The organism is Bifidobacterium xylocopae, from assembly GCF_003315615.1.
GTDB classification, from domain to species: Bacteria; Actinomycetota; Actinomycetes; order Actinomycetales; family Bifidobacteriaceae; genus Bombiscardovia; species Bombiscardovia xylocopae.
Genome location: NZ_PDCH01000011.1, coordinates 1 through 57671 on the forward strand (window position 1 = coordinate 1; position 57671 = coordinate 57671).

Annotated in this window: 37 protein-coding genes, 2 tRNA genes and 2 pseudogenes (1 of these 41 running past the window's edge); 25 read left to right on the forward strand and 16 right to left on the reverse strand. The window is 64.2% G+C overall.

The window, feature by feature from the left end; all coding sequences use genetic code 11:
* Positions 1 to 474 (forward strand): annotated as a pseudogene (locus tag CRD59_RS05680) (RCC1 domain-containing protein); the annotation flags it as partial.
* Between the two features lie 113 nt (positions 475 to 587).
* Here CRD59_RS05680 and CRD59_RS05685 read toward each other — a convergent pair.
* Positions 588 to 663 (reverse strand) — tRNA-Arg (locus CRD59_RS05685).
* A 211-nt stretch (positions 664 to 874) separates the two neighbouring features.
* On the opposite strand from CRD59_RS05685, the gene CRD59_RS05690 reads away from it, so the two are divergent.
* Positions 875 to 2455 (forward strand): MucBP domain-containing protein, encoded by a 1581-nt coding sequence (locus CRD59_RS05690; RefSeq protein ID WP_127920947.1) that lies wholly within the window; start codon positions 875 to 877, stop codon positions 2453 to 2455.
* Between the two features lie 96 nt (positions 2456 to 2551).
* Entirely contained in the window at positions 2552 to 3577 is a 1026-nt protein-coding gene (locus CRD59_RS05695) for an endonuclease/exonuclease/phosphatase family protein (protein ID WP_236632759.1), read from the forward strand.
* A gap of 144 nt (positions 3578 to 3721) precedes the next feature.
* On the opposite strand, the gene CRD59_RS05700 is transcribed toward CRD59_RS05695, so the two are convergent.
* On the reverse strand, positions 3722 to 4030 hold the full coding sequence (locus CRD59_RS05700; RefSeq protein WP_113853725.1) for an exodeoxyribonuclease VII small subunit: 309 nt from the start codon (positions 4028 to 4030) through the stop codon (positions 3722 to 3724).
* An 84-nt stretch (positions 4031 to 4114) separates the two neighbouring features.
* The gene (gene xseA, locus CRD59_RS05705) at positions 4115 to 5437 is read right to left on the reverse strand and encodes an exodeoxyribonuclease VII large subunit (RefSeq protein ID WP_113853757.1); all 1323 of its coding nucleotides are present in this window, start codon (positions 5435 to 5437) and stop codon (positions 4115 to 4117) included.
* 281 nt (positions 5438 to 5718) lie between these two features.
* On the opposite strand from xseA, the gene CRD59_RS05710 reads away from it, so the two are divergent.
* Positions 5719 to 11037: an acyl-CoA dehydratase activase-related protein gene (locus CRD59_RS05710; RefSeq protein ID WP_113853726.1), complete on the forward strand. Its 5319-nt coding sequence runs from the start codon at positions 5719 to 5721 to the stop codon at positions 11035 to 11037.
* A 43-nt stretch (positions 11038 to 11080) separates the two neighbouring features.
* Here CRD59_RS05710 and CRD59_RS05715 read toward each other — a convergent pair whose 3' ends face one another.
* A complete protein-coding gene (locus CRD59_RS05715; RefSeq protein ID WP_113853727.1) occupies positions 11081 to 11698 on the reverse strand; it encodes a TetR/AcrR family transcriptional regulator in 618 nt (205 codons plus the stop codon).
* A gap of 305 nt (positions 11699 to 12003) precedes the next feature.
* Between CRD59_RS05715 and CRD59_RS05720 the strand changes: the two are divergent.
* From CRD59_RS05720 to CRD59_RS05735, 4 genes and pseudogenes are all read left to right on the forward strand, one after another.
* Positions 12004 to 13337 (forward strand): annotated as a pseudogene (locus tag CRD59_RS05720) (MFS transporter).
* Between the two features lie 106 nt (positions 13338 to 13443).
* Positions 13444 to 14799 carry a glycoside hydrolase family 30 protein gene (locus CRD59_RS05725; protein WP_113853728.1) on the forward strand — a complete coding sequence of 452 codons (1356 nt, stop codon included), beginning with the start codon at positions 13444 to 13446 and terminating at the stop codon, positions 14797 to 14799.
* 95 nt (positions 14800 to 14894) lie between these two features.
* Positions 14895 to 17030: a beta-galactosidase gene (locus CRD59_RS05730; RefSeq protein WP_113853729.1), complete on the forward strand. Its 2136-nt coding sequence runs from the start codon at positions 14895 to 14897 to the stop codon at positions 17028 to 17030.
* A gap of 26 nt (positions 17031 to 17056) precedes the next feature.
* Positions 17057 to 19387, forward strand: coding sequence for a glycoside hydrolase family 3 N-terminal domain-containing protein (locus CRD59_RS05735; protein ID WP_113853730.1), 2331 nt, complete (start codon positions 17057 to 17059; stop codon positions 19385 to 19387).
* A gap of 31 nt (positions 19388 to 19418) precedes the next feature.
* On the opposite strand, the gene CRD59_RS05740 is transcribed toward CRD59_RS05735, so the two are convergent.
* Positions 19419 to 20048 carry a TetR/AcrR family transcriptional regulator gene (locus CRD59_RS05740; RefSeq protein WP_113853731.1) on the reverse strand — a complete coding sequence of 210 codons (630 nt, stop codon included), beginning with the start codon at positions 20046 to 20048 and terminating at the stop codon, positions 19419 to 19421.
* A gap of 168 nt (positions 20049 to 20216) precedes the next feature.
* Between CRD59_RS05740 and CRD59_RS05745 the strand changes: the two genes are divergently transcribed.
* The 4 genes from CRD59_RS05745 (at position 20217) to ileS (ending at position 28561) form a co-directional block, all read left to right on the forward strand.
* Complete coding sequence (locus CRD59_RS05745) at positions 20217 to 22496, forward strand: exo-alpha-(1->6)-L-arabinopyranosidase (protein ID WP_113853732.1); 2280 nt, start codon at positions 20217 to 20219, stop codon at positions 22494 to 22496.
* A 123-nt stretch (positions 22497 to 22619) separates the two neighbouring features.
* Complete coding sequence (locus CRD59_RS05750) at positions 22620 to 23627, forward strand: LacI family DNA-binding transcriptional regulator (RefSeq protein WP_113853758.1); 1008 nt, start codon at positions 22620 to 22622, stop codon at positions 23625 to 23627.
* Positions 23628 to 23893: 266 nt separating this feature from the next.
* Positions 23894 to 24886, forward strand: coding sequence for a ribokinase (locus tag CRD59_RS05755; RefSeq protein WP_113853733.1), 993 nt, complete (start codon positions 23894 to 23896; stop codon positions 24884 to 24886).
* Positions 24887 to 25207: 321 nt separating this feature from the next.
* Positions 25208 to 28561 (forward strand): isoleucine--tRNA ligase, encoded by a 3354-nt coding sequence (gene ileS / locus CRD59_RS05760; protein WP_236632760.1) that lies wholly within the window; start codon positions 25208 to 25210, stop codon positions 28559 to 28561.
* A gap of 129 nt (positions 28562 to 28690) precedes the next feature.
* Here the strand turns inward: ileS and CRD59_RS05765 are convergent, their stop codons facing one another.
* Both CRD59_RS05765 and CRD59_RS05770 read right to left on the reverse strand, forming a co-directional pair.
* Positions 28691 to 29896, reverse strand: a complete 1206-nt coding sequence (locus tag CRD59_RS05765) for a MalY/PatB family protein (RefSeq protein WP_113853734.1) — start codon at positions 29894 to 29896, stop codon at positions 28691 to 28693.
* A gap of 66 nt (positions 29897 to 29962) precedes the next feature.
* Positions 29963 to 30904 (reverse strand): aldo/keto reductase, encoded by a 942-nt coding sequence (locus tag CRD59_RS05770; protein WP_113853735.1) that lies wholly within the window; start codon positions 30902 to 30904, stop codon positions 29963 to 29965.
* A 193-nt stretch (positions 30905 to 31097) separates the two neighbouring features.
* Here CRD59_RS05770 and CRD59_RS05775 point away from each other — a divergent pair, with 193 nt between their 5' ends.
* Positions 31098 to 32048, forward strand: coding sequence for an SPFH domain-containing protein (locus tag CRD59_RS05775; protein ID WP_113853736.1), 951 nt, complete (start codon positions 31098 to 31100; stop codon positions 32046 to 32048).
* A gap of 141 nt (positions 32049 to 32189) precedes the next feature.
* Entirely contained in the window at positions 32190 to 35057 is a 2868-nt protein-coding gene (locus CRD59_RS05780) for an ABC transporter ATP-binding protein/permease (RefSeq protein WP_113853737.1), read from the forward strand.
* A 114-nt stretch (positions 35058 to 35171) separates the two neighbouring features.
* On the opposite strand, the gene CRD59_RS05785 is transcribed toward CRD59_RS05780, so the two are convergent.
* The 3 genes from CRD59_RS05785 to CRD59_RS05795 all read right to left on the reverse strand — a co-directional run bounded on the left by CRD59_RS05785 (position 35172) and on the right by CRD59_RS05795 (position 37625).
* A complete protein-coding gene (locus CRD59_RS05785; protein ID WP_201736564.1) occupies positions 35172 to 36023 on the reverse strand; it encodes a patatin-like phospholipase family protein in 852 nt (283 codons plus the stop codon).
* A gap of 77 nt (positions 36024 to 36100) precedes the next feature.
* On the reverse strand, positions 36101 to 36880 hold the full coding sequence (gene murI, locus CRD59_RS05790) for a glutamate racemase (RefSeq protein WP_113853760.1): 780 nt from the start codon (positions 36878 to 36880) through the stop codon (positions 36101 to 36103).
* Between the two features lie 88 nt (positions 36881 to 36968).
* On the reverse strand, positions 36969 to 37625 hold the full coding sequence (locus CRD59_RS05795; RefSeq protein ID WP_113853739.1) for a vitamin K epoxide reductase family protein: 657 nt from the start codon (positions 37623 to 37625) through the stop codon (positions 36969 to 36971).
* Positions 37626 to 37722: 97 nt separating this feature from the next.
* On the opposite strand from CRD59_RS05795, the gene CRD59_RS05800 reads away from it, so the two are divergent.
* Positions 37723 to 38640, forward strand: a complete 918-nt coding sequence (locus CRD59_RS05800) for a PHP domain-containing protein (RefSeq protein WP_113853740.1) — start codon at positions 37723 to 37725, stop codon at positions 38638 to 38640.
* A gap of 111 nt (positions 38641 to 38751) precedes the next feature.
* Here CRD59_RS05800 and CRD59_RS05805 read toward each other — a convergent pair whose 3' ends face one another.
* Both CRD59_RS05805 and CRD59_RS05810 read right to left on the reverse strand, forming a co-directional pair.
* Entirely contained in the window at positions 38752 to 38976 is a 225-nt protein-coding gene (locus CRD59_RS05805; protein WP_113853741.1) for a DUF3107 domain-containing protein, read from the reverse strand.
* Positions 38977 to 39035: 59 nt separating this feature from the next.
* Positions 39036 to 40805 (reverse strand): phosphotransferase, encoded by a 1770-nt coding sequence (locus CRD59_RS05810; protein WP_236632761.1) that lies wholly within the window; start codon positions 40803 to 40805, stop codon positions 39036 to 39038.
* Between the two features lie 136 nt (positions 40806 to 40941).
* Here CRD59_RS05810 and CRD59_RS05815 point away from each other — a divergent pair, with 136 nt between their 5' ends.
* Positions 40942 to 42471 carry an ATP-dependent helicase gene (locus tag CRD59_RS05815; protein ID WP_113853742.1) on the forward strand — a complete coding sequence of 510 codons (1530 nt, stop codon included), beginning with the start codon at positions 40942 to 40944 and terminating at the stop codon, positions 42469 to 42471.
* 24 nt (positions 42472 to 42495) lie between these two features.
* Here CRD59_RS05815 and CRD59_RS05820 read toward each other — a convergent pair whose 3' ends face one another.
* Entirely contained in the window at positions 42496 to 44103 is a 1608-nt protein-coding gene (locus CRD59_RS05820) for a zinc-dependent metalloprotease (RefSeq protein WP_113853743.1), read from the reverse strand.
* Between the two features lie 112 nt (positions 44104 to 44215).
* Between CRD59_RS05820 and CRD59_RS05825 the strand changes: the two genes are divergently transcribed.
* Positions 44216 to 45148 (forward strand): S16 family serine protease, encoded by a 933-nt coding sequence (locus CRD59_RS05825; protein WP_407923122.1) that lies wholly within the window; start codon positions 44216 to 44218, stop codon positions 45146 to 45148.
* Between the two features lie 224 nt (positions 45149 to 45372).
* Here CRD59_RS05825 and CRD59_RS05830 read toward each other — a convergent pair whose 3' ends face one another.
* Together CRD59_RS05830 and CRD59_RS05835 are read right to left on the reverse strand one after the other, a co-directional pair.
* The gene (locus tag CRD59_RS05830; RefSeq protein WP_113853744.1) at positions 45373 to 46503 is read right to left on the reverse strand and encodes a glycerate kinase; all 1131 of its coding nucleotides are present in this window, start codon (positions 46501 to 46503) and stop codon (positions 45373 to 45375) included.
* A gap of 37 nt (positions 46504 to 46540) precedes the next feature.
* Positions 46541 to 47839, reverse strand: coding sequence for a GntP family permease (locus CRD59_RS05835; protein ID WP_113853745.1), 1299 nt, complete (start codon positions 47837 to 47839; stop codon positions 46541 to 46543).
* Between the two features lie 269 nt (positions 47840 to 48108).
* Here CRD59_RS05835 and CRD59_RS05840 point away from each other — a divergent pair, with 269 nt between their 5' ends.
* Both CRD59_RS05840 and CRD59_RS05845 read left to right on the forward strand, forming a co-directional pair.
* Positions 48109 to 49260 carry a CdaR family transcriptional regulator gene (locus CRD59_RS05840; protein ID WP_113853746.1) on the forward strand — a complete coding sequence of 384 codons (1152 nt, stop codon included), beginning with the start codon at positions 48109 to 48111 and terminating at the stop codon, positions 49258 to 49260.
* A 72-nt stretch (positions 49261 to 49332) separates the two neighbouring features.
* Positions 49333 to 49749, forward strand: coding sequence for a DUF3052 domain-containing protein (locus tag CRD59_RS05845; protein WP_113853747.1), 417 nt, complete (start codon positions 49333 to 49335; stop codon positions 49747 to 49749).
* Positions 49750 to 49873: 124 nt separating this feature from the next.
* On the opposite strand, the gene CRD59_RS05850 is transcribed toward CRD59_RS05845, so the two are convergent.
* A tRNA-Val gene (locus CRD59_RS05850) sits at positions 49874 to 49947 on the reverse strand.
* A gap of 153 nt (positions 49948 to 50100) precedes the next feature.
* Between CRD59_RS05850 and CRD59_RS05855 the strand changes: the two genes are divergently transcribed.
* The 6 genes from CRD59_RS05855 to CRD59_RS05880 all read left to right on the forward strand — a co-directional run.
* On the forward strand, positions 50101 to 51822 hold the full coding sequence (locus CRD59_RS05855) for a hypothetical protein (RefSeq protein WP_161522287.1): 1722 nt from the start codon (positions 50101 to 50103) through the stop codon (positions 51820 to 51822).
* Positions 51823 to 51992: 170 nt separating this feature from the next.
* Positions 51993 to 53645, forward strand: a complete 1653-nt coding sequence (locus CRD59_RS05860) for an alpha/beta hydrolase family protein (RefSeq protein WP_113853749.1) — start codon at positions 51993 to 51995, stop codon at positions 53643 to 53645.
* Between the two features lie 137 nt (positions 53646 to 53782).
* Positions 53783 to 54520: a DNA repair protein RecO gene (gene recO, locus CRD59_RS05865; protein ID WP_113853763.1), complete on the forward strand. Its 738-nt coding sequence runs from the start codon at positions 53783 to 53785 to the stop codon at positions 54518 to 54520.
* Positions 54517 to 55311 carry an isoprenyl transferase gene (locus CRD59_RS05870; protein ID WP_113853750.1) on the forward strand — a complete coding sequence of 265 codons (795 nt, stop codon included), beginning with the start codon at positions 54517 to 54519 and terminating at the stop codon, positions 55309 to 55311. The genes recO and CRD59_RS05870 overlap by 4 nt, the downstream gene beginning before the upstream one ends.
* A 250-nt stretch (positions 55312 to 55561) precedes the next feature.
* Positions 55562 to 56992: an amidohydrolase gene (locus tag CRD59_RS05875; RefSeq protein ID WP_113853751.1), complete on the forward strand. Its 1431-nt coding sequence runs from the start codon at positions 55562 to 55564 to the stop codon at positions 56990 to 56992.
* A gap of 224 nt (positions 56993 to 57216) precedes the next feature.
* Positions 57217 to 57671, forward strand: partial view of an MFS transporter gene (locus CRD59_RS05880; protein WP_236632763.1) — the 5' end (the start) only. The gene runs 718 nt beyond the window's last position; only the first 455 of its 1173 coding nucleotides appear in the window; it begins with the start codon at positions 57217 to 57219; its stop codon lies beyond the right edge, outside the window.

Sequence of the window (57671 nt, forward strand, 5' to 3'; positions counted from 1 at the left end):
GGGGTGGGTGCCGGCAGGGCGCAGAGTTTTGCGGTGGGTGCCACGGGTGAGGTGTATGCCTGGGGCGCGAACAACGCCGGCCAGTTGGGTGACGGCGGCACCACCAACCGCACCACACCCACCAAAGGTGTGGAACCGGCCATAGAGGTGACCGGCGTCAAGTTCGACGGTCTCAATGGCGCTGGGGTCAGTCGCAGCAGTGGCGGTCAATGGTCGGTCAGAACGCCGGCGCACGCCCAAGGCGATGTCGATGTCACCGTCGACTGGACCTTAGGCCGCCACAGCCAGGAGAGGTATACGATCGGCAACGGGTACAGATACGTCTGGGCCTTCAACCTGCCCAAGGCCGGCAGTACCGCCTTCTACCAACTCATCGGTCTCCTGCTCTGTCTGGCCAGTGTGCTGGGGGCACTTTCCTACGCGGTACGTGAACTCACTCGCCGTTCGCAAGGCAGGCACATGCTGACGGAGTGAGATCGTCGGTGGTTTGACCGACAGGAACGGCATGCGGCCCCGCCCCTATATGACAGGGGGTGGGGCCGCATGCCGCTATTGGCTAAGCCCTGATTGGCTATGGCGTATGACGATGGTGCCCCGGATGCGATTCGAACGCACGACACCTTCTTTAGGAGAGAAGTGCTCTATCCCCTGAGCTACCGGGGCAACGCTATAACACTGTAGCATGCGCCCGCGAAGGCACATCGCCTTGGCTGGGCTATGAGGAACCCTTCGACCGCCTAAATAAAGGATAAAGTCCAACAAAAAATATCGTGTAAACCCAGTAATAGCAATGTTTTCACATGCTCTACAGAGGGTATACACTTGACATATACCTGCAAGACGCTCGGGGGAGCCGGGCAGGAGAGGATTGCACTTGCGCTGGATTATGCCCAGAATCACCAGGGCCATCATTGCCATGTTCATACTGATTTCGGTGTGCCTGGCGGGAACGGTCATCACGTCTCCGGCCAGGGCGGCCGAGACCGGAGAAAACGGGTCTTCCGCGCAGCCGCCCACCAAGGATGGTTCCGACCCTGTCGGCAAGGATGGGCCCGCCTCCGCCACCACGGATGGTTCCGACCCCGCCAGCAAGGCAACGCAGCAACCGAAGCTTGCGCCAAGGGGCGCGGGGATCGATTCATGGATGCCCAACAAGACCCTGCAAGCGGTCATCCTGGCGGACATGCAGAGCGAGGGCATCCTGGGCCTTTCGGCCACGGTCGATGACATCACCAGAACCGATATGGCCCGGCTCACCACCATCTCCAACCATCCCAGCGTCCCCCAGCCCGACGGCAGCAAGAAGACCGAGTACTGGGAGCTGCGATCCGGGCGCCCGGGCACTGACCCCTTCTCCCTGGAGGGTTTGCAGTACGCATCGAACGCCGTCAATGTCCTCTTGGAGGTTCCCCCAGCCTACGCGGACAGCTCCAACTGCATGAACCAGTGCCAGGACAGGACCTACGGCGACATCACCGATCTGACCCCGCTCAAGGACCTGAGCAAGCTGCGCACCTTCCACTTCTTCGGCAACAGGATCAGTGACATCAGCCCCTTGCTTCCAGCCATCAACGACCCAGGTACCAGCTACGTCGATTTCCAGTACAACCAGATCGCGGACTTCTCCGGTATCCGCAACAGCAACCTGTCCGAGGACCGCAACAACCTGCACTACTTCTACAACTGGCCGGTGACCAGGACCGTCTACGTCCGTCCGTCGAATCCGACCGTCACCGTGGATTACGCGGACCTGATCAAAGCGCCGAATGGCAAAACGTTCGAGCAGGCCTTCGTCAAGCCTTTCGACAGCGCGCCTGGTAAGGCCGTGGCGAGAATCATGTCCCGCAGCAACGGACTCATCAATGTGTTCTACAACGGCGCCTTGGATGGGTCGAGGCCGAATGTGGTGGACGGCAGCAAGATCACGTTCTCGGTGAGTGGCATCCCGCAGGAACCCGCCCCTACGCAGAGTCCTTTCGGCGGATATACGGTCGAACCCGCGGCCGGCATGGACAACAAGTTCTACCTGATCAGCTTCGTCAATCCAGGCGGTGTGAACAGCACGAACCATTGGTTCACCGTGCTGACCCCATATGTCACCTCGCCACCCACTTCCGCGCCAGTGACCGTCCATTACAAGGACGCCGAAACCGGGGTTGCCATCGCCCCAGACGAGCAGGTGAGCGCCAAAGTGGACGACGACATCAAGGTCGATCGCAAGATCATCGACGGCTATACCTACAAGGAGACCAGGCTGCCTGGCAATGGCAAGTTCACCGAAGACGCCCAGGAAGCGACGGTCTACTATACGAGGAACTTCCCCCTGCCCCGGTCAGGGGCGTTGCCAGTTGCGCGGCTGACAGGCGTGGCCCTGATCGCCTTGAGCGTCGCGGCCGGCGGCACCGTCCTGCTGCGGTCCTGCCGGCATCGTTGCGGAAGGCATGACCGCCGCTAGAACCGCCGTACGCCGACCGAGATGGTCCGGTCCTGGCCTGGCTGCACAATCGTTCAACACGGTTGATGAGCATAAGCGGTGCGGAGAGGCGGGGGCATGACGGTGAATGGACGGGTGCCATGGGTTCGGTTCATAGGCACGGTCCTTGCCCGCTTGCTGACAGCGATCGCCTTGGTGGGCACCGGGGCCAGGCTGCTGCCCGGGCGGTTCGCCGATTGGCCCTTCCTTCCAGAAACCGTCTCGCTCACCCCCTGGTTCGCCCTCGCGGCCGCGTTCGCCCTGGTGCTGGGGCTGGCCTCCCGGCGTTGGTTGAGCGCCCTGCTGGCACTGGCCTGCCTGTGCGCGGGCGTCGCCTGGCAGTACCCCTTCTTCGCGGCCGACCATGACCTTCCCAAGGAGGCTTTGGCCGCAGGCAGCGCTGAGCTGCCTGTGACCGATGACGACGCCGCGCGGGTCATGACTGCCAACGTCTACAAGGGGCGGGCCGATCCCCAGGCCATCGTGCAGGCGGTACGGGAGAACCGGGTGGAGGTGCTGGCCCTGCAGGAAACCACCGAGGGGTTCGTCGCCGGATTGGAGCGGGCGGGTATCGGGAAGCTGCTGCCCTACGCCAAGGTCGCTTCGGCGGACGGAGAGTATGGCAACGGTCTGTGGTCGGCCACCCCTATGGGCTCTCCGGCCCGGGATGATGTGGATTCCGCCGCCTCTCAGATGCCGGCCGGCACCGTGGACTTCGGGAGCGGTCGCCGGGTGCGGTTTGTCTCCGTACACACCACTTCGCCGGGAGTCGGCAAATGGGACCGGTGGAAGCGCAGCCTGGAGGATGTGGGTGCCATGAAGGGTCATGTACACACCAGCTACGTGTTTCTGGGTGATTTCAATGCTTCGTATGACCACGCCCCCTTCCGTGATCTACTGGGTTCACGCTTCCGGGACGCCGCGCGCTACTCGGGGCACGGTTTCACGATGAGCTGGCCGAACGACCGCCCGGGCGTGCCTCCGTTCGCGGCGATCGACCATATCGTGTTCGACAGGGGCATACAGGCCGGCCAGCTCAGGACCATATCCATTCCCGGGTCCGACCACCGCGCTTTGGTTGGTACCATCTGGGTCGGTGTGTAATCGCCAGCTGGATTCAGCAGGGGGCAAGCCTTGCGTGTCCATCAGTGGCGGACGTCAGGTAGACCTAGGGGCTTGCGTCGGAAGTGATCGCAAGCCCCTAGACCGGTAGCCGGAATCAATCGGGATTCCGGCCAGCGACATCGCCTATTCCAGGTTGGATTGGGTGCCTGCCGTGGCCCCCGCCGAGGCCTGCTCGGCCTGGGCCGCGTCCAGCTTGGCTCGCACCTGTCCCAGGAGTTCCTGGGCGCGTTTGGCCAGTGCTTCGCCAATCTCCCACTGGCGCATGGAGGCGTCCAAGTCCAGGCCGCCGGCCTCAAGCGCCTGCACGGCTTCGATGAGTTGGTCGCGGGCGCGCTCGTAGGGGAGTTTGGCGATTGCCTCACGCTCCTTTTCGCTCAATGTGGAGGCCAGTGCCTCTTGGTTCCTGTCGGTGTGTTGTTGCTGGTCTGCCATTGTCGGCTCCTTCGTTTCGGTCATTCGTGTTCTCGTTGCCGCTCGGTCGTCGCTCTTGTGGCCGATGCGGCGGGATGGCCCCGCTCAGCGTCCGTCGTCCAGGCTGGCCGTCTTACTGGCGGCCAGGGCGCCACGCTTGAGGGTGATCCTGAGCTCCGCCCCGTCCGCTATGGCGTTCGCGTCGTCCGCCACGGCCCCGTCGGTGGTCTGGACCACCGCGTAGCCACGGTCCAGGGTGGATTGGGGGGAGAGGGCGGTCAGGGATGATTGAAGCTTCTCCACCGTAAGGGAGGCATCATCCACGATCCTGCGTAGGGCTATGTCCAGACGTACCTGGGCGTCGTCCACGAACCGCTGGGGTTTGTCCAGCATCGTCAATGGCTGCGTCAGACTGGGGCGGTTGGCGTAGCCCTCGATCATGCGGGTCTCGTTGTCCACCAAAGCGCGGATGCGCGACTCGATCCTTGTACGCGCTTCGCTGATGATGCCTTCCTGCTCGACGACGTCGGGCACCACGCGCTTGGCGGCGTCGGTGGGGGTGGACGCGCGCAGGTCGGCGGCGAGGTCGATCAGCGTCCAATCGTCCTCATGGCCGATCGAGGAGACGATGGGCGTCTCGCAGGCGGCCGTTGCGCGTACCACAGCCTCGTCCGAGAAGCCGAGCAGATCCTCGAAGGACCCCCCTCCGCGCGCCACGATGATCACGTCCACCGACGGGTCAGAATCCAGCTTCCTGATGGCGGCGACCACCTCGGGAGGGCATTGCGGACCCTGTACATGGGCATGTATCACGGAGAACTCGATGGTCGGCCAGCGCAGGCGTGCGTTGGTGATGACATCGCCCTCGGCCCTTGCCTGGGGTGCGCAGATCAGACCGATGCGTTTGGGAAACTCGGGCAGGGGTATCTTGTTCGCGGCATCGAAGAGGCCCTCGCCCTTGAGGCGGCGCCGCAGCTGCTCAATCTGCTCCTTGAGGTCGCCGGTGCCTACGCGGCGGATGTCGTCTGCCATGAAACTCAGCCGGGTCTGTTTGACCCACAGGTCCGGCCTGCCATGCACCACCACCCGGTCGCCCTGGTGGAAGTCCCGCGCCTTGGCGGCGAACGCCCGGAAGCCCATCACGGATACGGAGATATCTTCGAAGTTGTCCCGGACCGTCAGGTAGGCCGAGCCGGCCCTGCGGGTGTTGATCTCGACGATCTGGCCCTCGACCCAGGCACCTGGCCACCGGGCCACGGCGTCGTGGTACTTCTGGCTCAGCACGGACACGGGCCAGGGGTCTTCGGCTGTGGTGTCCCGTGCCAGCCGAGGCAGTTCGCTCAAGGGTTTGGGCTGGTTGATCGAACCGGCGGGGGAGCCCCCTGCCGAGTAGCTGCCGCCAGGCCCGAAGACCGTCTCAATGGCCATGTCCAAGCGCACCTTGGCCTCCTTACATCCTGTCTATGATCCGGCTTCCACAATCCCGCGAGTCAGGGACAAAGCATAGGCCCGCGCAGGGCGGATCCGGGGTCTGCAAAGCGAACGCGGGTTATGCTACAAGCGTATCTTTCCTGTGCCGGCTGCTGACTTCCGGTCGGGTCAGGCGATAGCATATAAAGCATATGAGCCGTTATGGGCGGGCGCGGAAGCCGGGCGTCGGTTCCTCAGGCGGCAGGATGCGGGGTTCTGGCTTGATGGCGCAGGAGCGAATGGACGAGGGGCAAGCGAGCGGACGGGGCGCGCATCCGCCGCTGCGCGTGGGGCTCGACATTGGTTCGACGACGGTCAAGGCGGTGGTCCTGGCGGGGTCCTCCCGTCTGGAGGACTCCCTCTTCACCGATTACCGCCGGCACCATGCGAACGTACGCCAGTGCGTGGCGGAGCTGGTCACCGACATCAAGCTGTCCCTGGCCCGCGGGGGGATGGAGGGGCGCCCCATACGTATGGCCATCACAGGATCGGGCGGCCTGGAGCTGGCCCGGCAGCTGGGCGCCGAGTTCGTCCAGGAGGTCATCGCAGAGACCGAGGCCATCTCCGCGACCTATCCCCAGGCCGACGTGATCATCGAGCTGGGTGGCGAGGACGCCAAGATCACCTATCTCAAGCCCACGCCTGAGCAGCGTATGAACGGGTCGTGCGCGGGCGGCACCGGCGCCTTCATCGACCAGATGGCCACCCTGCTCAACGTGGACGCGGCCGGCATGAACGAGTTGGCCTCCCACTATCGGACCATCTACCCGATCGCCTCCCGCTGCGGGGTCTTTGCCAAGTCCGACCTGCAGCCCCTGATCAACGACGGCGCGGCCAAGGAGGACCTGGCCGCCTCCATCTACAATGCCGTCGCCACGCAGACCATATCAGGACTGGCCTGTGGACGGCCCATCCGTGGCAATGTCGTCTTCCTGGGCGGCCCCCTCTTCTTCATGCCCCAGCTGCGCGAGGCCTTCAAGCGCCTGCTGGAGGGCAAGGTCGCCTCCTACATCAACCCCGAGGCCGCCCACCTGTATGTGGCTTACGGGGCGGCCCTTGCGGCAGGTGGGGATGGGAGCGGAGTGGCGGACCCCGCCGGCGCGTCCACCGCCTATTCGCCGCAGACCGATGTCAACGACCCCTTCGGCCCGGCCTGGGGGCGTGACCCGGGAGAGGCTAGAAGGGTCCGGACGGTGGATGCCGTCAGCTTGGAACGGTCGGCCGTGCAGGATGCCACGGTCGGCGGTCGCAACACATGCCGCCTGCAATCAGGCGGTCGGACCGGGTCCGACAGCGGCACCCCGTCATACGACTCCGGGTCCGGCGGCGGTCAGGTCGCGGCCCCGGGTCCCGGATCGGTAGGAGCCCAGGAGGGGCACTTCGACCTGTCCAGCCTGGACGGGGTCCTTTCCGCTTTGGAGTCGCTCGAATCCATGCCCTCCACGGCCCGTACGGTCGACCCCCTGTTCAAGACGTCGGCCGCGCGTCGGGACTTCGAGCGGCGCCACGCCCGCGAGACCGTCGCCACCGGAAACCTGGAAGGCGCGCGCGGCCCGCATTTCCTGGGCATTGATGCGGGGTCCACCACCATCAAGGCCACCCTGATCAACGACGACAAGACCATCGTCTGGTCCACCTACAGCACCCACCAGGACAGCCCCCTGGTCGCGGCCGCCCGGATCGTCAGGGACGTGCGGGCGGCCATGCCTGAGGAGGCGTGGATCGCCCGTTCCTGCTCCACCGGCTATGGGGAGGGTCTGATCGCCGCCGGCCTGCATGTCGACGAGGGCGTGGTCGAGACCATGGCCCACTACCGGGCGGCCGAGGAGATCAGCCCCGGTGTCAGCTCGGTCATCGACATAGGCGGCCAGGACATGAAGTACATCGCAGTGAATGACGGGGTGATCGACTCCATCTGCGTCAACGAGGCCTGTTCGGCCGGATGCGGCTCCTTCCTTCAGACCTTCGCCCGTTCCATGGGCGTCTCCATCCAGGAGTTCACCCAACAGGCTCTGGCTTCCAAGGCCCCAGTGGACCTTGGCTCGCGCTGCACCGTGTTCATGAACTCGTCGGTCAAGCAGGCCCAGAAGGAAGGCGCCTCGCCTGAAGACATAGCCGCCGGCCTGTGCTACTCGGTGGTGCGCAACGCCCTGTATAAGGTCATCAAGCTGCGTGATGCCAACGCTTTGGGGCCCGTGGTGGTGGTCCAGGGCGGCACCTTCCTGAACGACGCGGTCCTGCGGGCCTTCGAGCTGCTGACGGGCCGGCGGGTGGCCCGGCCCAACATAGCAGGGCTCATGGGCGCATACGGGGCCGCGCTCACGGCCCGCATGCACTGCCCGGACGACGGGGGAGAGGGGGTCGACGAACGCCTGGGCCGGGCCGAGAGCGGCCTGCTGGCCGGCGAGGCCCTGGACCATCTGGGCATGACCACCAGCCATGACATCTGCCGCCTGTGCCAGAACAACTGCAAGCTGACGATCACCGAGTTCGAGGACGGGGGACGCTACGTGACCGGCAACCGCTGCGAACGCGGCGGCGACAAGAACCGCAAGCGGTCCGACCGGCCCAACCTGTACGATTTCAAGTACAAGCGCGCCTTCGCCTATCGCCGTCTGACCCCCGATAAGGCCACCCGCGGCGATATAGGCATCCCGCGTGTGCTCAACATGTACGAGGACTATCCATTCTGGTTCACCCTGCTCACCTCCCTGGGCTTCAGGGTCATGGTGTCAGGGCGTTCCAACCACGACCTGTTCGAGTCGGGCATGGAATCGATCGCTTCCGAGAACATCTGCTATCCGGCGAAACTGGTCCACGGGCACATCAGATCCCTGCTGGACAAGGGCGTCAGGACCATCTTCTACCCCTGCGTCTCGTACGAGCAGGAGCTGGTGGGCGGCACCGACAACCACTACAACTGTCCGATCGTGGCCAACTACCCGGTGGTGGTCGAGGCGAACATGGCCGAGCTGGCGGGGCCCGGCGTGCGCTTCATGCGCCCATACTTCAACCTGGCCAACCGCGGCAAGCTGGTAGAGCGCGTGGCCGCGGAGTTCGCTTGGGCCGGCGTGGGCGAGGACGAGGTCCGCCGGGCCGTGCAGGCGGCCTACCGGGAGGACGCCCGATTCAAGGAGGACGTGCGTCAGGAGGGACTGCGCGCACTCGCCTACATGCGCGAGCACGACGTGCGCGGTGTGGTCCTGTCCGGCCGGCCCTACCATGTGGATCCGGAGATCAACCACGGCATCCCCGAGACCATCTGCTCCCTGGGCCTGGCCGTCCTGTCCGAGGATTCGATCTGCAACCTGGACGCCAAGCACCTGCCTAAGCTCTCCGACTACGTGCTCCCCGACGCGGGGGAGCGGGCCCTGGCCTCCAACTCCAGCCGGGCCGAACTCTTCCGCAAGACCGTGCCGGCGGGCACGGCGGACAACTCCAAGATGCCCCTGCGCGTCACCGACCAATGGGCCTACCATTCCCGGCTCTATTCAGCCGCCCGCTTCGTCTCCGAATATCCGGACGTACAGCTGGTGCAGCTGGTCTCCTTCGGCTGCGGCGTGGACGCCATCACCACTGACCAGGTGCAGGAGATCCTGGCCGACAAGGGCGACGTATACACCCAGCTCAAGATCGACGAAGTGTCCAACCTGGGTGCGGCCAAGATTCGCCTGCGCTCCCTCAAGGCAGCCATGGAGGAACGGGCTCGACGGGACGGGGGAGAGCCGGAAGCGGACTCGAAGGCAGCGCCCGAGACGACGGCCGAACCCGTGTCTGAGCCCGGGTCTGAGCTTGAGTCGAAGGCCAGAGGGGAATCCGAGATGGCAATCGCAGAGACAGCCCACGAGTCAGCGTCCGGCGACGGTTTCCGCAACACTGGTGCCCGCAAGGTCAGCCTGACCGGGAATGGTGCCTCCATAGCCGTCCTGGCTCGCTACATCGCCCTGCACGACCGCAGCGACCAGGGCCTGGTCAAGCTCCACCCTTACGGTCTGACCGCCCGCAAGGACCGGCCGGTCGCCCCCCAGCCGGCAGCGCCCACGGACGCCGAAGCCGCCGAACCCGTCACGGTTGCCGCCGCCCCCCAGGCCCGGTCCGCACCGGAGCCCGCCGAGGGGGCCGCTGCCGCCGACAAACCCAGCCTGTCCAAGTACGCCCATGTCAACGCCTTCACCAAGGAGATGGGCCACAAGTACACGATCGTGTGTCCGCAAATGTCGCCGGTCCATTTCTCCTTGCTTGAGGCGGTGTTCGCCAGCGGCAAGTACCAGGTGGAACTGCTCAAGCACGCCTCTGCGGACGACATCAACACCGGTGTCAAATACGTCAACAACGATGCCTGCTTCCCGGCCATCATTGTGGTGGGCCAGCTGGTCAACGCCTTCCTGTCGGGGCGGATGGACCCCCACCGCTGTGCCGTAATCGTCACCCAGACCGGCGGCATGTGCCGGGCCACCAACTATTTCGGGCTCCTGCGCAAGGCCATGGCGGACGCGGGCTACGGCTCCGTGCCCATCATCACCCTGAGCGTCCAGGGGTTCCGCGCCAACCCCGGCCTCCAGGTCACACCCGCCCTCCTTCACCGGGCCGTCAAGGCCTTCTACCTGGGCGACGCCATGATCGAATGCCTCCTGCGGGTGCGTCCCTACGAGGCGGAGCCAGGCGCCGCCAACGCCCTCTACAAGACCTGGGACACCATCTGCAAGGAGACCCTGGCCCACCACGGCTGGTCTGCCACCGCCCAGCGGGTCTACGGGCGCGGCTTCCTGCCTTACCGGACGCTGATGAAACGGATGGTGGCGGCCTTCGACCAGCTGCCCCTGCGCGACATCCCGCGCAAGCCGCGCGTGGGCGTGGTCGGCGAGATCCTGGTCAAGTACCACCCGGACGCCAACAACCACCTGGTGGACCTGATCGAGGACCAGGGCTGCGAGGCCGTGCTGCCCGGCATCTGCGACTTCATGGTCAACGGCATCTCCAACGCCGAGTGGAACGAGGAGCAGCTGGGCACCGGCGGCCCGGTCGGGCTCAAGAAAATGGTGCTGAAGGCCGCCGACGCCTACCGTTCGCCCATGATCAAGGCCTTCAAGGCCTCGGACGGCAAATTCGACATCCCCAGCCCCATCCGTGACCTGCGGGCCAAGGCCGAGACCGTCACCTCCCTGGGGGTGCAGGCCGGCGAGGGCTGGCTGCTGACCGGCGAGATCCTGGAGCTGATCGAGGAGGGTGCGCCCAACATCGTGTGCGCCCAGCCCTTCGCCTGCCTGCCCAACCACGTGACCGGCCGCGGCATGTTCGGCAAGATCCGCCGCAAGCATCCGCAGGCCAACATCGTCTCCATCGACTACGATCCCGGCGCCTCCGAAGCCAACCAGCTCAACCGCATCAAACTGATGATCGCCGCCGCAAAAAAGCGAGAGAAGGCAGGAGGTCCGGATGCCCCCACGGAAGACGTTTCAGCAGAGGACGATTGTGACAGGGCCATGACCAAGCTTATGGCTGATGCCGGCGCCTCACGCTCAGGTGTCGATTCCACAACGGTCCTGGAAGTGTCGTGAGAGGCTGGATGCCGCACTCAGTAGCCCTATAAGCCGCGTCCCCCTATCGGTAATCGTCCCAGGTAGGGGAGGGGAAGAGAATGCGCTCGAAAGCCGCCCATTCCCGCTCGTAGTCGATGGGTGGCCGGCGCAGCCAGCGCAGCTGGATGCCGTCCATGGCTTCCAGGCTCATCCGCACATGGGGACGCATGTCGCGCCGCCAGTCCCATCCTGTGGGGAGGGCCCATGGGATGTGCGAATAATGCTTCCATACGCGGTCGGCGCGGCCTTCGAAGTAGTCGTGCAGGGGGTGGTCGGGGTCGAAGGCCTCGGACTGGAGGACCATGAAGAGCCGGACCAGCTGGCGTTGGGCGACGTTGTGCTTGACGAGGTAGCGCAGGTAGGCGGGAAAGTGCGGCTCGCGGGGATCGGCGCCGGGCAGGCCGGTGGTTATGAACTCCTCTGGGGTGCCATAGACCACGTAGACATCCGTGACGATAAGGGAGAGCAGCCCTTCCTTGGATCCGACGTAATGCAGGATGCCCGGTTTCGACATGCCTACGGCATCCGCTACGTCCTGCAGTGTTATGCCGTTGTATCCTTTCTCGCTGACTAGACGGGCCGTGGCTTGGGTTATCTCATCGCGACGGGTCTGGGGGGCCTTGCGGATTTTCCTGGGCATGCCTGTCTCGCTCCTCACCTTCCCGCCGCCCGTGACGGCTTGCGATAAAGCCTGTTCGGACGGCGGGTCGTATTGGGGGATTCCGTCGCCGGGCTCGAATCTCGGTTCTCCATCGTAGCCGCAGCCCTACTTCGGCTCGTCGAACAGGCCGCTGCGGACGTGAGACTTCGGTTATTCATTTGACAAAACTGGGCGATACGTATTAGATATAAGTTATCTAATGCTTGGTAGATAACAGAGCGGTTGCCATCTGCCAACCATCGGATACGTCAATGCAGACCATGGAGAAGGAAAGGGGTCGCCGTATGAAGGACTCTGTTTTTGAAACGGGTTCCGCCCAGGAACGCCTGGCGGCGCACCGGGCCGCGATAGCGGCCGCGGAGAAGGATCCGACGCTCTCGCCCGAGACGGGAAGACCGGTGGAGCGCAGGACGATCGTCCGGTTCGGACTGAGTTTCCTGCTCTTCGGCGTCTTCTGGATGTCCGGCCTGGGCATAGTAAGCCTGGTCCTGCTGCCTGAGCATCTGAAGCAGGTCCCCGGTGTCTCCCCTGAATACCTCATCGGGGTGGTCAACGCCTGCACGGCCGTGGCCTCACTGGTGTCAAACCTCATGTTCGGGAACTTCTCCGATCGATCCCGCTCCAGATATGGCCGTAGGACGCCGTGGGTGCTTGGCGGCGCGGTCCTGGGTGGAGTGACGCTCTTCCTGACTGGCATGACGACCAACCCCATCCTGCTTACCGTCGTGTATTGCCTGTGCATGTTCGGGCTGAACTGCATGATAGCGCCCCTGGTTGCGGTCCTGTCCGACAGGGTGCCATCCGGCGTGCGCGGTACCCTCTCCGCCTTCTACGGTGCCGGCTCTACCGTCGGTTCCCCCATCGGCTCCCTGCTGGGCGCCGCCTTCGTTTCGCGTATGATCCCTGGTTTGCGCTCGCGGGCGGCCTCATGTTCCTGGGCGGCATCGTGGCCATTCTGATCATGCCCAGGGAGCGGAGCGCAGATTATCTGCCAAAGGACGGCGGCTCCCTGCTGGATGTGCTCAAGTCCTTCCAACCACCTCGCCTGCATGGCGCCCATGACTTCTACAAGGCCTTCGTTGGCCGTTTATGCATGCTCCTGAGCTACCAGATGATCTCCACTTACCAGATGTACATCGTGGAGAAGTATGTCGGGCAGACCGTGGCCGAGGCTGCTGCCACGATCGCCGTCATGTCGGTGATCACCATGGTCGTAACCCTGGTCGGTTCGCTGGTGTCCGGCCCGGTATCCGATGTTATCGGCCGCCGTAAGGTCCCGGTCGTCGTGGCTTCCGTCCTATTCGCAGTCGGCATCGCCATGCCGTGGATCATCCCGACCTCCATGGGTATGTTCCTCTATGCCGGCATCGCAGGCTTCGGCTACGGTGTCTATTCCTCCGTTGACCAGGCCCTGAACGTGGACGTGCTGCCCAGCAAGGACCAGGCCGGAAAGGACCTGGGCATCCTCAATTTGTCCACCACGCTGGGTCAGATGGCGGGCCCCTTGGTCATGTCCGCCATCGTCCTGCGTTTCGGCTATGCGGCGGCCTTCCCGACCGCCATTGCTTCAGCACTGGTGGGCTGCGTCTTCATCATGGCCATCAAGACCGTCAAGTGAGCGGCCGGCCCCCTGATCTTCAAGGAACAATACCGGTGGTACCGGTGTCCGGCCGACGGCTCCTGGCTTAGGACGGACACCGGTCATCTACACAAGGAAGTGGAATATGACTGAAACAATCGAATGGGTATCGACCACCCGACAGAACCGACTCGCCAGCCGGGCCATTAAACCGTCTGCCATGGTGTCCTCAGAGGACATGGAGCTCACCGGTCGCAGTCTCCAGAGGCTGCGTGGCTTCGGCGGCTGTTTCAACGAACTGGGATGGCTGCCCTTGCAGGAGCTGGAGGACAAGGACCTCGAAGGCGTGATACGGGATCTCTTCAGCCCGGACGGGCTGAATTTCACCTTCAACCGTACGCCAGTGGCCGCAAACGACTTCGCGGCCTCCTGGTACAGCTATGACGAAACCGAAGGCGATTACGGGCTCAAGGACTTCAGTGTGGAACATGACGAATCCACGCTCATCCCGTATATCCGACAGGCGCAGCGCTACCAGCCGGGTATGACGCTGTTCGCCAGCCCCTGGAGCCCTCCCACTTGGATGAAGAACCCCAAAGTCTACAACTTCGGCCGTATTGTCACCAGCCCCGAGAATCTGTCCGCCTATGCGCATTACCTGCTTAGATACGTGCAGGAATACGAACGGCGTGGCATCCGCATCAACCAGCTGCATGTGCAGAACGAGGTCTTTGCCGACCAGAAGTTCCCCTCCTGCCTGTGGTCGAGTGATGATCTGCGTCTGTTCATCCGTGACTACCTGGGCCCCCTGTTCACCAGGGAAGCGCCGGGCACTGACATTTTCCTTGGCACCTTGAACGGTCCCGAAGACATGAAATTCAGCGCTGCCGGCATAGAGCTCAACAACTACAACCGTTTCGTGGACAACATCCTCTTCGATAGCCAATGCCGCCGGTACATCAAAGGCATAGGCTACCAATGGGCCGGCCAGCACGACATAGAGCGCACCCACCAGTGCTGGCCCGAGATGGAGCTGATACAGACGGAGTCCGAGTGCGGTATGGGCGAGAACAGTTGGGATTACGCGGAATATGTCTTCTCGCTGGTCAACCGCTACTTCAAAGCCGGCGCCACAGCCTACACCTATTGGAACATGGTCCTGGGCGAGGGTGTGAGCACCTGGGGCTGGCGGCAGAACTCCCTGTTCACCGTGGACTCCGGGACGCGCCAGGTGCGGCGCAATCCCGAATACTACGTCATGCGCCACTTCTCGCACTATGTGCAGCCGGGTGCCCGGCTGCTGGAGGATCGGGGGCACTTCGGCGCGATGTCAGTGGCCTTCGCGAACCCCGACGGCAGCAAGGTGGTCGTGGTGCAGAACGCCTTGGAGCGGTCCATGCCCTTCTCCTGCGCGGGGATCGACGGTCAAGGCGAAGGCAGGGGGACGGGCTTCAAAGCCGAGTTGGAACCGCGATCCTTCAATACGTTCGTGATCCGATGAGATGATCCGGCCGCGTGCCGGGTCGTAGTGGACTGGTGCAAGACTGGGAGGATTGGTCGATGGAGTCAGGTGAAACGATGAGAGGAAATGGGAGTATGGGGCGCTCGCAAGATGGGGGTCGGCAGGCGAGGCCGGCGGCCAAGGTCGACCGGATCCTGTTCGGAGCGGCGTATTACGACGAGTACATGCCGGTGGATCGGATCGAGGCCGATATGGCGATGATGGAGGCGGCCGGGATCAATACTATCCGCATCGCCGAATCCACATGGTCCACACTCGAACCCCAGCCCGGCGTCTTTGACTACAGCCATGTGGACCGGGCCTTGGCCGCCGCGCACAAGCATGGCATTTCGGTCATCGTCGGCACCCCCACATATGCGGTGCCGGCCTGGCTGGCCGCGATGCACCCGGAAGTGTTGGCCCGCACGCCCGAGGGCCAGCGGGCGTATGGGCCCCGACAGATCATGGACATAGTCAATCCCGCATACCGCTGGTACGGGGAGCGGGTCATCCGCAGGCTCGTCACCCATGTGGCCGACCGGCCCGGTGTCATCGGCTACCAGGTAGACAACGAGACCAAGTACTATGACTGCGTATCGACGGATATGCAGTCCCTCTTCGTCAAGCATCTGCGAAAGGTCTTCCGTGACGACCTGGATGCCCTCAACCGAGAGTTCGGGCTGGACTACTGGTCCAACCGTATCGATTCATGGCAGGATTTCCCGGATGTGTCTGCTTCGATCAATGGCTCCCTGTCCGCGGAGTTCGACAAGTTCCGCCGTATGAAGGTGAGTGAGTACCTGGAGTGGCAAGCGGACATCGTGCGTGAATGCGCCCGTCCCGGCCAGTTCGTGACCCATAACCTCGATTTCGAGTGGCGCGGATACTCCTATGGGGTCCAACCGGCCGTGGACCATTTCGAGGCTGCCAAATCCCTGGACATCGCGGGGGTCGACATCTACCACCCCACTGAGGACGACCTGACTGGCAAAGAAATCGCGTTCGGTGGCGACATGGCCCGCTCGCTCAAAGGCGGGGCCAATTACCTGGTGCTCGAAACCGAAGCGCAGGGTCAGAACGGCTGGTTGCCCTACCCGGGCCAGCTTCGTTTACAGGCATACTCCCATCTGGCCTCCGGGGCTGATGGCGTGATGTACTGGCACTGGCATTCCATACACAACTCCTTTGAGACTTATTGGAAGGGCCTACTCTCGCATGATTTCGAGCCCAACCCGACCTATGAGGAGGCTGGTGTCTTCGGGCGCGAGATCGCCGATCATGGATTGGGCGGACGACTGAGGCATCTGCGCAAGCGCAACCGGGTCGCCATAATGGTCTCCAACGAGTCGTTGACCGGGCTTGAATGGTTCTCCCTGGATACAGGATTCCCTGGCAGCGACGGGCCTAAATACAATGATGTGGTACGTCGGGTCTATGATGCCTTATTCGACCTCAACGTCGAATGTGATTTCGTTCCGACCAGCGCCGCTCCCGAGGAGCTGTCCCGGTATGCGATGCTGCTGACCCCCTCCCTGTACAGTGCCCCGGAATCCACACTCGAGGTCTTGCGGGGGTTCGTGCATCAGGGGGGCTACCTCCTGTCCACAGTCCGTTCCTTCGTCGCGGACGAGTACTTGAAAGTCTGGCATGATCGGGCACCGCACCAATTGACTGAAGTGTTCGGCATGACCTACAACCAGTTCACCCGGCCCAAGTGCGTTGGTCTGAGCTTAGCGGAAGGCAAAGGGGGCCCGTCGGGAGCCCCAGCGTTTGCGCAAGGCTGTAGCCAGGCTCTGATGGAGCTGTTGAAGCCTGCGGAAGGCACTGAGGTCCTGGCCACATACGACCACCCTGTCTGGTCGGCCTACGCTGCGGTGACCCGTAACCGCTTCGGTCGAGGCGAGGCGGAATGGATCGGTACCCTGCCGGACCCGGAGGGCATGAGACTCTTGCTGGCGGAAGCCGTCAAGCACGCAGGTCTATGGGGCCCAGCGCAGGAACTGGCGGGCCGGGTCGTTATTCGCCGGGGCATCAACGGAAGCGGTGAGCAGGTGACCTACATGCTCAATTACTCTTCCGACACGGTCACCGTTCCAAGCCCCTGCGCGGGCCGGTTGCTGGTAGGAAAGGCCAAGGGGGTCGAAGTGGGCAAGGGCGAGGATCTGGACATAGGCCCCTGGGACTTGGCCGTCCTTGCGGGGCCGCGATCTGAGCAGAGGTCCGCACTGTAAAAAGCAGGGCCCTCGGACGAGAATCCATGTCGGGGGTGATACGGAAAGGCGGTGTGATTGTGGGCGGTGGATTGGAATCGGGTGACGCTCCCTTTCGGGATGCGAGCCTGGGTGTCGACGAGCGTGTGGCTGACCTTCTGGGGCGGATGAGCCTGGAGGAGAAGGTCGGACAGGTGATGCAGCTCGATGCCCGTGGCGGTGTGCGCGAACCCATCCTGGAACGTCATGTGGGTTCCCTTTTGCATGCGTCCGCCGGCAGCTTGCGGCAAGCCCATGAGCTTGTTGGACGAACCCGTCTGCGCATTCCGCTGATCATCGGTGACGATTGCATCCACGGTCACTCCTTCTTCGAAGGGGCCACGATCTATCCGGTCCAACTGGGCATGGCCAGCAGTTTCGACACGGCTTTGGTGGAGCGCATGGCGCGTGCCACGGCCGAGGAGGTCTCCACCACAGGCATCCACTGGACTTTCTCCCCCGTCCTGTGTGTCGCACGTGACACGCGTTGGGGGCGCGTGGATGAGACCTTCGGGGAGGACCCGTATGTGATTGGCGAAATGGCTTCCGCCATGGTTCGCGGCTATCAGGGCGGTTCGGCCCTGGAGGGGAGTCTGCCCAAGGACGCGATTCTGGCCACGGCCAAGCACTTCGCCGGCTATTCGGAGACCCAGGGCGGTCGTGACGCTTCCGAGGCCGACCTGTCCCATCGTAAGCTGCGCTCCTGGTTCCTACCACCGTTCGAACGCATGGCCAAGGAGGGTTGTGCTTCCTTCATGATGGGTTATCAGTCCATTGACGGACTCCCGGTCACGATCAATGGCTGGTTGCTCAACGACGTCCTGCGCGGCGAGTGGGGCTACCGGGGAACATTGGTCACAGACTGGGACAATGTGGGGCGCATGGTCTGGGAACAAAAGGTGCAGCCCGACTATTCGCACGCCGCCGCTGCCGCGGTCAAGGCCGGCAATGATCTAATCATGACAACGCCGGACTTCTACCAGGGCGCCCTGGACGCGATCAGGCAGGGTCTGCTGGAGGAAACTGAATTGGACGGCCCAGTGCGCAGGGTCCTGGCTTTGAAATTCCGTCTGGGTCTGTTCGAGGACCCCCGCCTTCCAGACCTGGAACGGCAGCGCGTTGTCGTGGGTTCCCGGGAACATCAGGAACTCAATCTTCAGGCGGCACGCGAATCGGTGGTCCTGTTGAGGAACGATGGCCTCCTGCCCCTGCCCGCTGATCGTGGCGGCTCCATTGCCTTGAGAGATGGGGGCCGTCGCATCGCGGTCGTTGGACCCCTGGCTGATGATGCGCAGACTCAGCTGGGCGACTGGGCCGGTGGTTCAGGCCAGTGCGACTGGATCGACAGCCAGCCGCGTGAGATGATTACCACCATCCTTGACGGCCTGCGTCAGCAGGTCCCGCAGGACTGGCATGTTGACTATGCCCAGGGCGCCAGTATCCTGCGCTTGGTCGACGATCCAGAGGGGCCCACCTATCCTGACGGCCAGCCCCGCCCCAGAATCGCGGCTCCCGCTTCAGCCGACCCGGACCTGATCGCCGAGGCTGTGCGCACCGCAGAGCAGGCCGATTATGTGGTGGCGGTCGTCGGAGACGTCATCCAGCTGGTGGGTGAAGGGCGGTCCACGGCCACCCTCGAGCTGTATGGCGATCAGAAGGAACTGCTGGACGCACTTGCGCGGACAGGCAAGCCAATGGTCGTGGTACTGATGTCGTCCAAACCGTTGATTCTGCCATCCAGCGCCCTGGGCGCCAAGGCCATACTTTGGCAGCCCAGCCCCGGCATGAAAGGCGGCCGGGCACTGGCGGAGATCATGCTCGGCCAGACTGAGCCCTCGGGCCGTCTGCCCATTACCTTCCCTCGGCACGCAGGCCAGTTGCCCGTCTACTACAACCAGATTCGCGGCCAGCATGGCAACCGCTATGCCGATCTGACCCAGGACCCGCTCTGGGCCTTCGGTGAGGGGTTGGCCTATACGACCTTCTCCTACGGGCAACCGGTGTTAGAAGGGCCGTCACGGTTGAGAGAAGGGGACAGCCTGACACTGAGTGTGCAGGTTTCCAATACCGGTGAACGATTCGGCACCGAGCTGGTCCAGCTTTATATCAGTGATATAGTCACTTCGGTCTCCTGGGCGGACCGCGAACTCAAAGCTTTCCGTAGGGTGGACCTGGCGCCCGGACAGACTAGGTCCGTCCGTTTCGAACTGCCGGTCTCCAAGTGCTCCCTGGTGGATGCGGACGGCAGGCGTGTCGTCGAGCCCGGCGAATTCACGGCCTTTGTGGGTCACTCCTCCCGTCTGGAGGACCTGCATGCGGTGAATTTCACTGTGTGTTGAAGAATACCCTTGACCTGCCTGCCTCTGCTGATTAGCGGTAGCCGCTCCAGAGGGGGAGGGGCATGAGTGCGTCCTCGCACTCGGACCACATGGCCCGAAGATCCTGGCCCGGGGTGCGCAGCCAGCGCAGCTGCAGGCCGTCCATGGCGCTGAACCCGGTGCGTAGCACCGGTTCCGCCCGGACGCCGTCGGGCAGGGACCAGCGTACGTTCAAGGCGGTGTCGATGATGGAGCGTTCCCGACGCTGGAAGTAGGTGTGGGCCGGGTGGGCCGGGTCGAGGGCCTCGGCTGACAGGGTGGAGAACATCTGCACCAGGAGGGGGCGGCGGGCGTTCAGTGCCACGGTCCGCCTCCACAGGTGCGCGATCAGGGGGCGGGGCTGGTCCAGGCATTCGCCGATGAGGCGGCGGGACTCACCGTCGTACATGTCGTTCAGGACCAAGTCCAGGAGGCCTTCCTTCGATCCGGCGTGATGGAGGACACCGGCCTTGGTCATGCCGACCTGATCGGCTATGGATTGCAGGCTGGTGCCGTAGTATCCCCGCTGGCCGAAGCCTCGGATGGCTGCCTGGGCAATCGCCTGGCGGGAGCCGGGGCCATCGTGCGCATCGGCCCTGACGCCGGGCAGACCGGGTCCGGCGGCGTTGTGCTTCGTGGCCATCGCCTGTCCTTTCGCTGTTCCGCTGTCTAGCAGTCTACCCCAGTCGGCTGCCGACCGTTCGGTAAGGATTGGAGGAGATGGCGATGTGGTCGTCCGTCTTGCCCGGCGGCAAGCTGTCATGATAGAGTGCTTACCAATTGGTAGGTATCTCACGGCAAAGGAGCGATGATGAGCGATAGGCAAGCGGACAAGGACCAGCCCAACCCCCCACAGGCCGGCGAACTCACCCTGGAGGAGCGGGCCAGCATGACTTCGGGCGGCGACGCCTGGCACCTGCAAGGCATCCGGTCCAAGGGCATCCCCGGCTATATGATCACCGACGGACCCCATGGGCTTCGCAAGACCGCGGCCACCACGGGAGCGGTAGACCTCAACGAGTCCGTGCCCGCCACTTGCTTCCCGCCCGCCGCCGGACTCTCATCCTCCTGGAACCCGGAGCTGGTCGAGGAGGTGGGCCGCGCCATGGGCGAGGAATGCATCCAAGAGCAGGTGGCCGTCATACTGGGCCCGGGCGTCAACATCAAGCGCAACCCCCTGGGCGGGCGCTGCTTCGAGTTCTGGTCCGAGGACCCCTTCCTGGCCGGGCATGAGGCGGTGGGCATCATCTCCGGCGTACAGTCGCGGGGTGTGGGCACCTCGCTCAAGCATTTCGCGGTCAACAACCAGGAGACCGACCGGCTGCGCATCTCCGCCCGCGTGGGCCAGCGGGCCCTGCGCGAGATCTACCTTCCGGCCTTCGAATACATCGTCAAGACCGCCCAGCCATGGACCATGATGTGCGCATACAACCAGGTCAACGGGGTGCATGCGGCCCAGGACAGCTGGCTGCTGACCGACGTACTGCGCAAGGAGTGGGGATTCAAGGGCATCGTCATGAGCGACTGGGGTGCCGACCACGACCGTGTGGCCTCCCTGCAGGCCGGGCTCAACCTGGAGATGCCGCCCTCAGGCACCGACGACCAGGTTGTGCAGGCCGTGCGGGACGGGCGGTTGGAGGCATCCCAGCTCGATGACATGGCTCAAGGCATGATTGACCTGGCCGCCAAGGCCACGCCCGCCATGGAGCGGTCCGGCTACCGCTACGATGTGGACGCCCACCGGGAGGTCGCCCGCCAGGCCGCCCGCGAGTCGGTGGTCCTGCTCAAGAACGACGGTGGTCTGCTGCCGCTCGCCAAGGACGGCTCCATCGCGGTCATCGGCGAGTTCGCCCGCACTCCGCGCTACCAGGGTGGCGGCTCCTCCCACATCACCCCCACGGCACTGTCCTCCTTCCTGGACGCCGCCGGCGAGCGCGGCGTTGACGTGGACTTCGCCCCCGGTTTCACCCTGGACGACCAACCGCAAAGCCCGGATATGACCCAGGAGGCCGTGGAGGCCGCCGGCCGCGCCGATTCCGTGCTCATGTTCCTGGGCCTGCCCGAGCAGGAGGAGTCCGAGGGCATGGACCGCACCAGCCTGGACCTGCCGGCCAAGCAGCTGGATTTGCTCCGGGCCGTGGCGCAGGCCAACCCGCATGTGGCCGTTATCCTCTCCAATGGTTCCGTGGTTTCGCTCGCCCCCTGGCGGGACAAGGCGCAGGCGATCATGGAGGGCTGGCTGCTGGGCCAGGAAGGCGGCCGGGCGCTGGCCGACCTGATCTTCGGCGATGTCAGCCCCTCCGGCAAGCTGGCGCAGACCATCCCCATGGACCTCGACGACGACCCGACCATGCTCAACTGGCCGGGCGAGGAGGGCCATGTGGACTACGGCGAGGGTGTGTACGTGGGCTACCGCTACTATGACTCCTTCCGCAAGCCGGTGGCCTACCCCTTCGGATTCGGCATGTCATACGCCGACTTCGAACTCTCGGATGTGAGTGTGCGGGTGGGGGAGGGCAACACCGCCACAGTCACTGCCCGCGTAACCAACACCTCCGACGTGGACGGTGCCGAGACCGTCCAGGTCTATGTCGCGCCCGGCGCGGCCAAGGTGGCCCGGCCCAGCCACGAGCTCAAGGGCTTCGCCAAGGTCTTTCTCAAGGCCGGGGAGAGCTGCGAGGTCCGTATCGCTTTGGATGCGCGTGCCTTCGCTTACTGGTCCGAGGCCTACGACGGCTGGCGGGTCGAGGCGGGCGATTACGAGGTGCAGGTGGGTGTCTCAAGCCGGGACATCGCGGCGACCGTGAGTGTCGGCTTGCCTGGGGACGGCCGGAGCCTGCCCCTGAGCGAATGGTCGACCATGGATGAGTGGCGCAGCGATCCGGTCGGCAGCCGGATAGTTGAGCGGATGGAGGCCGAAGGCGAGGCGGGCCGGTTGCCTGTCCTGCCCACGGACAACAGCATGGCCACCATGTTCATGGCGGCCATGCCCATCAATTCGTTCTCCGTGCTGATGGGGAAGGACGGCTCAACGCTGACCCGCTATCTGCTCGACCAATACAGGCAAGTCCCACAGACCGGTGGCCGGTGAGGGCCGTCCGGCTTCGCCCCGCCCACACGAAATGCGACGGGGCGGGGTCGGGTTACCCTGATAGGGCAGTATGAGTCCGCGCCGACGGGGCCGTCGGCGGTGAGCAGGGAAGGCCTCAGCAACATGGCATATGTGACCATCCGCGATGTGGCGCGTCGGGCCAAGGTCTCGACAGCGGCCGTATCGCAGATCCTGCACGACAAAGGCCGTTTCTCCCAACGGACCAAGCAGGCCGTGCACCAGGCCGTCCAGGAGCTCGGCTACATCCCTGATTCGCGCGCCCAGGCCATGCGTACCGACCGTACCGGCATGCTGGGCCTGTTGGTGCCCGATCTGCGCAATCCCTACTTCGCCGATCTCGTTTCGTCGATGGAGGCCATGCTCTACGAGCGGGGGGTCGGCGCGCTGATCGGCACTTCCGCTGAATCCGCTGTCCGCCAGGATGCTTTCATCGAGCGCATCCTGGGGCAGCGGATAGACGGGGTGATCGCCGTGCCCCATGGCGGGGATTCCACCGGAATCGAGACCTTGGTCCAACGGGGGCTTCCACTGGTGTTCGTGGACCGCAGGGTGCTTGGCATGGATGATGTGCCATACGTGGTCTCCGACCCATATCCGGGCCTGCGTGATGCGCTCGAACTGCTGCACCGGTACGGCCACCGCAAAGTCGCCTACCTCGCTCACCCCTCACTGGGCTCCTTCTCGGTCGACGAACGCACCAGGGCTTTCCGGGAACTGGCGCCTGGCTACGTCGGTGAGCGCGACAGCGCGGTCTTCGTCTGCGACGACAGCGCGGACTCGCGGCGCCGAGCCCTGGATGCTGTGCTGGAATTCGGCGCCAGCGCGATTATATTCGCCTACTCGCCAGACGCGATAACCTTGATCAGCCTCCTTCGGGGGCGCGGATTGGAGATAGGCGCTGACCTTTCACTGGTGTCCTTCGACGACATCGACGCCTTCCAGCTGCTCACGCCACAGGTCTCGGTCATATCCCAACAGGCTGATCTGATGGGCCGCCGGGGCGTCCAGATGCTTTTGGACCGGATCGAATCGGGGCTGGCCCAGGGAGGGGAACCGGTTTCGATACCCACCACGTTCCTGGCAAGGGGGTCCGTGGGGCCGGCTCGTTGAGGCGGGCGGCCGTTGGCCGGCGGAAGGTGGCAACGGTTTACGCCCGGCGTGGACTCTGCCTGCATCGTGTATGCTGACGAGGGCGGTAAAACGTTATATCATGAAAATGCCCATAAGCCGTTTATGCGACGGAGGCGCGTTCCAGCGTGGCGCGCGTCCCTATGGCGGGCCGGTCCAGCAGCGGACTCCCACCGACATGGACAGGGCTTAAGGTGGAGGTGGCGGCAGCCACGAAACGGTACGAACACGAAAGCGGTGCAAGGACAATGCGAGGCCAGGAACTGCTCCAGACCAAAGACTTCAGCGGTGGTTCGGTCGTCATTTTCGGCTCGATGAACGCCGACTACACGGTGACGACCAAGCGTCTGCCGGCCGGAGGCGAGACCGTGATGGGCGGTCCGTTGACCATTCTGCCCGGAGGCAAATCCTCCAACCAGGCGGCGGCAGTGGCCCATCTGGGCGCCGGCGTGCGGATGCTCGGCAAGCTCGGCACCGACGCAAACGGCGATTTCCTGCAGGCGCAGCTCATCGGGGCCGGTGTGGACATGAGCGGGGTTGCCCGCTGGGATGGCCCCTCCGGTGCCACGGTCATCACGGTGGATGAGTGCGGTGAGAATACGATCGTGCTGTCCGCGGGCGCCAACGAACATGCCGACCTGGACTATGTCGAATCCGTCAAGGACCAACTGACCGCCGGGTCGGTGTTGGGCCTGTGCCTGGAGAGCCCGATGGAAGCGGTCACCCGCGCGGCGATGATCGCCCACCAGGCCGGTCTGACCGTCGTCCTGAACGACTCGCCCTTCCAAGGCCAGCTGCCCGCCGAGCTAATCGAGAATGTGGATCTTCTGCTGGTCAATGAGCACGAGATGTGGCAGCTGATCAAGCAGGAGGGTGACGAGACGCCGGTCCTGTCCGGGGACGGTTGGTGGCAGCGCCTGGACTGGGTGGAGATCGCATCCCGTCTCAAGACGGTGGGCTTCCGATCCGTGATCGTGACCTTGGGATCGGCCGGTTCCATGGTCCTGGAGGAAGGCTCCGCCGAACATGTGGAGGCGGTGCCGGTCAAGGCCGTGGACACCACCGGTTGCGGCGATTCCTTCATGGGGGCGGTCCTGGCGGGGCTGGCGACCGGATCATCCCTGCTGGACAGCGCCCGTATGGCCGCCTGCGTCTCCGCATATGCCGCGACGGGTCGTGGGGCCCAAGCCTCATACGGCAGCCTGGAGCAGGTGAGGGCCTACTTCGGTGCGCAGGCCTGAGGGCCTTCGGACCCGTGCTGTCGGCGGTCGTTACGCCTGCCGGAATCGAGTGGGCTTTTGGCCGCCGTGCGTGTTAGTATGAACCGCACACAAGCAATGATCCGTCCATCAGCGGGGAGCTTTCGGAAGAACGATCGCCGGGTCAGCCCGGAGATTCAGTAGAACCGACGGGTGGGGTCCGCACAGCCCTGGAATCAAAATCAAGCGGTCGCTCCGCCGGGCAGGTCCGGGGGGCGGCAAGCGAGGTGGTACCGCGCAGGCGGCTGGCAGCAGCCCCTCCGTCCTCGGCAAGGCAGGAACCCAGGCTGAGGAGCGTGTGCGGTGAACGAAACCACCAATGAAGCCAAGAACCAGAGCCAGCAGGCCGGGGCGGTCTATCCCAAGGCCAGCGAGGGCGGCCTGACCGCCAGGGTCACGCCCAGTCCATCCTTCCCGGATATGGAAGAAGGCGTTCTGGACTACTGGGATGCTGACGGCACCTTCAGCAAGTCCGTGGACCGCCGGCCTTCAGGCGACCACAGCGACAATGAGTTCGTATTCTTCGACGGTCCCCCCTTCGCCAACGGCCTGCCCCATTACGGCCATCTGCTGACCGGCTATGCCAAGGATGTCATCCCCCGCTACCAGACCATGAAGGGGCGCAAGGTCAAGCGCGTCTTCGGCTGGGACACCCACGGGCTGCCCGCCGAGCTGGAGGCCCAGAAGGAACTCGGCATCGAATCGGTGGATCAGATCGAGCGGATGGGCATCGAGCGGTTCAACGACGCCTGCCGCTCCTCAGTGCTCAAGTACACGCAGGAGTGGAAGGACTACGTGCACCGCCAGGCGCGCTGGGTGGACTTCGACCACGGCTACAAGACGCTCGACATCCCCTACATGGAGTCGGTCATGTGGGCCTTCAGGCAGCTCTACGACAAGGGACTGGCCTACCAGGGCTACCGGGTGCTGCCATACTGCCCCAAGGACCGTACGCCGCTGTCCGCACACGAGCTGCGCATGGATGCGGACGTGTACCAGGACCGGCAGGACACCACGGTATCCGTGGCCGTCAAGTTGCGTGACGAGGAGGACGCCTATGCCGTCTTCTGGACCACCACGCCCTGGACCGTGCCCACCAATTTCGCCATTGTGGTGGGTGCGGACATCGGCTACGTGGAGGTCAGGCCCGTCCAAGGCAGGTTCGCAGGCAAGAAGTTCTACCTGGGGCGCGACCTGCTGGGGCACTACGGCAAGGAGCTGGGGGAGGACTACGAGATCGTGCGCGAACTCAAGGGTTCGGACATGGTCGGTTGGCGATACTGGCCGGTCTTCCCCTACTTCGCCGGCGATGAGGCGACGGCTGAGGGCGGCATGCCCGGACCGAACGCCTATCGGATCTTCACGGCCGACTACGTGGACACCTCGGAGGGTACAGGGCTGGTGCATCAGGCACCCTACGGCGAGGATGATATGAACACCCTCAACGCCCACGGGATCAGGTCCACGGATGTACTCGACGAAGGCTGCCGCTTCACCGCAGCCTGCCCCGACTATCAGGGGGAGTATGTGTTCGACGCCAACAGGCCCATCCTGCGCAACCTGCGCGCAGGCGACGGACCTCTGGCGACCGTGCCGGACGAGCATCGGGCCTTGCTCTTCCAGGAGAAGTCCTATGTGCACTCATACCCGCACTGCTGGCGCTGCGGCACCCCCCTGATCTACAAGCCGGTCTCCTCCTGGTTCGTGTCCGTCACCAAGATCAAGGACCGGCTGCTGGCCAACAACCAGCTCATCAACTGGATTCCGGAGAACGTCAAGGACGGGCAGTTCGGCAAATGGCTGGCCAACGCCCGCGACTGGTCCATCTCCCGCAACCGATTCTGGGGTTCGCCAATCCCGGTGTGGGCATCGGACGATCCGGCCCACCCGCGTGTGGATGTGTACGGCTCCCTGGATGAGCTGAAGCGGGACTTCGGCGACTACCCGAGGGATGGCAAGGGCGAAGTCAACCTGCACCGTCCCTACATCGACCGGCTCACCCGGCCCAATCCGGACGACCCGACCGGCAGGTCGACCATGCACCGCATCACCGACGTGATGGACTGCTGGTTCGAGTCGGGCTCCATGCCCTTCGCACAGTTCCACTACCCCTTCGAAAACAAGGAGTATTTCGAGCAGCACTTCCCGGCCGATTATGTGGTGGAATACATCGGCCAGACCCGTGGCTGGTTCTATGTGCTGCATGTGATGGCCGCCGCCCTGTTCGACAAGCCAGCCTTCAGGAACGTCATCTGCCATGGCATCGTGCTTGGCGACGACGGGCAGAAGATGAGCAAGCACCTGCGCAACTATCCGGATGTCAATGGTGTCTTCAGGGACTATGGCTCCGATGCCATGCGCTGGTTCCTGATGAGCTCGCCCATATTGCGCGGCGGCAACCTGATCGTGACCGCCAAGGGCATCCGCGACACGGTCCGCCAGGTCATGCTGCCCGTCTGGAGCTCCTACTACTTCTACACGCTCTACGCCAACGCGGCCAACGGTGGGACTGGGTATGACGCCCACCGCCTGCTGCCGGAGGACGTGGATGCGCTGCCGGCCATGGACCGGTACCTGCTGGCCGCCGCCCGCCGTCTGGTGACAGGCGTGGAGGACTGCCTGAACGACTTCGCCATCGCGGACGCCTGCGCCCACGCCTCCGAATTCGTCGACCTGCTGACGAACTGGTATATCCGCAACAACCGCGACCGTTTCTGGTCCGAGGACCATCAGGCCTTCGATACCCTCTACACGGTCCTGGAGGTGTTCGCCCGTGTCATCGCCCCCCTGGCACCCATGGAGGCCGAGGAGATCTGGCGGGGTCTGACCGGTGGGGAATCGGTCCACCTGGCCGACTGGCCCTTCCTGGCCGATGAGGCTTCAGGTGAGGTCACCGAGCTGGGGCTGGTTCTCAAATCCGATCCCGAGCTGCTGTCCGCGATGGAAAAGGTGCGTGAGGTCGTCTCCTCTGTGCTCTCCCTGCGCAAGTCCGAGCGGATCCGCGTACGCCAGCCTCTCTCCAGGCTCTCGGTCATTGTGGAGGAGCCGGATGCCCTGCGACCCTACGAAGGCATCCTCAAGTCCGAGCTGAATGTCAAAGCAGTGGACTTCGCCACCCTGGCGCAGGCCGAAGCGCAGGGCCTACGCGTACGCCAGGAGCTCAAGGTCAACGCCCGAGCGGCCGGTCCCCGTCTGGGCAGGCAGGTCCAGTTCGTCATCAAGGCCTCCAAGGCGGGCGAATGGCGGATGGAGGACGGCGCGGTCGTGGTGCGCACACCGTCGGGTGATGTGGCTCTGGAGCCCGCCGAGTACCAGCTGACCAACCAGGTGGAGCGAGACGAGGCGGCAGGAGCCGATGCCACGGCCTCCTGCGCCCTGCCCACCGGTGGGTTCGTCATCCTCGACACCCAGCTCACGCCTGACCTGGAGGCCGAGGGATACGCCCGCGACCTGATCCGCCTGGTCCAGGACGAACGCAAGGCGGCTGGTCTGGACATCGCCGACCGGATCAACCTGACCCTGACCCTCCCAGAGGCCGAAGCCCCCAAGGCCAGCCAGTTCCAGGCCCTGATCGCCGCCGAAACACTGGCCACCGGCATCAGCATCGAGTCCAGTCCGACTTCCGGGGAAGCCGAGGTCAGTCTGTCCAAGGATTGATCCGCCGTCCCCGGACAGGAACGGGGGCGCGCGCATGCAGCAAGGGCAGGTGAGGGTGGATGGTACCAGGCATGACTCCGCCCCCGTCCGGTCGGGCGGGGGCGGAGGGAGTGGTGCGGCCATTCGGCTTCAGGCGTTGAAGGCGTACCTGTCCATGCGTCCGAAGGCCTCCTTGACCCGGCTCAGAGGCAGGGCCAGGTTCATGCGGATGGCGCAGGGATGTTTGAACATGCGACCGTCCTGGACGGCCACGCCGACGTCCCACAGGCGGTCCTCCAGCTCGTCCAGGCTGGTATGGTGGTTCTCGCACCACTTCGTGCAGTCCAGGAAGAGCATGTAGGTGCCCTCGGGCTTGGACACTTCGACCCCGTCGAAATGATCGCTGATGTAGTCGCAGGCATAGTCCACATTGCCGGTCAGGGTCTCGCACAGCTCGTCCACCCACTGGTGGCCCTCCGGCTTGTAGGCGCCGATGAGGGCGTGCATGGAAAGCACGTTCATGTCGTTGTAATCGGTCTTGGAGCTGACGGCCGTGACACGGTCGCGTAGGTATTTGCTGTAGATGATGTGGTAGGAGCCCACCAGACCGGCCAGATTGAAGGTCTTGGAGGGTGCGTACATGGCCACCGTGCGGGTGCGTGCGTCGTCGGACACCGACTGGGTGGGGGTGTGTTTGTTGCCGGCGAGCATGATATCCGACCAGATTTCATCGGAGACGACCACGCAGTCGTTTGCCTTGTACACCTCCATGGCCTGCTTGATCTCCTCCGGCTCCCATACCCGTCCGCAGGGGTTGTGGGGGTTACAGAAGATGGCCACGTGGATGTTGTGCTCCTTGATTTTGGCATCCATGTCCGCGTAGTCCATGCGCCATACCCCATCAGCATCCTTTACGAGCGGGGAGTGCACTATCCGGAAGCCGTTCTCGTCGCAGGCGCCGGTGAAGCCGATGTAGGTGGGGGAGTGGATCAACACCGCATCGCCAGGGGCCGCGAAGGCTTTGAGGGCGGAGACCACACCGCCCAGGACGCCGTTCTCGTAGCCGATGTCCTCCCTCTTGAGGCCTTCGACGCCGTTGCGGGTACGCTGCCAGTCGATGATCGAGTCGAAATACTCGTCACTGGGATCGAAGTATCCGTATGCGGGGTGCTTCGCACGTTCGACGATTGCCTCGGGTATGGTGGGCACCGTCGGGAAGTTCATGTCCGCCACCCACATGGGTATGACGTCGAACCCCTCCTTCGGTCGTTTTGGTGCGAAGCCATCGCCCAGCCCGTCCACTGCGATCGCATCCTTGCCGTGCCTGTCCATGATCGACGTGAAATCGTATTTCATCGTATATCCTTTCCGGCCGCCAGCGGCGGCCTGGTCAAGCGTCACTGCTTACCAACCGCCCAGCGCTTACGCACCAACCTTAGCGCTGATCTGGTCCAGAGCCTTCATGTCCTGAGCGGTCAGGTCCAGCCTGGCGGCCGCCAGCAGGGCGGGAAGCTGGTCGGGGATGCGGGCGGAGGCGATCGGAGCCGCCACCTGCGGACGGGCCTTGAGCCAGGCCAAGGCCACGGTGGCTGGCTGAACGTTATGGTCCTTGGCCACACGGTCGAGCTCGGCGACCACATCCAGGCCGGCGGGCGTGAAGTAGTCCTTCACCATGCCTTCGCGCTTCTTGCCCCTCAGGTCCTCCTGGGTGCGGTACTTGCCGGTCAGGAAACCGGAAGCCAGTGAGAAGTATGGGAATACGGCCAGCTGCTCATCCTGTGCGACCTGCATGAGGCCGGACTCGTAATCCTTGCGGTGCACCAGGTTGTATTGGGGTTCCAGGGCCACAGGCGCGGTCAGATTGTTCTCCTTGGCTATACGGAACCATTCGCGGACGCGTTCGGGCGTGTAGTTGGACAGGCCGATCGCACGGATCTTGCCCTCCCTGACCAGCTTGTCGAAGGCTGCGGCCGTCTCTTCCAGCGGGGTCTTCATGTCGTCGAAGTGGGCGTAGTAGAGGTCGATGGCATCGACGCCGAGCCGCAGCAGGGATTCGTCGGCGGCGGCTTCCACGTTCGTGGCGGACAGTCCTGGGTATTGGGGGTGTTGGCTGACCTTGCTGGCCACCATCACCCGGTCGCGCCTGCCGGACACCGCCAGCCAGCGGCCCAATACGATCTCGGATTCGCCTCCCGAGTGGCCCGGAGCCCAGGCCGAGTACACGTCCGCCGTGTCAATCAGGTTGCCGCCGGCTTCCGTGTATGCGTCCAGCACCCGCCTCGAGTCGGCTTCATCGGAGGTCCAGCCGAAGGTGTTGCCACCCAGGACCAGGCCGAAGACCTCGTTGCCGTTGATTGCCACCATGATTGCCTGCCTTTCCGCGCGGGGCCCGTCGACCGTGGCGGTCCGCCCATACTTGCTCGATACCCCTGATTGTGCCCGGCCGCCCTGACCTGGCAACTGGGCTGCGCTCTGTGCGAAGATGGGCGCGGGATGGGCGGGGGCGGTGCCTGTTAGGCTTGTCTGGCGTATGGAGCCTGATCAGAAGGGGAAAATCATGGACACATTGTCATTCCTGGTGGTGCTCGTCGTGCTGCTGGTGCTGGTGCTTGTCTCCGGGGTGTTCGTGGTACCGCAGCAGCAGGCTTATATCATCGAGCGTTTCGGCAAGTTCCACCGGGTGGCCTTGGCCGGACTGCATGTCAAGGTCCCTTTCGTTGACCGGGTGGCCACCAGGACCAACCTGCGTGTCAACCAGCTCAATGTCAAGTTGGAGACCAAGACTCGCGACAATGTGTTCGTCACCGTCGTCGTCTCCACCCAGTACCGGGTGGATCCGCCGAACGTGGCCACCGCCTACTACGAGCTGCAGGACCCGGCCGGACAGTTGCGTTCATATATGGAGGACGCCCTGCGTTCCGCCATTCCCTCGCTGACCCTTGACGACGCCTTCGCCCGCAAGGACGACATAGCCTCCGACGTGCAGCGCACCGTGGGCCAGGAGATGCAGCGTTTCGGCTTCTCCGTCATCAAGACCCTGGTCACCGCCATCGACCCCTCCGCGCAGGTCAAGCAGGCCATGGACTCCATCAACGCCGCCCAGCGGGAGAAGGAGGCCACACGCGAACGCGCTGAGGCCCACCGGATCGAGATCGAGACCCAAGCCACGGCAGACGCGGAGAAGACCCGCCTGCAGGGGGAGGGTCAGGCCAATTACCGGCGTGAGATTGCCAACGGCATCGTCGACCAGATCAAGAGCCTGCGGGCCGTCGGCATGGACATCGACTCGGTCAACAATGTGGTGCTCTTCAACCAATACCTGGACGTGATGCGGTCGCTGGCCGAGTCCGGGAACGCAAAGACCGTGGTGCTGCCGGCGTCCACCCCCGGCGGCTACGGCGACCTGTATTCGCAGATGACGCAGGCCATGATGACCGCGCAGTCCTCCGACCTGGACGATGCGGCGGCCGAGGCCGCGGCCGTCCGTCCGCAGGGGGCACAGGAGTAGCGAGCCCGGCGTTCCCTGAGGGGGGGGGGCGCCCGTGACCGCTGCGGGGTTCGCCGAAGACGTCTATTGCCGGGGGGATGTGGGACAATGGCTGTGTGAGATCGACCGCCCGTCGATCGGTCGTAACCTAGGGGTGAGGCCATGCTGCAAATCCACCGTATTTCCAAGCGTTATCAGACCGGCGGTTTCAGCCAGCAGGCCCTGGACGATGTGAGTGTGAACCTGCGCGACAACGAATTCGTCGCGATCCTGGGACCTTCCGGTTCGGGCAAGACCACCCTGCTCAACGTCATCGGCGGGCTGGACCGCTACGATTCCGGCGATCTGGTGATCAATGGCACTTCCACACGCCAGTACAAGGACCGCGATTGGGATGCCTACCGCAACCATACGGTCGGTTTCGTCTTCCAGTCGTACAACCTGATACCTCACCAGAGTGTGCTCTCGAACGTGGAGCTGGCCCTGACCATCTCCGGCATGCCCCGCGCCCAGCGACGGGGGCGGGCGGTACAGGCCCTGGAGCAGGTGGGACTGGGCGAGCATCTGAACAAGCGGCCCAACCAGCTGTCGGGCGGGCAGATGCAGCGGGTGGCCATCGCGCGCGCCCTGGTCAACAATCCGTCGATCGTACTGGCCGACGAGCCCACCGGCGCCTTGGACTCGGAGACTTCGGTCCAGATCATGGACTTGCTCAAGGAAGTGGCCAGGGACCGGCTGGTGGTCATGGTCACCCACAATCCGGAGCTGGCCCACCGCTATGCCACCCGTATCGTGGAACTGCATGACGGGTCCATCGTCTCCGATTCGGACCCATTGGCCCTGGAGGGGTCGGGGCTCAGGCGGGCGCGTCATCGCAGGCTGGGGAAGGCCTCGATGGGGCTGGGCACTTCGATGGCCCTGTCCTTCAACAACCTGAGGACCAAGAAGGCCCGCACCCTGCTCACCTCCTTTGCGGGATCCATCGGCATCATCGGCATAGCCCTGATCCTGGCTGTCTCCACCGGTGTCAACGCATATATCGACAAAGTCCAGGAAGATACGATGACCGCCTACCCGATCGCCATCCAGGAGCAGTCATTCGACCTCAACAAGATCGTTGGCTCCTCCCAGGAATCAGCCAAGTCGCAGAGGGCGGGCTCCAAGGGGGGCAAGGCCATATACCCTGATGACTCGGCTATCACCTCCGCCTCCGCCCTTACTTCCTCCATCTCCATCAACAACCTGTCGGCCTTCAAGAAGTACCTGGACGACCCCAAGAGCGAGATCCGTCCCCACATCGGACGGATGGGCGTGCAGTACGGCTATGATGCCAGGTTCTCGGTATACGACCGCGACCCGAAGGGCACCCTCGTCTCGGCCTCCGGGGTCACCATCGGTGGGAGGACCAACGGGGTCGCGGCGCAGATGGCCGGCATGGATCCGAACGCATCCGATCCCTCACAGATGCAGTCCATGCAGATGGCGGCTCTGACGGGCAAGAGCCAAGCCAAGTCCTCGCCTGGCTCATTCACCGAGATCATGCCCGGGCAGGACCGGGCCCGCGCACCGATCGGGAGGGTGATCCAGGACAACTACCGGGTGCTCAAGGGATCATGGCCCAAGGAAAAGGACCAGGTCGTGCTGGTGCTGGACGCCAACGACCGCATACCATTGGCGACCTTGTACGAGCTGGGACTCAAACCGGCCGGAGATTACAACGACATGATGGCCAAGCTCAACAACGGGCAGAAGGTGCATGCCGACACCGGCAAACTGGACTATGGGCAAGCGATGAAGCAGATACTGGACCTGGTGCCCGCCTCCGACGAGTATGTCAAAGGCGCGGACGGGCGGTACCGGTATGTGGGCGACGATGCCGGCGAAGTCTCAAAGCTGGCGGACAACGCCATGAAACTCAAGATCGTGGGGGTGGTCAAACCAGTGCAGAAGGCATCCGCCACCCCTCTGCCGGCCGGTGTGGGTTACCCCCGCCAGTTGACGGACTACCTGATCGACCATGCCGCCAAGAGCCAGGTGGTTGCCGACCAACAGGCGGACCGCGACCACTCGGTACTGAATGGGCTGGCTTTCGCCGCCAATGATGACGCAGCCAAGGCCGCCCAGGCCAAGGCTTACGTATCCGGCCTGGATGAGGCCTCCAAGGCGGCCATGGGTTCGGCAGTGATGGCCTCCGGTCAGGGGCAGCAAGCCCAGCAGGGGTCGTCCGCAGGTCCGGCGGGCCCCCTGCCGCAGCCGCGTGGCATGGGGCAGTCCCCAGGCCGTGCTGACGGTCCTGCTGCGATCGCCGGGGCAGGCGGGCAGGCCGCCGCGGCCGCCTCCTTCGATCGCTACATGGCCACGGCGCCCCAGGACCAGCTTGTCGCGATCTATGAGCAGTACGTGCGCCCTCAGGTGGGCTCCTACAAGGACAATATGATCTCCTTCGGCCTGATCAGCCGGGACGCGCCCTCATCGATCAAGATTTACGCGGATTCCTTCGAAGCCAAGCAGGCGATAACCGACTCGATCAACCATTACAATGACAAGGCGAAAAAAGCGGACAAAATCACCTACACCGATTATGTGGGACTGATCATGAGCTCGGTCACCACCATCATCAACGTCATCTCCGGTGTGTTGATCGCCTTCGTCTCGGTCTCCCTGATCGTCTCCTCCATCATGATCGGCATCATCACCTACATATCGGTGCTGGAGCGGACGAAGGAGATCGGCATCCTGCGCGCCATGGGCGCCTCCAAGCGCAACGTCTCCCAGGTGTTCGACGCCGAAACCGGCATCATCGGACTCCTCTCCGGCCTGCTCGGTGTCGGCATCACCCTCCTCCTGCTGATACCGGGCAACGCGCTGATCCACCGGATGATGGGCACGACGGAAGTGAATGCCTTCCTGCCGCCCAAGGCCGGTGTCATCCTGGTCCTCCTGAGCGTGCTGCTGACCCTGCTGGGCGGCTTCATACCGGCCAAGAAGGCGGCCAAGCAGGATCCGGCGACCGCCCTGCGCACCGAGTAAGACCGAACGGGAAAGACGCGGAAGCCGTGGGCTTGGAGCCTGCGGAGCCCGGCCTGCCAATAGGGGGTGGACCGGGCCCTCGTATATGCGGCCGTGGTGATCGCGGGGGACGGTTCAGCCCCGGAGGAAGGCCTGGATGGCGGCTCCGTCGGCATAGCCCTTGCGGTACATGCGTTCCAGGCCTTCCTGGTTGCGGTTCAGGGTGTTCAGCCCGCACAGCTCGTCTGGAGCCACAATCAGGACCTTTCCCTCGGATTCCAGGGTATGGGCCAGGTCCAGCTGTTCATTGTAGGTGCGGTACCTGTTCCTGAGGCTCTCCGCCGCCTTGGGGTAGGTGCGTGCAAGGATACGGGCCGGCAGGGCGTCGGGCTTGGGCGAGCGGTGGAAGTCCCGCTGGCGGGTCAGGACGATCACCACCTTGTCCGCGCCGTCCTGGAGGGCCTTGCGCACTGGGATGGGGTCGGCCATGCCGCCGTCATAGTAGGGGACCCCGTCGATCACATAGGGCTGGTTGGCCACCGGGACCGAGGAGGAGGCCTTCATGACGGCGTAATCGTCCTGGTGGATGTCGGACTTGTCGAAATAGCGGGCATGTCCGGTCCGGGCGTCCATGGCCACCACCGTGAAGGCGGCGGGATTGGCCTCCATGGCCGGGAAATCCAGCGGATACTCCCCATCGCTGTTGGACAGGGTGCCATACACGTAGTCCAGGTCGGCGAAGTTGTGGCCCTTGACGTAGTTGGAGGGGGAGGCGTACTCCTTGCGGGCCGAGTAGACCGAGTAAAAACGGTAGGTGCGCCCGGGCTGGCCGGCCAGGTAGGATGAGAGATTGGCCGATCCGGCCGAGACCCCATAGCAGTGGTCGAAGGCGATTGAAAGATCCATGACCCTGTCCAGGACCCCGGCCGCGTACACACCCCTGAAGCCGCCGCCCACATCAATGACCGCCGTGCGATGCCCGTCCATATCGGACCCCTTTCCGTACCCACCCCCGGCCGTTGCCGACCGGGGCATAGTCGTTGAGCATCACCTTATCCGTGTGCTCAGGACAAGCGTTCCAGGAGCTGCCGGGAGTAGGCCGCCAATTCGGGTGAGGGATCGGAATTGCCGATTGAGACGGAGCCGGGGTCTCCTCCACCGAGCTCGCCCCGACCTGCAAGAAGCTTCCGCAGCTGCCGGGCGGTCCCTTCGTTGCCATCGATGACGGCCACGGTCGGCGGGCAGTATTCCCGGAAGTAATCCCTGTAGAAGACGAAGTGGGTGCATCCCAGGACGATCGAATCCACCTGGGACAGATCGTAGGGGCCCAGGTAACGATCCAGGGCTTCTCGCACCAGGTCGCGGTCGTCCAGGTGGCCTGATTCGAGGATCGTGACCAGGTCTGGGCAGGGCTGGGACCAGATGGTGTGGTCGGCCTGGAATCGGGCTAGGAGCCTGGCGAACTTGGTTTCCTTGAGCGTCAGGGGAGTGGCCGCAACGATGACCCGTTGGGGCCTGCCTGCGTCACGGTCGCAGGCAGGTTTGAGCGCCGGTTCCATTCCGACGATCGGTATTGGATAGCGCGCACGCAGGTCACCCACGCACACCGAGGTGGCCGTGTTGCAAGCGACGACGATGGCTTTCGCTCCCCGCGCGACAAGGGCATCGGTGATCGTGAAACAGCGCTCGCGCACCTGTTCCGGGCTCTTGATGCCGTAGGGCGCATAAGCCGAATCGCCGTAGAAGAGCAGATTCTCGGCGGGCAGGAGCCGGTGGACGGCGGCGGTGACCGACAGCCCCCCGAGCCCCGAATCGAAGATACCGATAGGCGCCGCGCCAGCCATGCCGATCCCCTGCCTCACAGTGTCGAAACCGTTTCCGCCCAAGAGCCTACTCCTGGCCGTGGTCGCCGACCGGCCGACCCCTCCGCGCTCAGAGAAAGGCGGAACCGTCCATGGCCAGGATCACGACGGTCAGGACGACAAGCCAGACCACGTCCACCATCAGGTCGAAGCCCAGACGGTAGGAGCGGCGCAGGAAGGCGGATAGAGCCGACCAGCGGCCTTCGGGCCGTGGGAGGCCCTGAACCGTGACCGTGGCATGGGTGAAGGCCATGAACTGGATGGTCGTGGCTGCCATCAGGCCAAGACACCAAGGGCATAGGGCGCGGATGACGAACAGGGACTGGCTCAGCAGCCAGTAGGAATAAGCCAGGGCGGCCAAAGAGCCCAACCAGGTGCACCTGGACAGCCAGGCAGGCAGTCTCACGCGGGCCAGCCCTAGTACGGACAGGGTGACGAAGACCGATTCGGCTGCTATCCCCAGAAAGGCGTTGGGCAGGCTCAGGTCGCCGAATCGAACAAGTTCGGACTGCCAGGAGAGGGCCACGCTCGAGCATGAGAGCCTGGAGTTCACATCGCAGGCCAGCTTGGAGCCGGGGTGCCGTGCCAGTTGCAAGGTTTCGGCTGACAGGGCGAAGGAGACGACCAGGGCGGCCGCCGAAGCCAGCAGGGCGATGGTGTATGTCCACAAGGGGCCATGCCGCAGGCCGACGGGATCCGGCTCCTGCATGCGGATTTCTGCGTTCATCCTGGGCTCCTTACTTCTCACCGCCGGTGCGCCGGCCCGCAGCCGGGTCTGGTGTCGCCGGGATGACAGGTCGTGCAAAGCAGCTTACGATGAAGTTATGACCCATACGCTGAGCGAATACAGCCTTACGCGCCTGCCGGAAGCCGGTCAGGAAAGCCTGGGGGGGAAGGGTTCGGGCGGTTGGGACCTGCACTGCCATACAGTGTTCTCGGACGGCACCGTCGACCCGCAGGGGTTGGTGGACAGCGCCCTTCGGCTTGGCCTGGGCGGTGTCGCCATCACCGACCATGACACCGCCCAGGGCTGGCCGGAGGCCGGGCAGGCCGCACGGTCGGCTGATTTTCCCGTACTGCCGGGCACGGAGATCACCACGGACGACCAGGGTGTATCAGTCCACCTGCTCGGCTATGGCTACGACCCGGGCGACCATGCCTTGGCCCGGCTCTTTACGCAGACCAGGCAGGCGCGCCTGGAGCGGGCTCGCACGATGGTGGATGCCATCGGTCGGGACTATCCGATTGACTGGGGGAGTGTGCTGGCACAGGTCAAGGAGGGCGGGCGCACGACTGTGGGCCGTCCACATATAGCTGACGCCCTCGTGGCGGCCGGTGTCTACCGGACCAGGTCCGAAGCCTTTGAGGGGGTCTGCTCGACCAGGAGCCCCTACTACATCCCCACACCTTCGCCCACGACGGCCCAGGCGGTGGTGGCGGTCAAGGCGGCCGGGGGAGTGACCGTGGTGGCCCACCCCGCAGCGGTCAAACGCAATAAGGCCCTGCTTTCCGATGCCCGGATCGAGCGGCTGGCCGAGCTGGGCCTGGACGGCCTGGAGGTCTGGCATCGGGACAACCCGCCCCGGCAGCGCGTCCACCTGTCGGGATTGGCCGGTCGGCTCGGTCTGTTGGTCACCGGTGGATCGGACTGGCATGGCGCTGGCAAGCCCAACCGGCTGGGTGAGTATACGACACCGCTGGCGACCGTGGAAACGATCATCGCCCGTTCCGCGCTCGCCTGAAAAGGCATGGAATGGGCGATGACGGCCGCATGTCCGTACCAGTGGTCATATCCGCTGGCGGGATCTGCGGACCGGGGCTGCCGGCACAAGGCCAGGGCCTGTGCCGCGGTCTCAGAGGGATCCGAAACCGACCGGGCGGGCGGTGTCCGATCCGACGATCGCGTAGCCCAGGGCATCGGAAGGAACGATGATGCGCCGGCCCTTGCCATCCACCAGGTCGATCGAACCACCCTCCTTCAGCGCGGCTTGAATCTTGGCCGCGGTCTCATCCGCTGAAGCATCGGTGGAGAATGATACGGGCCGAGCCACGTTCCTGATACCGAATTCGATGTCCATCTTGTCTCTCCCTATTGTTTGGACCGCCGCAGGTGTGCGTGCAGGTCCGGGTGCTTCCATTATTCGCCGGCGGTGCCGGTTCCGCTGTTAGCGTCCGCAGCGTCCCCGCCGATGGGGTCGGCGTGGGAATCGGGGGCGGACTCTTCTCCGGGCCGATCCGACCGGACGTCTGTACCGCTGCCTGCCAATGCGCTCGTGCGGGTGTGCGCAGAATCGGTCGCCCGGCTGCGTTCAATCACGATGGTCTCGGCTTCCTGGTCGGCCCCGCGGCCGTCGTCCGTCAGGCCGGGCGGCTCACGCTCTGCGTCGTCGGCCGTTTCCTGCCCGAACGGCCCCCCATTGTCGTGGTGACGCTGGCGGGAGCGCTCGGCCTGGGCGAGGGCAAGTTCCTTCATTCGCGCCAGGTCGATCGCTTCGGTGCGGGTGGAAGTCGGCGATGGTTCCGCCTCGGCGGATTTACGGGCTTGTGCGCTGTGCCGGCCGGTCCTTGCCTCTCCGTCGACGCCGCTGGCGGCCGTTGCGCCGGGTTCGCCGGAACCGGCTTGCAGATGCAAGTGGCTGCCCGTCATGTCCGGCAGTGTGGGCGGCCGTACGGCGGCGTGTCTTCCGGTGGGAGCCCCGGCTCCCTGGATGCCGGCCAGGTCCGCGTCCTTGACCCGCTTGTAGGCGGGGCGGATGACGGTGGCGTCGGTCTCCTCCTGGGTGGGGCGGGCCGGCGATGCCGGTGCGGAGGGTTTGGAAATGCCTGCGGATTCGTCGGCTTCCACGCGTCGGTCCGCGTCCAGAAGGGTGCCGACCGTGACGGTGGAGGGGGCGTCGTCTTCGGCACTTGCGTTCCCTGTGCCCGTGCCTCCGGGAATGGCGGGAGCGTAGGTCTTGGGCAGACTGTCCGCCAGCTGCTGGGCCAGGTGCTCCACCTGGGCCTTGAAGCGGATGATGCGCTCGTTGTCGGCCCGATCAAGGGCGAGTATGAAGTCGCCTACCTGTTCCATCTGCAGCCACAGGTTGGCCCGCAGCATGATCAGGTCGTCCAGGTGAGACCCTCGCATGCGTCCATATGAGGCGACCACTGCATCGCGGCCGGCCTGGTCAAGCTTGGCGAAGATCCAGGCCAGATCCCTGGCCGGGTCGTTGACCTGCATGCCCTGCCAGTTATGGATGGCGGACAGGCCGGAGTCGGTGAACAGGAAGTCGCCGTCGGTGTATCCGCCGTGGACCATGCATGTTTCGAAGGACCACAGGCCTTCGGTGCGTACGATGCGAGACCAGGAGTCAGTGATTTCGCGAGGCACGTGTCCGGCTTTGCGCAGGTTGGAGATCCAGGCCTTGAGCTGTCCGGCGATCTGGCGGGTGCTGTAGGCCGGGTAGAAGCGTTCGCGCAATGCCGCCGGATCGATCCGATGGACGGCGCCGATCGCCGTTCCCACAGCCGAGCACTCGTCGGCGGTCAGGAGTTTGAGGCTGCGTGTATGGCCCGGGCTATGGGCCATGATGGCGACCGCCACATCGCCGGTCGGGCCCTTGGGGTTAGAGCCGTCCTGGTAGCGCACAACCTGCTCCACGCCGAATCCCAGGGCGCGCATCCCCCGCACGTCCTCCAGGGCTTCGGCCGCCTTGACCCGCTTGTCCAGACGGGCCTTGCCCCGTTCGCTGCTGGTGGCCCAGATGTCGTACAGGCGGCCGGAGGCATTCTGTACGATGGCGCAGTCGATCCCCTCCGCCTCGTCCCTGGGGCCCACCTGATCCGATGCCCGGGCACCAGTGAAGTAGGCGTCCGGCATGACCGCCGAGGCCAGGGCGACTAGGGTGAGTTTCGTTCGTTCAGTCACGCCTCCAGCCTAATACAAGCGCTGCATCTCGGTCGTGCACGCCGTCGCCCACATGTTCGCAAGCCGCTGCACGGTTCGTCCACATGTCCACAGGACACCGCCAATCCCGGGGCGAAAGCGCCATTGAGGGCAGCCGATGGGGCACAATGGTGGTGTGAGCGAAGACAGACAGGCGCGGACGATCCTCGAAGGACTGGATGGGGCGCAGCGGGAAGCGGCCACGGCCGTGGATGGCCCCGTGCGGATCATCGCCGGCGCGGGGGCCGGCAAGACCCGCGCGATCACACGCCGTATCGCATACGCCTGCGCGAGCGGGGCCTGGGACCCCGAGCGGACGCTGGCGGTCACTTTCTCGGTCAAGGCCGCAGACGAACTGCGGCGCAGGCTCAGCGCTCTGGGTGTATCCTCAGGCGTCAAGGCCGCCACCTTCCATTCCGCCGCCCTCCACCAGCTTAACCGGGCCTGGCCCGACATCACCGACGACTACTTCCCCCAGCTGGCCGAGGATCTGAGGCCCTTCATGGCGAAGGCCTATCAACGCGTGACCGGCCAGGCCGACCCCGACCCGGTCCTCCTGCGTGACCTGTTGGAGGAAGTGGGCTGGAGCAAGGTGTCCCTGGTGGCGCCGGAAGATTACGCCCGAGTCTGCGCTGCGGTCCACCGCCAGCCGCCGGCCGGCCTTGAGCCCGAGCGCATGGGTCAGGTTATGGAGGCCTTCGAGAGGGATAAGACCGACCATGGTTCCATGGATTTCAACGACATCCTGCTTATGTGCTGCCATGTATTGGAGGAGTTCGACGAGGCCGCCGAGCGCATCCGGCGGTCCGTTGGCTGGCTGACCGTGGACGAATACCAGGATGTGTCGCCCCTTCAGCACCGGCTGATGAGGTTGTGGATGGGCGGGGGGAATTCGGTCTGCGTGGTAGGCGACCCGGCCCAGACCATCTACTCCTTCGCGGGGGCCTCCTCTTATTACTTATTGGACTTCGACCATGAATTCGACCCCTTGGCCGCTGACGTCGAGCTGGGGGTGGACTACCGGTCGACCCCACAGGTGGTCGGTCTGGCCAACCGGGTGCTGGCCGCTTCACCTGAGAGGGGCGATTACCTGCGTCTGCGTGCCGCCAATGAGGCCGGGCCGCGTGTGGCCATGACCAGGTACCAGGACGACCTGGACGAAGCCGAGGGCGTCGTGCGTCGGGTGGAGCGGCTGCTGGCCCGTGGAGACACTCCCGGCCAATGCGCGGTTCTCACCCGTATCAATGCACAGCAAAAGGTGATATGCGCGGCCCTGAAACGTGCCGGCATCCACTACCGGGTGCGCACGGAATCCGGTTGGCAGCGCTCCACGTCGGTCGCCGAGCTGAGGCAGCTGGACGATGAAACCTTGAAGGAGACCCTGCAGGGGACGGGGCCGGGAGAGGTTACGGTCTCCACCATCCATGCGGCCAAGGGCCTGGAGTTCGCCCACGTATTCTTGATCGGCTGCTCGGAGGGCCTGCTGCCTTTCGGTTCCCCCCAGGACACGGAGGCGCTGGAGGAGGAGCGCCGTCTCATGTATGTGGCGGTCACCCGCGCCGAGCGGACCCTGCATGTCTCATACGCGCTGCGCAAGGAGGCTTCAGGCGGCGGCCTGCGTTCCCCCTCGCGCTTCCTCCAGGGCTGACATCATATAGGGGGATGCTGTTTGTCAGCGGCTCCCCGGACCTTCGCCCTTGGCCGGACCTTGGTGCCCGTTTCCGTCTCCGTCACTGTCTTCGTCCGTGTCGGGGCCGTGATCCGTGTGCGGCCCTTCGCCGGTGCCGTCGGTGGAATCGTCTCCGGAGTCCAGCAACTTGGCCAGCTCGGCGTCCCAGTCGATTCCGTCCTTCCTGCCGCCACCGGTCCGTCCCTTGGCTTCGGGGCCGGTGGATGGTGAGATCCCCGAAGGCGACCCGCCTTCCGTATCCGTCCGGGGCGGGGTGGCTGCATCCTGGTCCCCATCACCCGGGAGGGCCGGGAGGAGGTCCGGGTGGGCCCACATGGCCTCACGCGCCGCGGCACCGGATGCCGAGGTGATGTCCTCCCATACCTGGGCAGCCTCCCGTAAGCGCTTCGGTCGGAAATTCAGACCGATCAGCGTCTGGAAGGTCTGTTCGGCCGGACCGCCCACCGCCCGCTGCCGCCGCAGCATCTCGCGCAACTGTTCCAGATGGGGGATGTGGGCCATGCCGGCACGCCAGACCAGGCAGTCCACCCAGCCGTCAACCAGCGCCAGCAGGGTCTCCACACCTCGCATGGCCTCCTCCTGCTCGGGGGTGTCCTGCATGCCGACCTTGCCCAGGTTGATGGCACCCGCCATCGATTCGGGGTCCAGGCTGGTCGCCTGCTCGATCTGGTCCTGCATGGCCTCAAGGTCGATGTCCACGCCTCGCGCGTACTTGCCGGTGAGGGCCTCGAAACGGGGCATGAGCCAGGGGACGGCCGCGTACAGCCGGGCATGGGCCGCCTCCTGCAGGGCGAGGAAGTCCATGACCTCCTCTTCGTCGAACTCCAGAGAGGTCGCATACTCCTTGATGTTCTGTGTAATCAGACCACCCGCAGGGTTGGGCAGCAGGGCGATGCCCTGGTCGAAGGACCCGTGGACCTCGCCGGCCATCTGCCCGGCCGCCTGACCCAGTTGTATGGCGAAGGAAGTGGAGCCCAGCAGACCGATCAGGGTCTTGGGGTCCTTGAGCCCGTCGGGCATGGGGATAGGCACCGGCCCGGCGAACATGCCGGCTACCCCGCCTTCGGGCAGGTCGCCGAGGCGGTCGCCCAGCACCTGCACCAGCGCATTGTTCATGGAGCGGGCCACGGGAGCGGCGAACCGGGCCCATGAGTCCAGCGTGCCCTCGACCCAGGTGGCCCGGGTCAGCGCCTGGGCCTGACCGGGCGCCGGGTCGAAGTCGCACACCGCATCCAGCCACAGATTCGCCTGGCTCATGGCCTGGGCCACTCGCTGCCCATCCGCCGCGGTGATCGTGCCCTGTGATTCGGCCCCCTGCACCCGGCCAAGGGCAATGGTCCTGGCAAGTTTTACGTTGATCGGTCCCTGTTCGGCGGACTGCTTCATCTCACCGGGTGTGTTCAGGCCGCCGGCCGTGAACGCCTGCATCATGGCACGCACCTCGCCCGGGTCAGGGAGCCGGCCGCCGTTCTGCGCCGCCATCTGCGAACGCACCTGTTCTGGCAGCTGGGCGAACTGCTGCCAGGCCATCTCACCCTGGACGGGACCGAAGCATTCGATCATCCACTGGTGGATCTCGTTTTCGTCCATGCTGCTTCCGTCCTCTGCATCGGTGGTGGGTCCCGGCCCCAGGTGGCCGCTGTATGTGGTCGAATCCGGCGGGGAGGCCGTGGGCGGCGGTTTCGTCGTCTGGTTCCATAATATGGGAGCTATGGCAGATTCGCATGTCGGAGGCGCTCCGTACGCGCCAAGCGCACACGAAGCGCACGCCTCGGCCTCGGTTCCCGACGGATGCGCGGCAAAGGGCGGGTTCTTGGGCCGGTCCCGGCGCCTGACGCGCAGGTCCTGGGCCCTGCTGATCGTCGTCTTTCTGACTGTTCTGGTCCTGGTCGCGCCCAGCCCATATGTGCTGGAGACCCCCGGCCCCACCCAGGATGTGCTGGGCTCCTCGGGTTCCAAACCAGTCATCCACGTAACCGGTGGCCGCTCATACCAGGCCACTGGTGGCGGGAAGCTCTTGCTGACGACCGTGAACGCGTCCGGCATCCCTGGTTCGCCTGCCAGCGGCCTGGAGACCTTGGTCGCCTGGTTGGATCCACACGCCACTGTGCTGCCCCAGGAAGTCGTATTCCCGCCAGGCCAGAGCAGGCAGGACTACGTGCGGTCGAATAGGAAGGACATGACCGGCTCCCAGGATGCGGCCGGGAATCAGGCCCTGGCCTTCCTTCGTTCAAGGGGGGCGGATGTGTCGGGAGTCAGGTTGGCCATGCATGTGGAGGACATCGGCGGGCCTTCGGCCGGGCTCATGTACACTCTGGGTGCCATCGACAAGCTCACCCCCCAGGATGAGACCGGCGGCCAGGTCATCGCCGGCACCGGCACCATGGACAAGCACGGCAAGGTTGGTCGGATAGGCGGCATCAACCTGAAGATGCTGGGCGCGCAACGCGATGGCGCCCGATGGTTCCTGGTCCCGGCCGGCAACTGCGCCGAGGCCGTGGGCCACGTCCCCGACGGACTGCGGGACGTGCGTGTTTCCACCCTCTCCGAAGCCTACGACGCCCTGACCGTCATCGGCCAAGGCCGGGCAGGCTCCCTGCCCCACTGCTCAGCCGGAGATTCCGCCAGTCGGTGAGTTCGTTGCTGCCGGTCGGGCCTTGCCGGGGGTGGCCGCGATCGGTAGAAAAGCGTTGTCATCGGTTCCCTTGCGGGTGGCGACGTCAGCGCCATACGTTGCGTATGAGCGGGCGGCAACATGTCGAGGTGTCTTCCCTGCCAGAGCCTATCCGGCCCGTCTGCTTGCTCCGTATACCAGGGAAAGCGGATACGCGGGTCGGAACTGCGCCGGGATGGCTCGTCTCAGGAGATGAGGCGGGCGATGTTCTCGGCTACGCGCGTCAGGTTGGGCGCGGTGTGGTCTATGGCCTCCTGGAGGGATACCGCACCCGGACTGATGCCGAAGACCGCGTCGATGCCGACCTCGCGCAGCTGGTCGATGCCGTCACCGACCGATCCGGCAAGTGCGACGACCTTGCAGGAAGGGGAGGCGGCCTTGACGGCCTGCGCAGTGCCCATGGGCGTCTTGCCGAACTTGGTCTGGAAGTCGATGCCTCCCTCGCCGGTGAAGCAGTAGTCGGCGCCCATCGACTTCGATGTGAGTCCGGTGGTCTCAACGACGATCTGCACGCCGGATTTCATCTCGGCGTGGGTGAAAGCCAGGAAACCCGCACCCAGACCGCCGGCAGCGCCGGCACCGGCGGTGTCTTCCACGTCACGGCCCAACTGTTCGCGGATGACAGCTGCATAATGGGCCAGGCAGGAATCGAGGGTGCGGACCATCGCCTCGTCCGCCCCCTTCTGCGGGCCGAAGACCGCTGAGGCGCCCTGGGGGCCGGTAAGGGGGTTGGTCACATCCGAGGCCAGGCGAATCCGTGCGGATTCCAGACGGGGATCCAGCCCGGTCGCGTCGATGGTGGCCAATCTGCCCAAGGCACCGCCGCCATAGGGCAGCTCCTTGCCATCCGCATCCAGGAAACGCACGCCCAGGGCCCGGGCCATTCCGGCTCCGCCGTCGTTGGTGGCCGAACCCCCCAGGCCGATGATGACCTCATGGGCGCCGTGGTCCAAGGCGTGTTCCAACAGCTGGCCGGTGCCGTAGGTGGTGGTGACCAAGGGGTTCTTGGTGTTTTCGTCAACGAATTGGATGCCGGAGGCCGCGGCCATCTCGATCACGGCCGTTTTGCCGTCCCCCAGGATGCCGTATCCGGCCTCCACTTCTTGCCCTAGCGGCCCGGTCACCGGGACCGTGACCATGCGCCCGCCTGTGGCGTCGACCAGGGAACGGACTGTGCCTTCGCCGCCGTCCGCCATGGGTACCTTGATGCATTCGGCTTCCGGCAGGGCCTTGTGTATGCCTGTTTCGATGGCGTCGGCCGCCTCCTGGGCGGTCAGGGCGCCTTTGAAGGAATCCGGCGCGATGATGATTTTCATGATGGGGCCTTTCCTTTGCTTTTTTGGTTCGTCGTCTTCAGAAGACCAGGTACATGAGTGTGGCCACCACGGTCATGGTCAGGCCGACCAGGAACTCGTACGGCACCACTTTCATGCGTTCGCCCAGGGTCATGTTCAGGGATTTGGCGGTCACGTGGAAGTAGTTGCCGTGGGGCAGCTGATCGATCACCGTCGCGCCGGCCTGCATGGTGACGGCGGCCGCCACGGGCGAGACGCCGAAGGAGAGGATGGAGGCGCCGAAGGAGCTGGAGCCCAGGATCACGGCGGTGGATGTGGAGGCGGTTGCCGCACCCATCAGTATGCCGGCGATGGGGGCCAGGAAGGAGCCGGGTACGCCCACCGCATTGATCAGGTTCACAATCTGCTTGGGCAGGTCGGAGGTGGTGATCAGCCCGCCGAGGGCGCCCGCTCCGATCAGGATGAGAACCACGTCGACCATGCGGTTCAGGCCGGCCTTCGTGAAGTCCAGTATGTGCTTGCCTTGCTTCATGGCCAGCAGACCCAGTATGGAGGCCAGGGGCAGTATGTACATGGCGTCGATCTGGAACTTCTCCAGGATGGCGATGTGCAGGACGGAACCCACCGGGTTGAGCAGGAGGAGGATGACCGCTGTCACCGGTGCCACCAGTGAACTGGACAGGGAGGGCAGGGCCTTGGCGTCGTCCTGCTTGGCCGGCTCCTCGCCCAGGTCCGCCATGGTGACGACCCGACCCTTGTGCTGCAGGAGGGTGGCCAGCAGCACAGCCGCGGCCAGGCCGAAGAGGGCTGGAATGAAGCTGCCGATCATGACAGCCGAAGGCTGAACCTTGAATCCGGACGCCACAGCGATGGTGTTGGGGTTGGGGGAGATGATGTTGCCGGCCTTGCCTCCGCCGGAGAGGGCCACGAGCAGGGCCAGCTTGGAGATGCCTATGCGCGAACCCACTTCGATGGCGATCGGCGCCACGATCAGGACCGCGACGGGGATGAAGACACCCACCGCGCAGATGATCATCGTCGCCAGGGCCAAGGAGAGGATGGCGAGTCTTTCGCCAAGCTTGTCGACGATGGCGCGGGCTATGCGGTTGGCCGCGCCGGATTCCATCATGACGCCGGCCAATACACCGGCGGCCAGCACACGTACCACTGTTCCCATTACGGATTGGGAGCCTGCAACCACGATCTTCACTGTATCGGGAAGAGAGGCTCCGCCGATCAGGCATCCTACGATGGCGCCCAGCATCAGGGCGTAAGTGGTGTTGAGCTTCTTGAGGATCAGGGCTATGGCCAGGGCCAGGCCTATCAGGGCGGCCCACCAGGCCAGGGTGATGTTCATGGTGTGCTCCTTCTTGGTGATTTCATGGTTTTCGGGTGTGTTGTCGAAGACATGCCGCCGTACGTACAACCTGCTGTCGGTTGGTACGTAGAACCGTGGTCGGCAGCTTTGCCTGCGTCCGTGCCCATATATCCAGTATGGTTCAATGGCACTTCCGCGGCCATATACTGGGTACCTAAAGGTAAATGTGATTTACCTCAAAAAATGGTACCTGTACCATCTGTGTTCGAACGGGCGGGGCAGGCCCGCTGCTGAGGGGGAAGAGACGCGTGGACATCGATCCGAAGATCGCGCAGAACATCGTCGCCAATCTCAAGGACGTACTTAGGCATGACATCAACTTCTTCGACACCTCGGGCACGATCATCGCCTCAACGGATAGGTGTCGTATCGGCAGTTGGCATGAGGCCGCCAAGCTGGCCGTGCGTCTGGACAAGCCGATCATCGTGGACCAGGACCATCAGTATGCGGGTGCCCGGGACGGGATCAATGTGCCGGTCGTCTTCAACGAAGCGGTGGTGGCCGTCATAGGGATCACGGGTGAGGGCTCGGACGTCGAGCCGCTTGGAAAGGTCATCAAGAAGATGACCGAGATCCTGATCCGGGAGAACCTTGATCAGATCACACGGTTCGACCAGCGCATGCTGACGGACAACCTGGTGAACCTGCTGACCCTGGAACGCAAGGACATGGGCCTGGCGGGCTCGATGGCAGCGGCCCTGGGCATCGAGCTGGGGCGGGGCCGGGCCATCGTCGGACGCACCTGTGGCGGGGCACCCGGCGTAGTGAGCGCTCCCGAAGGGCTGTACGACGGTTTGGCCGAAGTCTGCCAGGCTTACGGTGTCAGCCTGTTCTCGGCCGGCCCTCGGGAGTTCCGCGTGTTCGTCGGTTCGGGGGAGTCGGCCGGCGATGGCGGGATATTGCCTTCCCTGTTCACCGACTTGCGCTCGCGGCTGGGTGCCGTTGTCGGAGACGGACTGGTCCTTGGACTGGGTCTGGTCGAAACCAGTGCCGACCGGTATTGGCGCAGCTACCGGCAGGCGGCGAGGGCCGCCGACTGGTTCGTGTTCACCGGGCAGCGGGGGGTGTGCCCCTACGAACGCATGGATGAGGGGCTGGTGGTCTCCTCCCTGCCCGAGAGGGAGGCCCGACGCTTCGTCGCTCGTGTGCTGGGTGGGATTGACGAGGAAAGGCTGGATGCGTTCGAGGAGGTGCTGCGGGCTTACCGGCGGCGCAACGGCAGCATCACCCGCGCCGCGAAGGACCTTTATATACATAAGAACACCATGCAGAACAGGCTGAACACGATAGCCAGGGCCACAGGATACAACCCCAGGAAGCTGAGTGACTATCCGCTGCTGGATCTGGCCTTCCGCTTGCGGGCGCACCTACGGTTCTGTGAGCATCCCAGCGCTTCCTGACAGGCTCTCCTGTGTGCCGGTCCGGCGGGAGCCCGCTTGGATGTGTCCGGGGCGGGTTGCTATGCTGTTGCTGTGGCTGAGACTACAACCAAGAGAGCAGAAGAATTCGACTTCCATCCGGGCTCCATTGTCCAGGAGTGGATGTGGGACGATGACGTCGATGACGACATTCGCCAGCAGATCGAGGACCTGACCGGCGAGGAGCTGGTGGATGAGGATTATGACGCCCAAGTCGACGGTGTCATCATCTGGTGGCGGGACGGGGATGAGGAGGACGATCTGGCCGACACCATCGTCGATGCCTCCACCTCCCTGGAAGACGACACCCCTGTCTGGGTCCTGACCCCGAAGCCCGGTCGGGACGGCGCCCCCGGTCCCAGCACCGTGTCGAACGCGGCGAAGACCGCCGGGATGAACTCGGCGGTGCCGCTGACGGTCAGCAGGGACTGGAACGCCACCAGGTTGCGCGCTTTCGGCAAAGGCAGGTAACCATGTCGGCGGCTGTACAGCATGGGGGGGTACAGCCAGTCGGGTTTCGTCCCTTCGGGCGAGCAGACACGAAACAATTATTGGGACAAGTCTGTCTCGCCGTTGTAGTACGCGTGTCCCGCTGTGGGCGATGAGGGATTCGAACCCCCGACATCCACCGTGTAAAGGTGGCGCTCTAACCGGCTGAGCTAATCGCCCGATGGCGCGCCGCCTGGGACCGCAGCTCCTGCGGGCGCGACTTCCCATAATAGACCGATATGCGGATAACGGCCGTTTCGGTCGTAACGCACACGTAAGCTTGGGACTGAGCAAATGGTCCCCGGCAAGAAAGGGCAGGAGGTCGATGTCGCCATGGCACAAGAGCCTGAATCCGATCGGAGCGAAGCGATGATCGCGCGTGCTGGCAAGCACAAGTGGGGATATGACACCGATCAGGTGGATGCCTTCCTGGCCCACGCCCACAAGCTCTATGAGAGTGACGTGTCCAAGCTCACCCAGCGTGACATCGGGAACGTCTCCTTCGACCTGTGCAAGAACGGATACATCATCCCCCAGGTGGATGCTGCCCTGTCACGACTGAGCCGGGCCGTGTCCGACCGCCTGACCTCCTGGCAGATCGGCCAATACGGCCAAGCCCGTTGGATTGAATCGGCCGTCGGCATCCAGCAGGAACTGGCTGTCCATGCCCTACGGGCGGAAGGTGAACGGTTTGCGCCGGGCAGGGAGGGTGACCCCTCCTACGACCGTAAGCAGGTGGACAGGCTGGTGGACCAAGTGGTGGCCAAGACCGCCAGCCAGTTGGGCCTCGAATCAGTGGATCCGGAGGATGAACGCAATCTGGCCGACATCACCGCCGACCGCGTGTCCAATGTCATCTTCACCCAACGCCGGGGCAAGCATGGCTATGACGAGCGCCAGGTGGACTATTACCTGGTACGGGCCGTCGAGCTTCTGCAGAAACTTGAATCCTACATCCGACTTGGAGCCGGGGCGACCGCCGCTAAGCCGGCTTCCATGCCGGGATCGGGGGAGGGCAAGTCCCCGTCGGACGGGGGCATCGATCCCGGGGCCGACCTCTTCGCGGATGCCGAGGCGACAGCTGCCATGACACCCCTCAAGGATGCCGGGGCGGCCGATACCGTGATTGGTATGCAGCCGGTGGCCGGGGCCGGGTTCGAGGACGATGAAGTGGTTGCCGACGATACGGGAGGTTCTTCGGTTCCGGCCATGGCCCAGGATGACACCGGGCAGGGGGCGGCCGCAGGCGGGGACGAAGATCGCTTTGACCGGCTCCATGAGGCTGAGCAAGCCATTTTCGAAGGTGCGGATGGGGATGCAGGCGTTGAACCGGCTGCTGCTCCGCCGGCGCCTGCTTCAGTGCCTGTCTTCCGGCAGCCTCGCCGGTCCGGGGTCATGCAAGGACGTGCCGGCGAATTGCCGGCCAGGGTAACCCAGCCGGTTCAGGATCCCGTACAGGCAGATGTTCCGGCTGCCCCTCCGGTTCCTGCGGCAACGGGAACCCGGCGGCCGGGTCGACGGACCCAGCCTGGCCAGCCCGGCACCGGTCGGGTGCAGACTCCGGCTGCCCCGCCGGCTCCAGACGTGGCGAAGGAATCGAATTCATCACTGGCGGCTTTGGCCAGGTCCGCTGCCACCAGCCGGTCCGGCGGGGCTTCGCAGCCGGCACCTGCGTCCGCTGGCCAGCAGGTCGCAAGTGGGGTTTCCGCACCTGCGTCGACCCGGACCGCCACTGCGAGACGGCAAGATCCCCCGGTCCCGTCGTCGGAAACGGATTCGGTCGAGCGGCCTGCGCCTCTGGAGGAGACCGCCAGTTTCAACCCTCTGACGGATTGGGAAGACGAAACGGGAGCTACAGACACCTCCGGTATAGGCGGCAACCCGCCCGAAGCGGTGGCTGCCCCACAGGCTCCGGTTCCTGCCGCCCGTCGGGCTAGGCATGATGCCAATCCGGAGGAGGAACTCTTCGATGTTCACCTGCCCGAGGTGGATGCGGACATCCCTAGCCTCTCCTTCCCGTCCTTCGATGACACGCAGGAGCCTGGCGATAACTGACGGGGTGCCTTCCTCATCCCTTATGATGTCCCACCTGCCGGCTACACCGCACCCCATTCGGCTCTTCGGGCTGTTCGGATAGAATGTCCCCCGTGTCGAAACGAGCGAGCCAACCCGAAGCGGCGGAGGAGCACCCACAAGCCATTCCTAGGACCTGGGGCCGTCGGATCATGGCTTGTCTGCCGGTCTTCATCATCCTGATGGGTATCCTCGTCTCCATCTCGCACTTGACCGCTGTGCCGTGGAAGTATGAACCCGTCGACCAGAATATGGAGACGCTGACTCCTGATACATCGGTGACTTTTGACAATCCCCAACGGGTGCCCATGGAGCAGGTGGGCGCCTACCCGGTCACGCACCGTTACGCCTGGGTGGACGCCAGGCGGTCTGCCACCGGGGAGGTCCAGCGCATCCGCGTGCAGGTGCGTGAACCCGTGGACGCTCCCGGGCGTCGGCCCGCGATCCTGTTCATGCATGGGGCGGGCTCCGGCACCTGTGACGATTCCTTCGGTGACGTGGCCGGAGCGATGGCTTCCGCCGGCTTCGTGACCGCCGTGACCGACAAACCGATGTGGTCCACCACCGACATCGACCGGGATTATCCTGCCTCCGCCAAGGCCTACGACAAGGTGATCGAATATCTGCGAGGCCAGGCGGAAGTGGATCCCGACCAGGTGGGCATATACGCCACCAGTGAGTCCACCTGGATCTCCTCCTTCCTGTTAAGGGACGATAAACGGATCGCATTCCAGATTCTGCTGAGCCCTATGGTCTATTCGCCAAGGCATGCCTTGGGCTTCTTCGTGGCGCAGGATTTTGCCATCGCCGGCGCCAACCCCGGTTACCAGTCCGTCGTCCGACGGCTGTTCTCCACCGACGCCGACCTGTTCGGTCTGCATAACCTGGACATCGAGACCGGCGTCAGAAGCGCCTATGCGATCCCCACGCTGGTCGCCTATGGCACCAAGGACGTGATGACCGCGCAGGTGGAGGGGGCTCAGAAGATTCTGGCCCTGGCCCACGATGCGGGCAATTGGAACGTGAGCGTGCGCTCCTATGCGGTCTCCAACCATGTGCTTCGACTGGGGGATGAGGCCGTCGCAGGCACGCCCCTGGCCGACCACTATCTGAAGGACATCATCGACTGGAGCCAGGGACAGGTACACGCCCTTCAGCAGACCTCCCCACCGGTGGCTGGGGCAACCATCCACCAGTCGATCGCAGTGCCGCTGGATTTGTACGGCCGGCGCAAGCTCACCGTGTACATGATTCTTGTACACTCCAGTGCACTGGTGTTCCTGCTGGTCTCGGCCCTGCTGGTCCTGACCGCCGGGATCGTAAAACTCGTCCGTCTGTTTAGGAGGGACAAGCGCCCGGTTCTTGGTTTTTCCCATGGTTTCGGCGGCTCGCTGGCGCTCATCGCCGGTTCCACCCTGGCCGCCCTGCTGCTTCTGGGGGCCGGCCTGGGACAGGTAATCCAGGCCCTGGTCAAGTTGGGTTGGGGTGGCGTACCGGACCCCGCCGGCGTGAGTGACTGGTCCTGGCCGGTCATCCAGGTCGTCTCCGCCCTGGTGGTGTGGGCCTGGTCACGGGTGTTGGTGCGCCTGCACGAAGTGGCGACCGTGGCTGGGGTGCGTCGCCTCCCCAGGCAGGACAGGCATGATGGTTGTAAAAGGACGGTCATTGCCAGCAGCCTTAAAGGTCATGATTCGCAGTCTGCACTGGCTTCCAGCCGTTTGGGCCGTGTTCTCTTCGGGTCAACGGCCCTGGCCATGCTGTCCCTGCTTCTGGTGTTCGCTTTCTGGGGGTTGTTCATCTACTGAAGCCAGCGGGGGCTCCATCCGCGTCGGGGTGACCTGCCATGTTCACTGATGGGACAGCGCATATGGATTTGTCCGCCTGGCCGGCGAACATGACGGTGGATGCCACGACGGTCGGCGGATCGTGGGGGAGGGACGGCATGGCGACTTACCGGGACCAGGGTGTGGTGCTTCGCACGGTGAAACTCGGCGAGGCCGACCGCATCATCACCATCCTGACCGAAGGGCACGGCAAGGTGCGGGCGGTGGCCAAGGGGGTGCGCCGGACCAAGTCCCGCTTCGGATCCCGCCTTGAACCTTTCATGCGTGCCGACCTCCTGCTGGCCCGTGGACGCAGTTTGGACGTGGTATCGCAAGCCGCCTCCCTGGCCGCATACGCGGACCCCATATGTGCCGATTACGATCGCTACGCCAACGGCGGTGTGATTCTGGAGGCCGCGGACAAGTTGGTCTCCACTGAGCACCAGCCCGCCAGGCCCCAGTATCTGCTCCTCATAGCCGCATTGAAAGCCCTGGCGACCGGTGCGCGCGACCCCCGACAGATCTCAGCCTCCTATCTGATGCGGTCCCTCGCCTTGGCTGGCTGGCGACCAAGGTTCGATTCCTGCATAGTGTGCTCCAAGTCCCCGAATCAGACGGAGCTGTCCTATTTCTCGGTCGCCGGTGGCGGGGTGGTCTGCCAGGCCGACCACACGCCCGAGGCCGTCCGGGCCGGGGCCCATGTGCGCTCCCAGCTGGAGGCGCTGACGGATGGTGATTGGGGGAGGCTGGGTCCCGGGCCCTTGGACCCGCAGACCGACCGGCTTGTCGAGAAATGGGGCGAATACTATCTGGAACGTCCTATCCGCTCCCTGCGGCTACTAGATTCAACCCTATGAGCTTTGACGGCATGGACTACAGTTCCCTGAGTGTACCGGACGCACCGTTCGCCGATCCGGGCCGCGTGCCTCGGTTCCCTTCGGAGGCGGTTCCCAGGCATGTGGGGGTCATCATGGATGGCAACGGCCGCTGGGCCAAGAACCGCGGGTTGGTGCGCACCGAAGGACATAAGGCCGCCGAGCCGGTGGTGTTCGACACAATCGCCGGAGCCATCGAGGCCGGTGTGCGTTACTTGAGCCTGTACACCTTTTCAACGGAGAATTGGCGGCGGAGTCCGAGCGAAGTACGCTTCCTGATGGGGTTTTCGCGTGACATCATCCACCGTCGTGTGGCGCAGATGGACAAGTGGGGGGTCAGGGTGCGTTGGTCGGGCCGCAGGCCCCGCCTATGGAAGTCGGTCATCGACGAGTTGGAAGTCGCGATGGAGCGCACCAAGCGGAATACGACCATCGATGTGGTCTTCTGCATCAACTACGGGGGAAGGGCCGAGCTGGCCGACGCCGCTACGGCCATAGCTCATGAGGTGGCGGCCGGGCGGATCAAGGGCGCCAAGGTCACCGAGCGGATGATCGCGGAGCACCTATACAACCCGGATATCCCCGACTGCGACCTGGTGATCCGCACTTCGGGCGAGCAGCGGACCTCCAATTTCCTGCCCTGGGAGGCCGCCTACGCCGAGCTGGCCTTCGTGCCGGAGCTGTTTCCGGATTGTGGGCGTGAAGTACTGTGGCGCGCCATTGATGACTATGTCCATCGGGATCGCCGCTTCGGCGGGGTCAAATCCAGGTGATGAGCGGAGAGCGACGGCTTGCCGACTTCACCACATATGTCCAATCCGGGGCTTCGGCCATCTCTCTTGTTCGCAGGCCGTGCCTGACGTGCCGGACCTGATGGGGTGCGGGCGCGTAGATGCGAAGTCATCGCGGATGTCGGTGGATTGAGTGTGTTCGTTTCTGGAAAAGTGTAAGATAGGTCACAGGGGACGATGGAAGTCGCCGAGCGGGAGAACCCGCATGGACGCTTACACAAGGAGCGACGTCATGGATGACAAGCAAAGAATCATTCAAATCATAGAAGATAAAAAGCAGGAGTTCATAGACGCTGCTGACCGGATCTGGGAGACCCCGGAGACCCGTTTCGCCGTCAAGGAGTCCGTGAAGCCTCATTACGAAGTACTCGAGAAGGAAGGGTTCTCGATCGAAAAGGGCGTGGGCCATATGGATTACGCCTACGTTGCAAGCTGGGGCTCAGGGCACCCGGTCATCGGCATAACCGGGGAATACGACGCCCTCGGTGGCCTCAGCCAGGTCGCTGATCTCGGTGAGCACAAGCCTTTGGTCGAAGGTGGCAACGGACAGGGGTGCGGTCACAACATCCTGGGTATGGGTGCCGTCGCCGCCGGTGTTGGCATCAAGACCTTCATGGAGGAGAAGGGGCTGAAGGGGACGATCAAGGTCTTCGGCTGCCCGGCCGAGGAGTCCGGCTATGGCAAGGCCTTCATGGCCCGCGATGGTGTCTTTGACGGGCTGGACATGGCCCTGTCCTGGCATCCCATGGATATGACCAGTGCTTGGGGTTCGTCGAGCCTGGCCGTCCTGCAGGCCTACTTCGATTTCACCGGTGTGCCGGCCCATGCGGCTGCGGCGCCCGAGCTGGGTCGCAGCGCCCTGGATGCCGCGGAGCTGATGAACGTGGGTGTGCAGTTCCTGCGCGAACACATGATCGATGATGCCCGTATCCATTACGCCTTCATCGATTCCGGAGGCGAGTCCGCGAACGTGGTCCAGTCCCACGCCCGGCTCTATTACTTCGTGCGCGCCCCGAAGATGCAGCAGACTCAGGATTTGCTCAGGCGCGTCGAGAAGATCGCCAAGGGCGCGGCCATGATGACCGAGACCGAGGTGAAGGAGGAGTTCGATGCCGCCTGCTACAACTTCGTTCCCAACCACCCGCTGACCGAGGCCATCGACCGGAACCTGGACATCGTCGGCCCCCTCCCGCTCACGGACGAGGAACTGGAATACGAACGCCGGTACACCGATACCATCCCCGAGGCCGGCAAGCAGAGGGTCCTGGCCCGTACTCAGGAAGCCTTCCCGGAATTGCCTGCGGATGAAATCCGGAAGCTGGCGGAATCCACCATGGCCCTGAAGAAGTACCCGCTGGTGTTCTCGGAGAAAGCGGTCGGGTCCACTGATGTCGGTGATGTCAGCTGGCAGACACCCACCGCGCAGTTCAATGGTGGCTTCGAGCCCCAGGGCACCTCGCCCCATTCCTGGCAATGGGCCGCGAACGGCAAGTCCTCGGTGGCCCACAAAGGGCTGCTGTCGGCTGGTGAGACTCTGGCGCTGACGGCCTATGACGCCCTGACCGATCCTGATCTGCTCAAGCAGGCGCATGAGGACTTCGACAAGACCTTCGAAGGGGAGGAATACAAGGTCGTCATCCCCGACGACGTCATGCCTCACTGACGGCTGGTTCGAGTCGACGGACCGGCATCCCCCATGCCAATGAGGGTGCCGGTCCATGCATGAGAGGGACACAACGGCACAGACCGTCCCCCACGAACGGGGGGTTATGGGGGAATATCCGGCCTGATCCTGGCTGGGCGGAGGGGTGCACAGCTCAGGCTGCACCCAAGACACAAGACACTATGGAGAGTCATACACCGATGCAACTGAAACAATCTTCGAAAATGGCGAGCGGGACGCTGATCTTCTCGCTGATGGCCGGCTATTCGATCGTGTATATGGATAAGAACATGATCTCGACGGCCATCATCCCGATATCCGAGCAATACCACTTGGATTCCGGGCAGACCGGCATCATTATGTCCGCCTTCTTCCTGGGGTACTCGCTGATGCAGATCCCCAGTGGCTGGCTCGCCGACAAGCTGGGGGCCAAGAGGGTACTGATGGCCTCGATGGCGATCATCGGCTTATTCAGCTATATGTTCGGCTTGGCCAACGGGTTGGCCTTCTTCATAGCCGTGCGTTTCTTCGCCGGTATGGGTCATGGCGGCTATCCGCCGTCCTGCTCCAAGTCGATCGCCGAGAACTTCCCGCAGGAACGGCGGACGTTCATGCAATCGCTGATCCTGTCAACTTCGGGCATCGGCGGGATTCTGGCCTTCACCCTGGGTGCGAACCT

Bases quoted from the DNA above. Each gene is read 5' to 3' on its own strand.
- CRD59_RS05695 (WP_236632759.1), top strand. From the start codon at position 2,552: ATGACGGTGAATGGACGGGTGCCATGGGTTCGGTTCATAGGCACGGTC.
- CRD59_RS05700 (WP_113853725.1), bottom strand. From the start codon at position 4,030: ATGGCAGACCAGCAACAACACACCGACAGGAACCAAGAGGCACTGGCC.
- xseA (WP_113853757.1), bottom strand. From the start codon at position 5,437: ATGGCCATTGAGACGGTCTTCGGGCCTGGCGGCAGCTACTCGGCAGGG.
- CRD59_RS05710 (WP_113853726.1), top strand. From the start codon at position 5,719: ATGGACGAGGGGCAAGCGAGCGGACGGGGCGCGCATCCGCCGCTGCGC.
- CRD59_RS05715 (WP_113853727.1), bottom strand. From the start codon at position 11,698: ATGCCCAGGAAAATCCGCAAGGCCCCCCAGACCCGTCGCGATGAGATA.
- CRD59_RS05725 (WP_113853728.1), top strand. From the start codon at position 13,444: ATGACTGAAACAATCGAATGGGTATCGACCACCCGACAGAACCGACTC.
- CRD59_RS05730 (WP_113853729.1), top strand. From the start codon at position 14,895: ATGGGGCGCTCGCAAGATGGGGGTCGGCAGGCGAGGCCGGCGGCCAAG.
- CRD59_RS05735 (WP_113853730.1), top strand. From the start codon at position 17,057: ATGTCGGGGGTGATACGGAAAGGCGGTGTGATTGTGGGCGGTGGATTG.
- CRD59_RS05740 (WP_113853731.1), bottom strand. From the start codon at position 20,048: ATGGCCACGAAGCACAACGCCGCCGGACCCGGTCTGCCCGGCGTCAGG.
- CRD59_RS05745 (WP_113853732.1), top strand. From the start codon at position 20,217: ATGAGCGATAGGCAAGCGGACAAGGACCAGCCCAACCCCCCACAGGCC.
- CRD59_RS05750 (WP_113853758.1), top strand. From the start codon at position 22,620: ATGGCATATGTGACCATCCGCGATGTGGCGCGTCGGGCCAAGGTCTCG.
- CRD59_RS05755 (WP_113853733.1), top strand. From the start codon at position 23,894: ATGCGAGGCCAGGAACTGCTCCAGACCAAAGACTTCAGCGGTGGTTCG.
- CRD59_RS05765 (WP_113853734.1), bottom strand. From the start codon at position 29,896: ATGAAATACGATTTCACGTCGATCATGGACAGGCACGGCAAGGATGCG.
- CRD59_RS05770 (WP_113853735.1), bottom strand. From the start codon at position 30,904: ATGGTGGCAATCAACGGCAACGAGGTCTTCGGCCTGGTCCTGGGTGGC.
- CRD59_RS05775 (WP_113853736.1), top strand. From the start codon at position 31,098: ATGGACACATTGTCATTCCTGGTGGTGCTCGTCGTGCTGCTGGTGCTG.
- CRD59_RS05780 (WP_113853737.1), top strand. From the start codon at position 32,190: ATGCTGCAAATCCACCGTATTTCCAAGCGTTATCAGACCGGCGGTTTC.
- CRD59_RS05785 (WP_201736564.1), bottom strand. From the start codon at position 36,023: ATGGACGGGCATCGCACGGCGGTCATTGATGTGGGCGGCGGCTTCAGG.
- murI (WP_113853760.1), bottom strand. From the start codon at position 36,880: ATGGCTGGCGCGGCGCCTATCGGTATCTTCGATTCGGGGCTCGGGGGG.
- CRD59_RS05795 (WP_113853739.1), bottom strand. From the start codon at position 37,625: ATGAACGCAGAAATCCGCATGCAGGAGCCGGATCCCGTCGGCCTGCGG.
- CRD59_RS05800 (WP_113853740.1), top strand. From the start codon at position 37,723: ATGACCCATACGCTGAGCGAATACAGCCTTACGCGCCTGCCGGAAGCC.
- CRD59_RS05805 (WP_113853741.1), bottom strand. From the start codon at position 38,976: ATGGACATCGAATTCGGTATCAGGAACGTGGCTCGGCCCGTATCATTC.
- CRD59_RS05815 (WP_113853742.1), top strand. From the start codon at position 40,942: ATGGGGCACAATGGTGGTGTGAGCGAAGACAGACAGGCGCGGACGATC.
- CRD59_RS05820 (WP_113853743.1), bottom strand. From the start codon at position 44,103: ATGGACGAAAACGAGATCCACCAGTGGATGATCGAATGCTTCGGTCCC.
- CRD59_RS05825 (WP_407923122.1), top strand. From the start codon at position 44,216: ATGGGAGCTATGGCAGATTCGCATGTCGGAGGCGCTCCGTACGCGCCA.
- CRD59_RS05830 (WP_113853744.1), bottom strand. From the start codon at position 46,503: ATGAAAATCATCATCGCGCCGGATTCCTTCAAAGGCGCCCTGACCGCC.
- CRD59_RS05835 (WP_113853745.1), bottom strand. From the start codon at position 47,839: ATGAACATCACCCTGGCCTGGTGGGCCGCCCTGATAGGCCTGGCCCTG.
- CRD59_RS05855 (WP_161522287.1), top strand. From the start codon at position 50,101: ATGGCACAAGAGCCTGAATCCGATCGGAGCGAAGCGATGATCGCGCGT.
- CRD59_RS05860 (WP_113853749.1), top strand. From the start codon at position 51,993: ATGGCTTGTCTGCCGGTCTTCATCATCCTGATGGGTATCCTCGTCTCC.
- recO (WP_113853763.1), top strand. From the start codon at position 53,783: ATGGCGACTTACCGGGACCAGGGTGTGGTGCTTCGCACGGTGAAACTC.
- CRD59_RS05870 (WP_113853750.1), top strand. From the start codon at position 54,517: ATGAGCTTTGACGGCATGGACTACAGTTCCCTGAGTGTACCGGACGCA.
- CRD59_RS05875 (WP_113853751.1), top strand. From the start codon at position 55,562: ATGGATGACAAGCAAAGAATCATTCAAATCATAGAAGATAAAAAGCAG.